Below are 55,195 nucleotides of genomic sequence, written 5' to 3'. Positions count from 1 at the left end.
GGCTGCACACCACGGTATTCCATACGAAACAGAAGAAGCCATCGGGCGTCAGGGGCCGGCTCGCGGATCACGCGAGCCGGTCCTTGCTGTTGACAACCCGCGGACCGAACTGCCATCCTCGCCGTAGGTCATGAGTGCCAGCAGATAGCCCCGGCTTGCTGGCCGGCAACCCTCCACCGCGGTGGGGTGCCCCGGGTGACGACCTGGCTGTGGTCCAACACCGGACCCGGCAAGCGCGGGCTCGTTGTCTTCCACAAGCACACGGGTCCCTGAAACCGAGGGATGTCTGATGACTGCTGTTCTCACCGCCACCGCCACCGCCGTTCGCTCCGACGAGCGTTGCACCGACCGGCCGTTCGCCGAGGTCTCCGGGGCCGACCTGACCGTCCCGCTTTCCGGCGGCGGGACCTGCACCTACGCGAACTTCGACTACGCGGCCAGCGCGCCGGCGTTGGCTCAGGTCACCGCGCGGGTGCAGGAGTTGCTGCCGTACTACGCCAGCGTGCACCGGGGTGCCGGCTATGCCTCGCAGGTGTCCACCGCCAGCTACGAGGGAGCCCGCGACGTGGTCGCCGGGTTCGTCGGGGCCCGGTCCGACGACGTGGTGGTGTTCACCAGGAACACCACCGACTCGCTGAACCTGCTCGCCGGCTGTGTGCCCGGTGAGACCGTCGTCCTCGACATCGAGCACCACGCAAATCTGTTGCCCTGGAAGAAGAACGGGGCGCGGGTCGTCCGGTCCGCGGACACCGTAGCCGAGACGGTGGAGCGGATCGTCGCCGAACTGTGCAGCAAGCCTGCCGCGCTGCTCGCCGTCACCGGCGCCTCCAACGTGACCGGCGAGGTACTGCCGATCGCCCGGCTCGCCGAGGTCGCGCACGCCTGCGGGGCGCGGATCCTCGTCGACGGCGCCCAGTTGCTGCCGCACCGGCGGGTGGACATCGCCGCGCTCGGCGTCGACTACCTGGCCTTCTCGGGTCACAAGCTGTACGCGCCGTTCGGGGCGGGCGCGCTCATCGGCAGGCGGGACTGGCTGGATGCCGCCGAGCCGTACCTGGTCGGCGGCGGCGCCACCCGCGACGTCTCGGCGGAGGGCGTCGACTGGGCGCAGGCCCCGCAGCGGCACGAGGCAGGCACCCCCAACGTGCTCGGCGTCGCGGCGCTGGCCGCGGCCTGCACGGCATTGGCAGGCCTCGACGAGGAGGCGTCCGAGCTGCACGAGCGTGCCCTGTGCGCTCGGCTCGTCGACGGGCTGCGCGGCATCGACGGCGTCGAGCTGCTCCGGATCTGGTCCGACTCGCCGGATTCGGTCGGCATAGTCACCTTTGCCGTCGACGGATTCGCGCCCCGCGAGGTGGCGAGCTACCTCTCGGACCGGCACGGCATCGGGGTCCGCGACGGCCGGTTCTGCGCGCACCCGCTGCTGGCCCGGCTCGGCAGGCCGGACGGCGCGGTCCGGGCGAGCCTCGGCCTTGGCAGCCACGCCACCGATGTGGACCGGCTGGTCGCGGCGCTGCGGGAACTGGTGGACGGCCGCCGCCCCGCCATCGGCCTCGCCGGGTAAACTCGCGCCATGGCACCCGTGACGACTGTGGCGACTGACGCCCGGTGGTGCCGTCGGCATGTGGATCTCTGCCGTACCGCGTCGGGCATGTGTCTGGGCTGAGCTCGCCCCCAGCTCATCAGCTCGCACGCATCTCTCGAGGAGACCCATGTCCATCGATTCGTCTTTCCGTACCCGGCCGCTGCACGTCGCGGTCGAATTGTCCGGCGCCGGTCACCACCCCGCGTCCGCGGCGCACACCGACTTCCGGATCCCGCTCGGGCTCACCGACTACTGGGTAGACCTGACCGCACCCGCGGACCCCGACGCGCAGCTCGATCTCGCCGCGATTCCCGGCACCGTCGTCCGCATCCGAGCGCACGACCTCCGCGGGGCGCAGCAACAGCGTGACCGGATCCGGGCGGACGCCGCGGCCGATGGCCGGGACCCGGACTCGGTCACCGTGCTGCTCGACGTCGAGGTGCTCCTCGGCGATGATTCACGTTCCGCGCGAAGGGAACTGGCGCTGCTCGACGGTGGGCTCCGGGGTGTCCGGGTGCCCGATTCGATCTCCTATGTCGGGACGGCATCGGGCCTGGCCGGGCTCATCGCCGACATCCGCGCGGCGGGGGTCGCCGACGGGGTGACCCTGCTGCCGCTGGTCCTGCCCCGAGTGCTCGACCGCGTGGTGGACGACGTGCTGCCACTGCTGCACGAGCGCGGCGTCACCCGCCCGTCGGCGGCGCTCGGCGAGGTGCTCGGGCAGTTCGGGTTGACCTCTGGCAGAAGCATTCTCGCGTCATAGCGGGTATCCGACGGCGGGAGCCATCGTCCGGTCGCACCGGTCGATGGCTCCCGCCGTTCGTCGGTCAGGCCGCCGCGGTTTCGGTGATGATGCGGACCCGGGGGTCGGGATCGAAGCGGTAGCCGGTGCCGCGGACGGTGGACACCAGCCAGCCGTAGCGCCCGAGCTTCATCCGGACCCGGGAGACGTGGACGTCCACGCTGCGCCCCGCCCGTTCCCGCTCGCCGAGGGTGCCGCTCAGCTCGAGCAGCCGACGCCTGGAGACCACCACCCGCGGCCGCCGGGCCAGGTGGGACAAGATCTCGAATTCGGTGTGGCTCAACGAGACCGGCTCGCCGCGGGTGAACACCTGCCGGGCCGGGAGGTCGATGACCAGCGGAGCGTCGATGGCCGTCGGCTTCGGGAGAGCGGCGGCAGGCGCAGGCGCGGTGTCCATCCGGGCCCGGGTGCTGACGCCGGGGAGGAGCTCCTGCGCGGTCGCCCGGAGTGCGTTGGCGAGGGCGACCAGCTGCTGCCGGTCGGTGGATCCGGTATTGCTGAACTGCAGGGTGAGGATCAGGTCGGGATTCGAATCCCGCTGTCCCAGTGCGGAATCAACCATGGGTAACTCCCAATTTCGAGTGTGTTGGTGTGCGCCGGTCGTGGTCAACGACAGCTGCGACACTCACTCCGAACGGGGGAGAGGACGGTGGAGGTGGGCATGGTGGTGTTCGCCGCCGGGATCATTCGCCGAGCGGGGTCGGACGGAAGTACCGGCCGTCGTGGTACAGCAGGGGAGCCGCTGCCGCCTCCGCGTCGTCCTCGTCGTGCACGCGCGTGACCAGCCCGATCACCAGCGTGTGGTCGCCGATCGGGATGAGCTGGTGGACGGTGGTGCGCAACCAGATCGGTGTGCCGTGCAGCACCGGCTCGCCGGTTTCGAGGCGCTTCCACAGCGATTCGTCGGCGAAGCGCTGGTCGGCGCTGCGCGAGAAGCGCTGGGCGAGGTGCTGCTGGTGTTCGCCGAGCAGGTGGATCACCAGCGAGTCCGCTGCGTGCAGCGCCTTGATGCTCGAGGAGTTGTGCGCGATGTTGAACGAGACCAGCGGCGGGTCCAGCGAGATCGATGCGAAGGAGGTGGCGGTGAAGCCGACCGGGCCCGCCCCGGCGTCGAGCGTGACGATGGTGACGCCCGCCGGGTAACGGCGCATCGCCGCCCGATACTGGTCGGCGGTGATGCCGATCGGGTCCTCGGGGGTGGCCGCGTTGGGCAGGTTCTCGAGTGGCTGTGACAACGGATTCTCCGGATCTTCGGCTGCGTGAGAAGCACGCACTAGGGGTGCGTGCCGACGAGTCGGATCAGCGCGGACACCGGCTCGCGGAGGTGCGGCACAGGTCGACGTGTCGGCGGCTCCACACTCCGTCAGTCACTTCGCCTCCAGGGATCTGTTTCGCCCACTATAAGACCCGGGTCAGTCGACGTCGATGGCCAGCCCGGCCGTGATGCGGAGCAACTCGGAGAAGGTGGTGCGGAACACGGTCGCGGGATGGCCGGCCGCCGCCCACAGCTCGGGGTACTGCGCGAGCGCCGCGTCCACGTAGGTGGGCAGGTTCGTCGGGTGCCCCACCGGGGCGACGCCGCCGATCGGCTGGCCCGTCACCTCCCGGACCGTGTCGGCGGGTGCCCGGGTCAGGGTGCCCTCGAGTCGCTTGCCGGTGTGCTCGATGTCGACCCTGTGCGCGCCGGAGACCAGCAGCAGGATGGGGTCGTCGTCGAGCAGGAACACCAGCGACTTCGTGATCGCGCCGACGTCGACCCCCAGCGCGGCGGCGGCCGCCTCCGCGGTGTGGGTCGACTCGTCCTGGGTGACCACCACGCCGTGATGGCCACGGGAGATCAGGACGCGCGCGACGTGGGCGGCGTTCGGGTGCAGGAGCCTGGCCATGCCCCACAGTAGGACCGGCGCGGCGGCCGCGCACGGCATCCGGGCCGACGTGTCGCGGCACTCACGCCGTTGCGGGTGCGCGCCTGCTGGTTCTGGCGGCGAAGCCGAGCATCAGTGCGACCCCCACCACGGTGTAGATGGCGAGCGTGACGATCGGCTGGCCGACTCCGGTGCCCTGGAAGTAGACGATCGACCGCACCCCCTCGGTGCCTGCCCCCGGGGTGATCCAGCGCCCGATGGCGGCGTAGAAGCCCGGCAGCACATTGGAACCGAAAGCGCCTCCTGCGCTCGGGTTCCCGAGCACGACGAAGATCAGGATCGCCAGCGGCACTGCCAGGATCCCGACGGCCGCCCGTAGCCCCATGGTGAAGATGCCCGTCGCGAAGACCACCCCCGCGCCCAGGAGTGAGAGCGGCAGCAGGTGGCCGGTGAAGGTGCCGAGCAGGTGCGTGGTGATGAGCGCGCCGAGGAATCCCGAGACCGCGGCGTATCCGGCCATGATCGCGATGTGCTTGCCCGCCTCGCGCAGGGTGCTCGGTGCACCGATGAGCAGTCCGATGGCGGCGGCGAGCAGGTAGCCGCCCACCACCCAGCCGAGCGAGAGGTAGAAGCCGGACAGGCCGCGGTTGTCGTGCACCGCGACCGGCACCTCGTCGCGGACGACGAACGTGCGGTGCTTGACGGTGTCGACCTCGGTGAAGATGCCCTCGAGCGCGGTCGCGGCCGAGCTGCCCGCGGCGTTGGCGGTGATGAGGGTGTCGGTGCCGGCGGGGCTGATGACGTAGGCGCCCATGATCTCGCGGTCCCGGATCAGCGAGCGCGCCTCGTAGGTGTTCGCCGCCGTGCGCGCCTCGACCGGGTGGCCGTCGATGCCGTTGAGCTCGTCGGTGACCTGCTGGCCGATGCCGTCGGGCAGTCCGGACTCGGTGACCACCGCGATCGGGATGTCGCGCGGGGTCGGCTGGTGGAACGCGGCCACGTAGCTGGTGATGAAGCCGAGCTGCAGCAGCAGCACGCCAAGGACCACCGCGACCATGATCTGCCGCGGGCTGTAACGGTCGGTCGGGCTGGTGGACCGGTGCGGTTCGGTGGTGGTGGTGGTCGTCATGGCTTCCTTGCTCTCGCGGCGCGTCCTTGCCGATACTCTCGGTATTGAATACCGTAGGTATCGTGAACGAGGTAGGTCAAGGGAGAGCTGCGTCACCGCCGGGCCCGCTCGCCCGGCCGGGACGCGACGTGGTGCGCCAACGGCTGATCGACGCGGCCGCCGAGGAGTTCGTCGAGAACGGCTTCGCCGCGGCCACGCTGGCGGACATCGCCCGCAGGGCGGGGTTCACCAAGGGCGCGGTGTACTCGAACTTCGAGTCCAAGCAGGACCTGTTCGCGGAGCTGTTCGCGCAACGGTCCCTCGAGCTGGCCGGGCGGGTGCTCGCCGAGATCGCGGGGCTCAGTCCGACCGCCGCCGCGGGGCGGGGCGGCGAGACGATCAGCTCCTGGCTGGTCTCCGACCCCGGCTGGGCGTTGCTCGTGCTCGAGTTCGGCCTGCAGGCCGCAAGGGACCCGAAGATCGCGCAGGCCTACCTGCGCGAGCGGCGGCACCTGCGCGGCCAGCTCGAGGAACTCATCGCCGAGCGGGCATCGGATTGGGGCGTCGGGCGGCGCCTCGACGCCCGCAACACCGCGATCACGCTGATGGCGCTGATCTCCGGGCTGATGCTCGAGCACGCGGTCGACCCCGAGCAGGTCGACCGGCGCGCTGTTCAGACGGCCGTGTCCGAGCTGTTCGCCGGGGCGATCGCGAGCGCCACCCGCGGTTGAGCGGGCTCCTCACGGGGTCACTCAACCGCGGTGGGGCGGTCAGTACACCGATACCGGCGGGCGCCGGCCGGCCCAGGGCATCGCCCGCTCGAGGTCGCCCGCCAGCGCCAGCAGCGTCCCCTCGTCGCCGTACCGGCCGACGAACTGCATGCCGATCGGCCAGCCCTGCGTCGACTGGGCGAGCGGGAGCGAGATGGCGGGGTGCCCGGTCGCGTTGAACAGCGCCGTGAACGAGGCGTACTCGAAGATCCGGTCGTACCAGCCGCGTGCGTCCAGCGCGGGGTCGTCGGCGTCGAGGCGGCCGAGCGGGATGGTCGGTCGGCTCGTCGTGGGCGTCAGCAGAACATCGAACCCGGTGAGGAACCGTGCGACCTCTCGCGTCACGGTGTTGAACACCCGCTCGGCGGCGTAGATGTCGAAGGCGGACAGCGTCTTTCCATGCTCCACGCACGCGAGGGTGGTCGCCTCGAGGTGTTCCCGTCCGGGGGTCAGGCCCAGCTGAGCCGCGGCACCCGTCACGGCATCGCCGAGGAAGCTGCACCAGGCGTCGAGGTTTGCGCGGTCGAACGCCACGGAGTCGATCGACGGCGCGGCCTCGTGCACCTCGTGGCCCAGCTCCGACAACTGCTGCGCGACCATCTGGACCGCGGCCACACTCTCCGGGTCCACCGCGCGGTCCGGGTCGGCGGGGCTCGTGGTGAAGGCGATCCGGAGCCGCCGAGATCCGGTCCGCGCCAGCTCGGCGAAGGGCCGTTCCGGTGCGGGGAAGAGGTAGCGGTCGCCCGGCTCGGAGCCGTGCACGGCGTCGAACAGCGCTGCGCAGTCGCGCACGCTCCTGGTGATCGCGAACTCGACGCCGAGACCCATGAGTGGATCGGCGAAGTCCGGCCCCGCGGTGATCCGACCCCGGCTCGGTTTGAGGCCGACGGCCCCGCAGGCCGCTGCCGGGATCCGGATCGACCCGCCGCCGTCGTTGGCGTGCGCCATCGGCAGTGCGCCCGCGGCGACCAGCGCGGCCGAACCTCCGCTGGAGCCGCCCGCGCTACGGGTGAGATCCCACGGATTGCGGGTCGGCCCGCCGTAGGCCAGCGCCTCCGTGGTGGCGTTGAAGCCGAACTCGGGCGAGGTGGTCGTCGCCATCGTGGCCAGGCCGGCCCGGCGGAAGCGGGCCATCAAGTGGGTGTCGTACGGATAGACGACACCCGGGCCGAACAACCTGCTGCCGCTGCGGGCCGGGACGCCCGCCGCATGCACGATGAGGTCCTTGATCGCGAACGGAACTCCCGCGAAGACCCCCGTCTCGTCGAAGCCGAGCGGGGCCTCGTACCGCTCGCCGGCGATCGCGGACAACTGCGGATCGATCTTGTCGAGCGCCTGTCCTGCGGCCGCCGCGACCTCTGCCGCGCTGACCTGCCGGTCGCGGATCAGGGCCGCAAGGCCCGTCGCGTCCTGTGCCGCGTATTCACCGATGTCCATACGGTCCTCCTCGTGGTGGTGTGGGTTCCGCGGACGGTATGGCGGGCCGGCGTTCTCGGCCTCCGTCGTTTTGCGGAGGCGTGAATCGCGGTGGGCGCGGCCGGGGGCGGGGCATACTCCTGCCATGAGTGCGTCGTCCGCGCGTGAGCGTCTGGGAGCCGCCGTGCGTCTGCGCGCGGAGGTCGGCGCGGGCGCGCGGGCTCCGGAGGCGGGCCGGTTGCTGTTCGCATTGCGCGCCGCGGTCCCGCACGATCACGCGGCGCTCTCCCGTTGGGACCCGATGCGGCGGCAGCACCTGACGTCGGCCAGCTTCGGCTATTCGCCGGAGGCGGCCAGGACACTGAACCAGCGGATGCAGGATCTGCCCCTGTTCGCCGATCTGCAGCAGCACCGGATCCCGCTGCGGCTGCACGACATCGAGCCCGGCCGCAGGCATGGGGCGATCTTCGACGATGTCATCGGGGTGCACGGATACCGGGACGGGCTCAGCCATTGCCTGTTCTCCCCGGACGGGCGGTACGTGGGGATGCTGAACCTGAGCACCTACGCGGAGGACGGCGTGGACGACCAGTCGCTCGCGCTGGTCTCCCTGCTGGCGGAGACGCTGGCGGAGTCGATCGATCCGCTGGCAAGCGCAGAGGGCGGCCGGGTTCGCGTCGAGCCCGGCGAGGAGGCCTTCGTGGTGGACGCCGCGGGTCGGCCGTGGCCGGTCACCGCGGGCGCCTCGCCGCGTCTGCTCGGCGCGGGGGAGCCGTGGCGGGATCAGTGCGCGGCCGGCGCGGAGTTCCGGATCCTGATCGTCGACGGGGAGGTGTTCCGGGTGCGCCTGGAGTCGGTCCGGGCGGGCACCCTGGTCCGGTACCGCGGCGTCGAGGCCCCCGCCGAGTTGACCCTTCGCGAGCTGGAGGTGCTGGTACTCGTCTCGGGCGGGCGATCGAATGCCCAGATCGCCGCCGCCCTCGGCGTCGGCGCCGCCACCGTGGCGACCCACGTCGAGAACATCCTGCGAAAGACCGGCTCGCCGAATCGGACGGCGGCGGCCGTGTTCGCGACGAGGGTCGGGCTGAGCGCGGTGCCCGCGCGTCAGTAGTCGAGGTAGCCGCCCTCCGGACCGAGCATCCGCTCGATCCGGCTCCGGTTGATCTTCGCGAGCTCACCGAGCATGGTCTTCTGCTCGGCGTCGGGGGAGTTGCCCAGCCGGTGGGCCAGGTCGTCGAGCAGGTCCGTCGCCTCGCGACCGGCGGCACACCACAGGTAGACGTGGCCGAATTTCTCCTCGTAGCGCGCCGTCGCCTCCAGTACCGCGGACATGGTGGCCTCGTCGGGCGCCCAGACCGCGCACTGCTCCTGGCTCGAGGCCGTGGTCTGGGCCCGGCGGCCGATGCCGGGGTGACACTCCAGCGCCCGGTCGATGTCCGCCTCGGACAGCTCGAACAGCTCGGAGTCCGCCGCGGTGAGCAGCTCGCGGTGCGATCCGTACGGCCTGCCCGCCGCGACATGCCTGGCCCAGGTCGCCGAGCAGCAGCACTCGAACAGCGCGTGCACCGCGCCCCGCTCGGACAGCGCGTTGAACCTGTCGAGTCCGATCCCCTGATGCATCAACATGGCATCTCCGATCTCGCCCGGCTCCTGAAAGCCGATTCTGCGCTTCAGTCTGACCCCGGAAAAGACCCCGCGGGTGGAGTTTGCGCAGCCTTAACGTGCGCCGCCGGGGATTGTTACTCTTGAGTAATGACCGAGCAGACCTGGAATGCCTTCACCGTCGAGCGCAAGGGCCGCGTCGCGCAGGTGACCCTCATCGGGCCCGGCAAGGGCAACGCGCAGGGTCCCGATTTCTGGCGCGAGCTGCCGCTGATCTTCGCCGAGCTGGACGCCGACCCCGAGGTGCGGGCCGTGGTCCTCGCCGGAGCCGGCAAGCACTTCTCCTTCGGCCTCGACCTCGCGGCGATGGCCCCGATGATGGCGCCGGTCCTCGGCGACAAGGCACAGGCCGCACCGCGGACCGCCTTCCACGAGGACATCAAGCAGATGCAGCGCTCGATCAACGCCGTGGCCGACTGCCGCAAGCCGGTCGTCGCGGCCATCCAGGGCTGGTGCATCGGTGGCGCCGTCGACCTCGTCACCGCGGCCGACATCCGTTACGCGAGCGCGGACGCGAAGTTCAGCATCCGCGAGGTGAAGGTCGCGATCGTCGCGGACATGGGCACCCTCGCCCGGCTGCCCGCGATCATCGGCGACGGCCACCTGCGTGAGCTCGCGCTCACCGGCAAGGACATCGACGCGGCGCGGGCCGAGAAGATCGGCCTGGTCAACGACGTGTTCGCCGATGCCGACGCTGTCCTGGCGGCCGCACACGCCACCGCAGCCGAGATCGCCGCGAACCCGCCGCTGGTGGTGCACGGCATCAAGGACGTGCTCGATCACCGCCGTTCGGCGGGCGTGGACGACAGCCTGCGGTACGTGGCGGCCTGGAATGCGGCATTCCTCGCCTCCGAGGACATCGGCGAGGCCATGGCCGCGGTGTTCCAGAAACGCACCCCGGACTTCCAGGGTCGCTGACCTCCCTCCCCTCCGTTTGTGGGAACCCTCGTCCGGCCGAACCGGACGGGGGTTCTCGTCATTTGTCGCTTGCCCAACGGCGTGGCCCCGTCACATACTTGCGGCCAGAAACTAGTTGAGTGACGCAAGCATTGGGGCGCGGGATGCGAGACGAGATCGAGCCATACGCCGACGAGATCGGCAATTTCCTGGTTCGGCTGCAGCGGGTGCGGGAGCGGACCATCGCCCACGCGAAGTCCACCGACGGGATCGACCCGGCGGCCTATGGCTGCCTGTTCCGCCTGCTCAAGGACGGCCCGATGCGGTCGGGCGCGCTCGCGGAATCGATGTACACCGACCCGTCGACCGTCAGTCGCCAGGTGGCGCAGCTCGTCGAACGCGGGCACGTGCAGCGCCAGGCCGACCCCACAGACGGCAGGGCCAGCGTGCTCGCCGTCACCGAGTCAGGACGGGCCGCCGCGGGCCGGATCCGCGCCCTGCGCAACGAGCGGCTCGGGATGATGCTCGACGAATGGTCCATCGAGGACCTGCAGGACTTCGCGCGCCTGATGGACCGGTTCGTGACGGACTACGAGCGGATGCGTCCACTGTTCACACCCGAGCGGAGCCTGCCGAGCGAGAGTGTCGCCGAGCGGAGCCTGCGGAGCGACTCTGATGCGGAGCGGGGTGTCCGATGACCAAATCGCCCGAACACACCGCCCCCGCCCCCGCACCTGCCGCCGGGGAGTTCAGCCATCGCGAGATCCTGGTCATCCTGAGCGGACTGATGCTTGGCATGTTCCTGGCCTCGCTCGACCAGACCATCGTCTCGACGGCGATCCGGACGATCGCCGACGACCTGCAGGGTTACGCGCTGCAGGCCTGGGTGACCACCGCATACCTGATCACCGCCACGCTCTCCACCCCGCTGTACGGCAAGTTGTCCGACATGTACGGCCGAAAGCCGTTCTTCATGGCCGCGATCGTCATCTTCGTGCTCGGCTCGCTGCTGTGCACCCTCGCCCAGTCGATGTACGCGCTGGCCGCGTTCCGCGCCTTCCAGGGCCTCGGCGCGGGCGGGTTGATGTCGTTGGCGCTCGCCATCCTCGGCGACATCGTCGGTCCGCGCGAACGCGCCAAGTATCAGGGTTACTTCCTCGCGGTCTTCGGCACGTCCAGCGTGCTGGGGCCGGTGCTCGGCGGCCTGCTGGCCGGCCAGGAGACCATCCTCGGAATCGACGGCTGGCGTTGGGTTTTCCTGGTCAACGTCCCGATCGGCGTGTTCGCGCTGGCGGTCGTCTCGAAGGTGCTGCACCTGCCGAAGGTCCGCAGTCCCGGGGTGCGGATCGACTGGTGGGGCGCGCTCGTCCTCGCGATCGGCATCGTCCCGCTGCTGGTGGTCGCCGAGCAGGGACGCGAATGGGGCTGGGGCAGTAACCTTTCGATCGCCTGCTACGTCATCGGCGTGCTCGGCGTGCTCGGGTTCATCTTGGTGGAACGCGGGATGCGCGACGCCGCACTGATCCCGCTGCGGATGTTCCGCAACTCCACCTTCGCGATGGGCGTGGTCATCTCGATCGTCGTCGGGGCCGCGATGTTCGGTGGCATCACGTTGCTGCCGCAGTACCTGCAGGTGGTCCGCGGGTCGAGCCCCACGTTGGCGGGCATGCAGATGCTGCCGATGGTGCTCGGACTCATGGCGGGCTCGATCATCTCGGGTCAGCGGATCTCCAAGACGGGGCACTACCGGGCCTACCCGCTGATCGGCGCCTCGCTGCTCACCCTCGGTATGTTCCTGCTGCACTTCGTGCACGCGGATTCGCCGCTGCCGCTGGTCATGGTCTTCATGGCGATCACCGGCTTCGGTCTGGGCAACCTGATGCAGCCGTTGACGTTGGCGATCCAGAACGCGCTGCCCCCGCAGGACATGGGGGTGTCGACGGCGGCCGCGACCTTCTTCCGCCAGATCGGCGGCACCCTCGGCGTCGCGGTGTTCCTGTCGATCCTGTTCACGCAGCTGACCCCGAACATCAGCGACGAGCTGCGTTCGGCCGCCAAGGATCCGGCCTTCCAGCAGGCGGTCGTGGACGGGCTGCACAGCGCCAACCCTGCCGATGTCGCGCTGTCGACCGGGTTGGCGAGCCAGGACGTCACCTCGGCCGGTCGGGTCCTCGAGGACAGCTCGATCATCCAGCAGCTCAGCCCGGTGCTGGCCCAGCCGTTCAAGGTCGGGTTCTCCGAGTCGATGTCGACGGTGTTCCTGTCCGTGACCGGCGTGGCGTTGGTCGGACTGGTGCTGGTCTTCTTCTGGAAGGAGGTCCCGCTGCGCACGGCAGGGGGACTGGCGGCCTCGGCGGCCGCCCGCAAGGAGAACGGCGACGGCGAGGAATAGGCCGAAACGTGCATGAGTGGTCTCGCCCGGCTGCCGGGCGAGACCACTCAAGTGCGTCGTTCAGACTCGGCGCATCACCGAGACGACCTTGCCCAGCACCACGGCTTCGTCGCCGTCGAGGACCTGGTAGGCAGGGTTACGCGGTTCGAGATAGGTGTGCCCGTTCCGGCGCCGGTACACCTTGACGGTGGCCTCGCCGTCGATCATCGCGGCGACGATCTGGCCCGAATGTGCCTCGTGCTGTTGCCGAACCATCACGATGTCGCCGTCGAGGATCGCGGCGTCGACCATCGAATCGCCGCGCACGCGCAGGCCGAACACCGTGCCGGATCCGACCAGTTCGCGCGGCACGGTAAGCATGTCGTCGGCGTGCTGCTCGGCGAGGATCGGGGTGCCTGCCGCGATGTCACCGACCACGGGCACCTGCACCGAGTCCTTCGCCGATTCCCGCGTCGTCGATCCCCGGAGGAACAGGCGCACGTCGATCGGCCGCGACACCGAGTCGCCGCGCCGCAGAAAGCCGTTCTCCTCCAGGCTCTTCAGGTGCTTCGACACCGTCGACGGGGACCGCAGGCCCACCGCGTCCCCGATCTGCCGGGTGCTGGGCGAATACCCCTTCTCGACCACGAAGTCCCGGATGACGGCCAGAATCCGCTGCTGGCGGGGCGGCAGCGCCGAGGTGTCGAGGTGGTCGAGATCGTCGTATCCGTTCACCTCGGGAATCCTAGTGAAGGCCTACGACGAGAAAAGTGTGGGATCCCGCCCGGAAACCGGGTGGGATCCCACACTTTCGGTGATTCAGTGGTCCAGAGGACCCTCAGCTCAGTGGCCGCCGTTGGCCTTCAGCCGCTCGACGGCCTCGGTGATGACCTTTTCGGCCTCCGCGCGGCCGACCCAGTCGGCGCCGGTGACGTGCTTGTTCGGCTCGAGGTCCTTGTAGTGCACGAAGAAGTGCTTGATCGCGTCCAGCTCGAACTGCGAGACGTCGGCGAGGTCCTGGATGTGATCCCAGCGCGGGTCGCCGGCGGGCACGCACAGCACCTTGTCGTCGCCGCCGGCCTCGTCGACCATCTTGAACATGCCGACGGGGCGGGCCTCGACGATCACGCCGGGGAAGACCGACTCGGGCAGCAGCACCATCGCGTCGAGCGGGTCGCCGTCCTCGCCGAGGGTGTTCTCGATGTAGCCGTAGTCGGCGGGGTAGCCGAAGGAGGTGTAGAGGTAGCGGTCCAGCTTGACGCGGCCGGTCTCGTGATCGACCTCGTACTTGTTGCGCTGACCCTTGGGGATCTCGATGGTGACGTCGAACTCCACGCCTCTTCCTCGCTTTGTCTCGGTGGATGGTGCGGGGTCAGGGTAGCCCGTCCGGGATAATGTGGAGGCAATAGACGGACCTGCGGCGCAGCGGCGGGCCGGAAAACAAACGGAGGGGTGTTGGCAAAGCTCGGATCCAAGGACCGGAAGCTGGGGTCCTTGGCGGCGCGACGGCGCAAGCGGGTCCGGCTCCTCCTGTCCGCGGGGCTGGTCCTCGTCGTTGGCGCGGGCGCGGCGGTGTTCGCCGGCCAGCGATTCGACGGCGACTCCTCCGCCGACGCGGCGACCACCACCATGCCGGAGCCGCCGCCGATCCTGCCCGACCCCAAGGTCGCGCCGGTGCCGACGGATGCCCCGGTCCCCGATCCCGCCGCCCTCGCCGCCGTTCTCGGTGCCGCGTTGGCCGACCCAGGTCTCGGCAACTTCACCGGCGCCGTGTCCGACGCGGCGACCGGCACCGTGCTCTGGAGCCAGCGTCCCGAGGTTCCGATGACCCCGGCGTCGACGACCAAGATCGCCACCGCGACGGCGGCGTTGCTCGCGTTGCCCCCGGAGCACCGGGTGGCCACCAGGGTGGTGCAGGGCGCCGTGCCCGGCCAGATCGTGTTGATCGGTGGCGGTGATCCCACCCTCACCGCGCAGCCGGCGGGCCAGCCCGGCTTCTACCCGGGCGCGCCGCGCGTGGAGGATCTGGCCGCCCAGATCCGGGGCGCCGGGGCCCCGGTGGACAGCATCGTGGTGGACACGAGCGCCTACGCCGGGCCGACCATGGCGCAGGGCTGGTTCCCCGCGGACATCGGAGCCGGCTACATCGCGCCCATCGAGTCGCTGATGCTCGACGGAGGGCGACTCAACCCGCTCGAGGACGAGTCGCCCCGCACCGCGACCGCGTCCCTGGACACGGGCCGCGCGCTGGCCGCCGCGCTCGGCGTCGACCCCGCCAAGGTCACCCCCGGGATCGCGCCGCCGGGCGCGGCGCCGCTGGCCTCCGTCGAATCCGCCGCCCTGCGTGACCGACTCGCCCAGATGATGGGCCACTCGGACAACGTGCTCGCCGAGGCCATCGGACGGGAGATCGCCATCGCGGTCGGGACCGAACCCTCGTTCGCGGGCGCGGTCACCGCGATCGGCCAGACCCTCGACTCCGCGGGCATCGACACCAACGGGATGACGCTGCACGACGCCAGCGGGCTGTCCGTGGACAACCGCATCCCGGCGCGGCTGCTGGACCAGGCGCTCACCGACGCCGCGGGCGACGCCGACCAGCGGCTGCGGCCGATGCTGGACTACCTGCCGGTGGCCGGGGCCACCGGGACACTGTCCGACCGCTACGCCTCGGGCGATCGACGCGGCGCCGGATGGGTCAGGGCCAAGACCGGGACGCTGTCCAACGCGAGCGCGCTCGTCGGCTACGTCACCGACGTCGACAACCGGGTACTGACCTTCGCGCTGATGTCCAATGACCGACCGCCGGAGGTCAGTCGCCCCGCTCTCGACGCCATCGCGTCTGCCTTGCGATCCTGCGGGTGCCTGTGAGCCGCGAGGCGGCGAACTCTCCACGATCCGGCGGATTCGCCGGCGTCGTCGACTGGGACCTGGCTTCCCGAACCGGGGTGCGGCTGACCAAGCCCGGCCCGAGTACCACCAGATACTCCGCGGAAGCGGCGGTCGCGGAGCTGTCCGCGGCCTCGATCCGTGCGGAGGGACCGGTCAGGGACGTCACCGGGCTGGCCGACGGGCTGCCCGTCCCGGAGGCGCAGGTCGTGGACCGGGCCGGCTGGGTCCGCGCCGCGGCCCGATCGATGGCCAACCTCACCGGGGACGACGCGGTCACCGACCGCGGCCTGCTCGGCGGTGTGCCAGCCGGGTTGCAGGCGGGTGCGATGCTCGCGTTCCTGTCCTCGGCGATCCTCGGCCAGTACGACCCCTTCACCGGCGAGCACGGCACGCTGCTGCTGGTGGCGCCCAACGTGGTCAGCGTCGAGCGGGCGTTGAAGGTGGTGCCGAGCGACTTCCGGATGTGGGTGTGCCTGCACGAGGTCACCCATCGGGTCCAGTTCTCCTCCTCGCCCTGGCTGGCCGGATACATGCGGGACAACGTCGGTGCGATCGGCGAGGGCGGCGACGAGTCCGTCGCCGAGTTGCTCGGCAGGCTCACCACGGTGCTCCGCCAGCGCAGGGGCGACGATGCCGCGCCCGAGGACCGCGGGGTGCTCGGGCTGCTGCGCGCCACCCAGACGGAGTCGCAGCGGGCCGCCCTCGACCGGTTGCTGATGCTCGGCACGCTGCTGGAGGGGCACGCAGACCACGTGATGGATGCGGTCGGGCCCGCAGTCGTCCCGTCGGTGGTGGCGATCCGGCGGGCGTTCGACCGCCGCCGCGCCCGGCAGGTGAACCCGCTGCAACGACTGGTCCGCGCGCTGCTCGGGATGGACGCCAAGATGGCCCAGTACGTGCGGGGCAAGGCCTTCGTCGACGCCGTCGTCGGCCGGGTCGGGATGGCCGAGTTCAATGCGATCTGGACCGGACCCGACACCCTGCCGCTGCTCGCCGAGATCGACGACCCCGAGAGCTGGATCGCCCGGGTCCTGGCATGAGCCGGCCGCCGTTGCCCGAGGGACCGGCGTTGCTGGAGGTGCGGCACGCCGTCCGGCGCTGGGTCGCCGCGCACGGTGCCGGCACGGGTGTCGCGGTGGCCCTGTCCGGTGGGGCCGACTCGCTGGCGCTGACCGCTGCCGCGGTCGCCGAGGCCGGGCCGGTGCATGCCCTCGTGGTCGACCACCGGCTGCAGGAGGGCTCGGCGGCGGTGGCCGAGCAGGCCGCCGCCCGCGCCCTGGCACTCGGCTGTGCATCGGCGCGGGTGCTGACGGTGAGCGTCGACCGCGACGGCGGGCTGGAGGCCGCCGCCCGCCGCGCCAGGTACGAGGCGCTCGGCGCCGCACGGGCAGACCGGCCGGTCCTGCTCGGGCACACCCTCGACGATCAGGCGGAGACGGTCCTGCTCGGGCTGGCCCGAGGCTCGGGACCGCGCTCGCTCGCCGGCATGCGCGACTTCGACGCGCCATGGGGTCGGCCGCTGCTCATGGTGCGCCGCGGCGTCACGGCCAAGGCCTGCGAGGAGCTCGAGCTCGACCCGTACCGGGATCCGCACAACCGCAGTCCCGAGTTCACCCGGGTGCGGTTGCGCTCGGAGGCGCTGCCGCTGCTCGAACAGATCCTCGGCGGCGGTGTGGCGCAGGCGCTGGCCCGCACCGCCGACCAGCTGCGCGAGGACGGCGAGGTGCTCGATGCGATCGCGGTCCGGGTGCTCGCCGACGCCGGGTCGGGCGGGGTCGACACCGCCGATGCGGTGGGCGGGCTCGACGTGGCCGAGCTGGTCGACATCCACCCGGCGGTGCGGCGCAGGGTGCTGCGTCTGTGGCTGCTCGGGAACGGCGCCAGGGACCTGACCGACCGGCAGCTGCGGGCCGCGGACGACCTGATCGGGCGGTGGCGCGGGCAGGGCGGCGTCGCGATCGGCGGGGGTCGCCCGGGAGCCAGGTTGGTGCTGTCGCGGCGGCATGGCAGGCTAACGCTCGGGCTGACAGCGATCGGCCCGGACCGGTGAATGAACAGTTCCGTCCATGACCAGGTCAGTCGAAATGAAGGGATTCGCGCCGTGTACGAAGGCGACATCGCATCGGTGTTGATTTCCGAGGAACAGATCCAGGACAAGATCGCCGAATTGGCCGGGATCATCGCCGAGCGCTATCCGGTCGGCGCACCCGAGGGCGACCTGCTGCTGGTCGGCGTCCTCAAGGGCGCGGTCTTCTTCATGACCGACCTGGCGCGGGCCCTGCCGATCCCGACCCAGATGGAGTTCATGGCGGTGAGCTCCTACGGCTCGTCGACCTCCTCCTCCGGTGTCGTCCGGATCCTCAAGGACCTGGACAAGGACATCGCGGGACGGCACGTGCTGATCGTCGAGGACATCATCGACTCCGGTCTCACGCTTTCCTGGCTGATGCGCAACCTGCGCACCCGCAACCCCGCCTCGCTCGAGGTGGTCACCCTGCTCCGCAAGCCGGACGCCATCAAGGTGGACGTGGAGGTCGCGAACGTCGGCTTCGACATCCCCGACGAGTTCGTCGTCGGCTACGGCCTCGACTACGCCGAGCGGTACCGCGACCTGCCGTACATCGGAACGCTCGAACCCACGGTCTACGGCGGCTGACAGGCCATACTCGTGGCATGTCCACGGATCTGACCGCTGCTGCCATTGCCGCGCAGGTGCGCTCCGGCGCGCTGACCCCCCGCGACGCCGTTCATGCGGCCCTGGCCCGGATCGCCGAGCGGGATCCGGGGCTGGGCGCGTTCGTCACGGTCCGCGCCGAGCAGGCCCTGGCCGAGGCCGACGCGGTCGGAGAGCGCTCCGACCTCGCCGCGCTGCCGCTGGCGGGTGTCCCGATCGCGGTCAAGGACAACGTCCCGGTGGCGGGGCATCCCCTGGGCAACGGCTCGAGGGCGAGTTCCCGCGAGCCCTCGCCCGCGGATCATCCGGTGGTCGCGCGCCTACGTGCGGCCGGCGCGGTCGTTGTCGGTCTCACATCGGTGCCGGAGCTGTGCCTGTGGGGGAGCACCGACACCCCGGACACCGTCACCAGGAACCCGTGGAACCCCGGCCGGACGACCGGCGGTTCCTCCGGTGGTTCGGCGGCCGCGGTCGCGGCCGGGATGGTGCCTGCGGCGCACGGGGCGGACGGGATGGGCTCGATCCGGATCCCCGCCGCCTGCTGCGGGCTGGTCGGCATCAAGCCCGGCCTCGGCGTGGTGCCAGCCGAACTGGGTGTCGACTCCTGGTTCGGGATGGCCGAGAACGGCCCGCTGGCCACGACGGTCGGGGACGCGGCGCTGATGCTGTCGGTGATGGCGGACCGCCCTGAGTTGGCGACCGTCGCCGAGCCCGGTCCGCTGCGGATCGCGGTGGCAACCGGTTCGCCGCTGCCGCTGGTGCGGGTCGATCCGTACTGGCGGGCGGGCGCGGAGAGCGCGGCCGCGGTGCTGGGCGGGGCAGGCCACCACCTCGCGACGGCCCGGCTGCCCTATCCGGCGAACCCGCTGGTGATCTTGGCGCGCTGGATGGGGGGTGCCGCGACCGACGCGACCGGACTCGATCCGGCGTTGCTGCAGCCGCGGACCCGCAGGCACGTCGCCGTCGGACGCGTGCTGACCCGATTCGTCGACCCCGCGCAGGTGCGGAAGGTGGACGCCGCGTTGCGCCGGGTCTTCGCCGACTCCGACGTGGTGATCACCCCGACGCTTGCCCGGTTCCCGATCGAGGCGCTGCGCTGGAGCGAGAAGTCCTGGCTGTCCAACCTCGCGGCCAACATCCGCTATGCCCCGTTCCCGTCGCTGTGGAACCTGGTCGGCTGGCCCGCGGCGAGCGTGCCGGTGGGGATCCATCCGGAGTCGGGCACCCCGCTTGGCGTGCAGATCGCGGCCCCGCCCGGCGGGGAGGCGCTGATCCTGTCGGTGGCGGCGCAGCTGGAGCGCCTGCGGCCGTGGGAGCGTACGGCGCCGAGCTGACGGCGCGGCGTCAGCCCACGCCGAGGGCCGTCAGCAGCACCAGGACGACGGTGACGACAGCGAAGGTCCCGTGGCCGGCGACGGCGGCCACCGGGAAGTGTTTCTCCGGCGCGCCGTTCGGGGCCGAGCCCGGCGCCGAAGCCCCGCCGTTCCCCGCGCTCACCCCGGCCGCGCGGTAGACGGGGATCCAGCGGATCAGCATCGTGAAACCGAGGAGCGCAACCGGGAGCAGCAGCACGAAGGCTGTCCACGCGAGGGCGTCCTCGTCGACGACGAGATACACGATCCAGACGACCAACCCGATCACGGCAAGAAGGAAATGCCCGAAGATCACGGCGGGCGGGAAATGGCTCGTCCGTGGTTGCCGCACACCGCCTTTGGCGATCCAGGTCGCGAGTAGGTAGAAGCCTCCTGCGGCCGTCAGTAGCCAGGTCACGAGAGCTGCGATACCCATGTCATCTCCTATGCGGGGGTGGACGGATCGGGTCTATGGGTGCCGGTCGAGTCGGGAACGGTGCTCGAATGCGTCGGCCTGGGTCGCTTCGTCCGCGACCCGCACCCCGTCGCGGAAGACGAGCCGGCCGCCGAGATAGCCCGCGGCGGCCAACCCGGCCAGCGACACCGCGGAAAGCGCGAGCTGGCCGATGTCCACCGCGTCCGGGGTTCCGTGGTCGGCGTGGCGCCACACGAAGTTCACCGCATACGAGGCGGTGACCGCGAGGTTCAGCGACATGTGCGTCACACCGGTTCGGAATGCCGGGGTCCCCGTGGGGATGGCCATCAGGTCGAGGAATCCGATCGTCGCCGCGGCCAGCGCGCCGAGCACGCCGATCGCGATGAGCCACAGCGACCCCTTGGTCAGGAAGCCCGGATCCCCGACGATTCGGGAAGAGACGTCGAACACCAGGCTGCTGACCCACGCACCGATCGGCACCGTCACCAGGATCGGGTGGAAAGGATGCCCGTACGGCCCCGCGAGTACCGCGCTCACCGGGCGCTTTCCGTGATCTGCTTGCTCAGACATGCATTCACCGACCCACTGGTCTGCAGGTTCACCTATCAGCCTGTTCCTCGCTCACCCGTCGGTCAAGACGCGAGGCCGAGGGAATCTCGGCTACGACCTCACGGCTGCGCCGGTCATGTGGACCGGGTCGCCGGCTCGTGCGAGACGACCCGCTCCAGCGCGCGCAGGTCCTTCTCCAACTGCCGGAACAGCCAGTACACGACGATGAAGGCGGCGATGGCCCCGACACACAGCACCCGGACGGCCACGATCACGGACGTGATCTCGTCGGAGGACAGGAAGGTCACCCCGGCCACCCCGACCAGCGGCACCGAGGCGGCCAGCGCCAGGTAACGGACGCTGCGCCTGCTGAGCCCGCGCAGTTTGCGGGCGTCGTCGCTGCTGGTGATCCCCTGCGGCAGCATCATCGGATAGATGCACCGCATCAGGTAGAAGGTCACCAGGAAGAACGGGTACGCGACCGCGATCGCCCCGCACACGATCAGCGAGCCGATGAAATGTATGTAGGCGTCCCGCGGTATCTCACCCGCGACGGCCTGCAGGGAGATCGGATACGCGATTCCGGCCACCGACCACATCCCGAAGACGACGAGCACGGTCCGGTCGGCCAGCAGCAGGGTGTCGCTTCGAGCCTTCGCCAGCGTCTGTTTGTCATACGTCCGGCCTTTGCGCAGCCCACGCGGCATCCGCATCGGATAGCGGCTCAGGTACAGCACCACCACGATGCCGATCGGGAACGCGATGCTGTTGATCACGGTCTGGACCTGCTCGAACTTCTGCTGGGCCTCCAGTGACAGGTTGCTGACGATCAGCGATTTGTTGTGGTGGTAGTTGTAGACGCTCGCCAGCACGTTCGGGACCAGCACCGCCAGCACGGTGATCGGGACCACCAGGCGTCGCAGCCGCATCCGCCAGCTCCGCGGATCGGGGTCGACGAGGTCCCGGGCCCGCGGGTCCAGACACAGTTCGAACTGCTGGGCCAGCTCCGCACCCGTCGACCACCGGCGGCTCGGGTCCGGTGCGAGGCAGGTCAGCAGCACCCGCTTCATGGCGGCGGGGCAGTCGGAGGGCAGCTGGGCCTGCGCCTCCGCGTCGACGCCGCGCTCGCGGACCGCCAGCATCCGTTCCAGCGACTTCTCCGACTGGCCGCCCGCCTCGGAGTCGTCGAAGGGGCGCGTGCCCGTGAGCAACTCCCACAGCATCACCCCGAGCCCGAAGATGTCGCTGCGGGTGTCGAGGTCGCTCGCCGTGCCCGGCAGGCCCGGATGGCAGGCCTCGAGTTGTTCGGGCGACATGTAGGCCAGGGACCCGCCGAAATACGCGACGGGGCTCGTGCCGGCCACGGTGTCGCTGAAGCTGATGTTGAAGTCGGCGAGCTTCGGCACCCCGTCGGCGGTGAGCAGCACGTTCGCCGGTTTGATGTCGCGGTGCAGCACGCCGTGTTTGCCCGCGTAGTCCAGTGCCTCCGCCAGTCGGCGGCCCAGCCACGCGACGGTCTCCGGCCAGCTCAGGGATGCGATCTCGGGCCGGACGCTGGAATCGGCAGGCCGGATCTCGCCCTTGGCCTCGAGCGCATCGTCGATCACGTCCAACAGGAGCTCTCCGCTGCGGTCCTCGGGCGGTATCGCCTGGACCCGCCGCAGCACCCCGAGCAGGGTGCCCCCGGGCACGTACTGCATGTAGAGCAGTTTCAGCTTGTGTTCGTCGAGGACCCGCTGGTCGAAGACCCGGACGATGTAGTCGTGGTCCAGCTGGGCCAGGGTCTGCGGTTCGGTGCCGTGGTCGTGGGACATCTTCACCGCGACCAGGCGTTGCATCGAGAGTTGGCGGGCGAGGAAGACCCGGGCGAACGCGCCCCGTCCCAGACCCATCAACAGGTCGAAGTCGTCCACCCGCTGGCCGACGTCGATGTCGTCGAGCGCCGTCTCCGCGGCGGGCTTCGCGATCAGCGTGGACTTCTCGTCGCCGGGAATCGGCGATTGCTCGATCACGTGGGACTCCTCCGGAAAGTCCCGCGAGTAGTCGCTGGCCTCCACGGTGAGCCCGCTCTGGCGCCGCAGGCGGAACTCCTCATCGATCAGCTCGGGCGGCAGCGGCTCGGACTTCAGCTCGGGGAACTCCTCGCGATAGGCGGCGAGTCTCTTGGGCTTGTCGTAATCGAGCCATCGGTATCGCAGGTCGACCCTGATCAGTTCGATCAACGAGCCGCGCCGCTGGTCCGCCCGCTCGTCGGGGAGGTAGTCCGCGAGATTCGGGGGAGTGCCGGTCGTCTCCCACTGGGCCGTGAAACGGGCGACCGGGGACTGCGCCGCGACCGTCGAGTCCAGCGATGACTGCGCCGCGACCGTCGAGTCCGGCGAGGATTGCGCCGCGACCGTAGGGTCCGGTGCTGGTCGAATGGTCCGTTTCGTCACGAAAACCTCGGACTGTCTCGTGCGCCTGCGGCGCTCGATGTCGTGAGGGAAGCCCCTCGTCAGGATAGCGCCGCTGGGGTGTGAGCGCGGAGGCTCAATGCGGGACCGGGTTCGCCCGACACCACTCGTTCGAGTGCGTGCAGGTCCTGCTCGAGCTGCCGGAACATCCAGTAGGCCCCGACGAACGCGACGATCGCTCCCAGGCAGAGCACCCGGATCGGCACGACGACCGCCCCCAGCTCGTCGACGGGCAGGAACGTCGCCCCGGCGATCCCCACCAACGGGATGGAGGCGGCGACGGCCAGGTAGCGGGTACTGCGCCGCTCCAGCCCCCGCAGCAGCCCGGCGTCGATGCCGCTGATGATGCCCGGCGGCAGCAGCACCGGGTACACGCAGCGCACGACGTAGAAGGTCACCAGGAAGAACGGGTAAGCCACCGCGATGGCGCCGCACACCACGGTAGAGGCGAGGAAGTGCAGGTACGCCCCCGGCTGGATCGATCCGCCGGCGACGTGCAGCAGGATCAGGTTGACGGCGGTCGCGACCCACCAGGCCGCGAAGAAGAGGACCACCACCCGGTCGCCGAGCAGCAGGGCGTCGGTCCGTGCCCGGCCGAGGGTCGTGGCGTCGAAGACACGGCCGCGCGCCAACGCCCGCGACACCCGGATGGGGCGCCTGCACAGGGAGGCCAGCAGCACCGCCATCAGCGGGAAGGTGATCACGGTGATGACCAGCTGGATCTGCCCGAAATGGTCCTGCGCCGCCAGGGACAGCTTGCTGACGATCAGCGTGCGGTTGTGCGTGTAGTTGTAGAGGCCGGCCAAAGCGTTGGGCACAAGGATCCCGGCCACGATGATCGGTACCGCCCACGGGCGCAGCCGCAGCCGCCAGCTGCCGGGCGGCGGATCGACCAGGTCGCGGGCTTGCGGATCCAGGCACAGCTCGAATTGCTGGGCCAGATCCGCGCCCGTCGGCCAGCGGTCCCGCGGGTCGGGTTCGAGGCAGGTCAGCAGTACGCGGCGCAGGGTGGCCGGGCAGTCGGGCGGCAGCTCGGCCTGGATCTGCGGGTCGATCCGATGTCTGCGCAGATCCAGCATGGTGCCGAGCGAGGCGTCCGACTCGTCGGCGTCGATCGCGTCGCGGAAGGGCCGTTTGCCGGTCAGCAGCTCCCACAGCATGACGCCGAGCGCGAAGATGTCGCTGCGGGTGTCGAGGTCGGCGGCGGTCCCGGGCTTGTTCGGGTGCCGCGCAGCCAGTTGCTCCGGCGACATGTAGGCCAGCGAGCCGCCGAAGTACGCGACCGGACTCATGCCGTCGAGGCGGTTGCTGAAGCTGATGTTGAAATCCGTGAGTTTGGGGACACCCTCCGCGGTGAGCAGCACGTTCGCCGGCTTGATGTCGCGGTGGATCACGCCGTGCCTGCTCGCGTGGTCGAGCGCCTCGGCGAGGCGCCTGCCCAGCCAGGCGATCGTCTCCGGCCAGGACAGGGCGGCGATCTCGGCCCGCACGCTGGAGTCGGTCGGCCTGATCTCGCCCTTGGCCTCGAGCTCGCTGTCGATCGCGTCGAGCAGCACCTGGCCACCTCGTGGCTCCTGCGGGGCCTTCCGGATCCGGCGCAACACGGCGAGCAGGGTGCCGCCGGGGACGTACTGCATGTAGAGCAGCTTCACCCCGAGGCCCTCGAGTTGGCGTTGGTCGAAGACCCGGACGATGTAGTCGTGGTCGAGCTGGGCCATCGTCTGCGGTTCGGTGCCGTGGTCTCGCGAGATCTTCACCGCGACCAGCCGGTGCATCGAGCGTTGCCGGGCGAGGAAGACCCGGGCGAACGCGCCGCGACCGAGCCTCATGAGCAGGTCGAAGTCGTCGATGCGTTGTCCGACGTCGACATCGATGTCGCCGACCGCCTCGCTCGGACCGAGCGACGATGAGCGTTCGTCGTCGATCCGTTCGGGGGACAGGATGCGCGGGTAGGAATCACCCGTCGAGTCCGCCGCGACCGTCGCCTCGGGCGTCGACCGAACGGTCGGGTCCATCAGCGACTGACCGCCTTCTTGTAGCGATGGATCGCGAACGGCACGAACACCACGAGAATCCCGACGATCCAGGCGAGGGAGGCCACCACCGGGTTCTGCAGGGGCCACACGTCCGGTACCACGAGCGCGGGGTTGGTGTTGCCGAACAGTTCGCGGACCGCCTGCGTCACCGCCGAGACGGGGTTCCACTCGGCGATGACCTTGAGCACCGGGGGCAGATTCGTGGTGGGGACGAAGGTGTTCGCTATGAACGAGAGCGGGAAGATCACCATGAAGCTGGCGTTGCTGTACACCTCCGGCGTGCGGATCCACAGCCCCACCACGGCCATCACCCAGGACAGGGCGTAGGCGAACAGCAGCAGCAGCACGTAGGCGGCCGCGGCCTCGAGCACGGAGGTGTGGATCCGCCAGCCCACCGCCAGTCCGGCCAGCGACATCACGACCAGGCTCACGACGTTGATCAACACGTCGCTGGTGGTGCGCCCGACGAGCACCGCGGACTGGGCCATCGGCAGCGACCGGAACCGGTCGATGAACCCCTTCTGGATGTCCTCGGCGAGCCCGAGCCCGGTCCAGGTGGCGCCGAAGATGACCGACTGGGTGAAGATGCCCGCGATCAGGAACTCCTTGTACGACATCCCCGGCACCTCGATGGAGCTGCCGAAGACGTACGCGAACAGCAACACGAACATGATCGGCGACAGCGTCGTGAAGATCAGCAGGTCCGGCACCCGCCTGATCTTGATGACGTTGCGCTTGGCGATCGTCGCCCCGTCGCGGACCGCCATCTCCAGCCCGTTCACGACGCACGCTCCCGATGCCGACCTTCGCTGCTCTGGTTGCCGACATCGGCCTTGTCGGCTCCGTTCCCGGCCTGCTCGGCCTGGTGGCCGGTCAGCGCGAGGAACACGTCGTCGAGGGTGGGTCTGCGCAGGGCGACGTCGGTGACCGTCACGTTCCGTCCCGCCAGGCTCCCAAGGGCGGCGACGAGGGCGCTGGACCCGTCGGCCACCGGAACGGTGATCCGGCGCGCGTGCTGATCCACCTGGATCTCACCGTCGGCCAGCGCGGTCAGTGCCGCCCGCGCGTCATCGAGGCTGGCGCCCGGGTCGAGGGCGAGCTCGATCCGCTCCCCGCCGACCTGGTCCTTGAGCTCGTCCGAGGTGCCTCTCGCGATCACCCTGCCGTGGTCGACCACGGCGATGGAGTCGGCAAGCCGGTCCGCCTCGTCCATGTACTGGCTGGTGAGCAGCAGCGTGGTGCCGCCAGAGACGAGTTCGTCGATGACGTCCCATAGGCCGAGTCGCGCCCTGGGATCGAGCCCGGTCGTCGGCTCGTCGAGGAACAGCACCGGCGGGTTCGCGACCAGCGCCCCGGCCAGGTCGAGGCGGCGGCGCATACCGCCGGAATACCCCTTGACCGGGCGGTCGGCGGCGTCAACGAGGTCGAACTGATCGAGCAGCTCGCGCGCCCGGTCCCTGCTGAACTTGGTGCCGAGGTGGTACAGGCGCCCGACCATCTCCAGGTTCTCGAAGCCGGTCAGGTACTCGTCCACCGCCGCGTACTGGCCGGATGCACCGATCCGGGAGCGAAGGTCCTTGGCGTCGGCGACCACGTCCAGTCCGTCGACGGTCGCGTGCCCCTCGTCGGGTTCGAGCAGTGTCGTGAACACGCGCACCGCCGTCGTCTTCCCGGCACCGTTCGGTCCGAGTAGCGCGAGGACGGTGGCCTCGGGTACCGCGAGGTCGAGCCCGTCGAGGGCGACCACCTTGCCGTACCGCTTGACCAGTCCCTCGGCCACGATTGCATCAGCCATGCCTACCTCCGCGTGACGTGGATGGTTGGGGCTTGCCCTGCAACGATCGCACTCCGGTCCGGTGGCAGCAACCGTTTTCGCTCCATACGCGGGTCTTGGGAACCTGCCATGGGGTGGTCGATCCCAACCCCTGGGTCCCTGGCGACGCGTGCCGTGAGGCCGGAGGATCGAGTGAACCAACCAGGTGAGGCGGTTATCGCGTATGTCCAACCCTTCGGTGGAGACCCTGTCCACCGGCGCCCGACTCGAATTCACCGCTGCCGCGATCGCGGCCGGGGTGCGCTCGGGTGCGCTGTCGCCGATCGACGCGGTCGAGGACGCGTTGAGGCGGATCTCAGAACGTGATCCCGAGCTGGACTCGTTCGTGATCGTGCGTGGCGAGCAGGCGCGTGCGGAGGCCGCGGCCCTCGCCGGGCGGCCGGACCTGTCGGCGTTGCCCTTGGCGGGCGTGCCCATCGCGATCAAGGACAACATCCCGATCCTGGGGCATCCGCTGGGGAACGGATCCGCGACCACCGTTGCGGAGGCCTCGACCGAGAACCATCCCGTGCTCGATCGGTTGCGCCGGGCGGGTGCGGTTCCGGTGGCCATGACCAGGCTGTCCGAACTGTGTGTGTGGCCGTCGACCGATTCGCACGATTCGATCGTCAAGAACCCGTGGAACCACGAGCTGACGGCGGGTGGGTCATCCGGCGGCGCGGGCGCCTCGGTGGCCGCGGGGATGGTGCCGGTGGCACACGGATCGGATTGTCTCGGCTCGATCCGGATCCCGGCCGCCGCCTGCGGGTTGGTGGGCATCAAACCCGGCAGCGGCCTTGTGCCTCGCGAGCTGGGTGAGAACTGGTTCGGGATGGCGGAGAACGGTCCGCTGACGACGACCGTCGAGGACTCCGCGTTGCTGTTGTCGGTGATGGCGGACCGCCCGGAGTTGGCGGAGCTCGCCGATCCGGGGCGGCTGCGCGTCGCGGTGGCAGCAGGCTCGCCGAGCCCGCTGACGCCGGTGGACCGGCACTGGCGGGCCGGGGCAGAGCGCACCGCACAGGTGCTCGGCGAGACCGGGCACACGGTCATGCCCGCGAAGCTGCCTTACCCGAGGAGCCCGATTCCGTTGGTGTCGCGCTGGACTGCGGGCACGGCCGCCTACGCCGAGGGGCTCGACCACACGTTGCTGCAAGCGCGAACCCGGACGCACATCGCGGTCGGGCACGCCATGCGCAGGCTCGTCCGGGCTCGGCAGGTGGACAAGATGGAGGCCGCGATGTGGGCGTTCTTCGCGGATTTCGACGTGGTGCTGACCCCGACGCTGGCCAGGCCGCCGATGGCGGCGCACGGCTGGAGCGATCGGTCCTGGCCGTCGAACGTCATGGCGGCCGTGCGTTTCGCGCCTTTCACCCCGGTCTGGAACCTGATCGGCTGGCCGGCCGTGACCGTGCCGGTGGGAATGCACCCCGAGTCCGGCACCCCGCTGGGTGTGCAGATCGCGGCGCCGCCGGGCGGGGAGGCGCGGATCCTCGCGCTGGCCGCGCAGCTGCAGGCGCTGCAGCCCTGGCCGCAGGTCGCGGCCGTGTGAGAGCGGCGGGTCAGAACGGCCAGGCCGGCAGCTCGGGGAGCCCTGCGCGCGTCGGCCTGCCGACCAGCCAGGCCAGCAGCTCGGCCCGGGGCAGCTCCGGCGGCACGACCTCGGGCGCCGCCTCGGCGAGTTCGGGCAGATCCCGCGTCAGGATCTCCTCGACGAACGCGTCGGGCCAATCCGGGGCGGTGTATCCGGTGCCGAGGTCGACGTGATGGATCTCGAGCTCGCACCAGCGGAGCGCGGGGATGCCGCGTGCTGCGGTCGGCTTGCGCCACGACACCGGGGTGTCGAGCTGGTCGGCCCCGATTTTCCGCAGTGATTCGATCACCCGTCGCCCGGCGAATCGCAGGTCGGCGTCCAGCAGCTCGACGGGGCGGTCCGCACCCTCCTCGATGGCGGCGCCCCGTGCCTCCCGCCCGCCCGGGTACATCTCGGGCCGGGTCCCGGACAACACACCGGCGGCCAGCCGGTTCAGCGCGTCGGCGTTGCGAGCGAGGTGCGTGACGACGTGACCTCGGCTCCAGCCCGGCAGCAGGGAGTCGCCCCTGGCCTGCTCGTCCGACAGTTCGGCGACCGCGGCCTCCAGCCGCGCCTGCGAGCGCTCGATCTCCGCAAGGACCTCGGGGTACGGCAGCGTCATGGCCGCAGCCTATCGACATCCGGATCCGGCCGCCCGCGGTGGCGGGGCTCACGGAACCATCCGCTGTGCCCGCGCGTTCTACTTGGCAGAAGCCGCTGCGACAGCTGCTCCGCGCCGATGCCCGCGCTAACGGACACTGCCCGCGGCGGTCGCGGTAACCTTGAACCTCCGGTGAGCAGCCGGAACCCGGCGCACTGTGCTCGACCGGAACTGGAAAGGACTGGCCTGCAGAGGCTGAACCTGTATGAATCGCAAGACTGTGTTTCGCAACCTGGCGATTGTCGCCGGCATCCTGCTGATCATTTACGCGTTCAGCTATTTCGGTAACGACACCCGCGGGTACAAGAACGTCGACACCTCGGTGGCCATCGCCCAACTCGACGCGAAGAACGTCACCGATGCGCAGATCGACGACCGCGAGCAACAGCTCCGCCTGACGCTGAAGCAGGGCAACGACGCGACCGACAACTCGAACCAGATCCTCGCGAAGTACCCGAGCGCGGCCTCCGAGCAGATCTTCACCGCCGTCCAGAACGCGGGCGTGGAGAAGTACAACACCAAGGTGAGCCAGGAGAGCTGGCTGACCTCGATCCTGCTGTTCGTGCTGCCGATGGTGATCCTGCTCGGCCTGTTCGTCTTCGTGATGGGTCGGATGCAGGGCGGTGGCCGCGGCGGCGTGATGGGCTTCGGGAAGTCGAAGGCCAAGCAGCTCACCAAGGACATGCCCAAGACCACGTTCGCGGATGTGGCAGGCGCCGACGAGGCCGTCGAAGAGCTGTACGAGATCAAGGACTTCCTGCAGAACCCGGCCCGCTACCAGGCGCTCGGCGCGAAGATCCCGAAGGGCGTCCTGCTCTACGGCCCGCCAGGAACCGGTAAGACGCTGCTCGCGAGGGCCGTCGCGGGCGAGGCCGGGGTGCCGTTCTTCACCATCTCGGGCTCGGACTTCGTCGAGATGTTCGTCGGTGTCGGTGCCTCCCGGGTGCGCGACCTGTTCGAGCAGGCCAAGCAGAACAGCCCATGCATCATCTTCGTCGACGAGATCGACGCGGTCGGCCGTCAGCGTGGCGCAGGCCTCGGCGGCGGACACGACGAGCGCGAGCAGACCCTCAACCAGCTGCTGGTCGAGATGGACGGCTTCGGCGACCGCACCGGCATCATCCTGATCGCCGCGACCAACCGTCCCGACATCCTCGACCCGGCGCTGCTGCGTCCTGGCCGGTTCGACCGGCAGATCCCGGTGAGCAACCCGGACCTGGCGGGCCGCCGGGCGATCCTCAAGGTGCATTCGCAGGGGAAGCCGCTCGATCAGCACGCGGACCTCGAGGGCCTGGCCAAGCGGACCGTCGGTATGTCGGGCGCTGACCTGGCGAATGTCATCAACGAGGCCGCGCTCCTGACCGCACGCGAGAACGGCGCCCTGATCACGGAGGCGGCGCTCGAGGAGTCGGTCGACCGCGTCATCGGCGGCCCGCGCCGCAAGAGCCGGATCATCAGCGAGCACGAGAAGAAGATCACCGCGTACCACGAGGGCGGGCACACCCTTGCCGCCTGGGCGATGCCGGACATCGAGCCGATCTACAAGGTCACCATCCTGGCCCGCGGTCGCACCGGCGGACACGCCATGACGGTGCCCGAGGACGACAAGGGCCTGATGACCCGCTCGGAGATGATCGCCCGGCTGGTGATGGCGATGGGCGGCCGTGCCGCCGAGGAGCTCGTCTTCCACGAGCCGACCACCGGTGCATCGTCCGATATCGACCAGGCCACCAAGATCGCCCGCGCGATGGTCACCGAGTACGGCATGAGCGCCAAGCTGGGTGCGGTCCGCTACGGGCAGGAGCAGGGCGATCCGTTCCTCGGCCGGTCGATGGGGGTGAGCTCCGAGTACTCACACGAGGTCGCAAGGGAGATCGACGAGGAGGTGCGCAACCTCATCGAGGCCGCGCACACCGAGGCGTGGGCGATCCTCAACGAGCACCGCGACCTGCTGGACGTGGTGGCCACCGAGCTGCTCGAGCGCGAGACCCTCACCCGCAAGGATCTGGAGCAGATCTTCTCGAGTGTGGAGAAGCGACCCCGGATCACCGCGTTCAACGACTTCGGTGGTCGGACGCCGTCCGACAAGCCGCCGGTGAAGACGCCGCGTGAGCTGGCGATCGAGCGCGGTGAGCCGTTGCCCGACGACTCGGTGCGGCAGCCGACCTTCAGCAAGCCCCGCGAGACGGTTCCGCCCACGGCTCCGGTCCCGGGTCCGCAGAACGGCTACCCGATGCCGGCTCCGAACGGCGGCGGTTACCAGCCGTACCCGGACCCGCGACAGCAGCAGCCCCAGCACGGCACCATGCCGGACTACGGCGCGCCTGCCGGTTGGTCGGCGCCCGGTTGGCCGCCGCGGGATGCGGGCGAGCACCAGCAGCACCAGCAGCCGCAGCAGCACGCCCAGAACCCGCAGAACCCGTACGGCGGGTATCCGCAGTGGAGTCCGCCGCAGAAGCCCGAGGACGAGGGCGGGCCGGCAACCGAGCGCTGGGAAGGGCCGAACGGCCAGCAGTAGTCCGGCGGTAACTAGGCTTACCCACTGATCGCGTCGCACGGCGTGGTCGGTGGGTAACGGTCGGCGAGAGTGGAGGTTCGGTCGCGTGTCGGTCAATCAACTCGGTGGTGCGAATTCCCGTGACGCATCGACGTCACAGGAACGCGACGCAGCGGAGGCCCCGGAGCGTGTCGCCGCGGCGCCGCTCGAGTGCGTCGAGACCGGGCGGGTCTTCGACCAGCCGCGCGCCGAGGCCGCGATTCGTGAACTGCTGATCGCGGTCGGCGAGAACCCGGATCGGCCGGGTCTGCTCGACACCCCGGCCCGGGTGGCCCGGGCATACCGGGAGGTCTTCGCGGGCCTCTACACGGATCCGGATTCGGTGCTCAACACCACCTTCGACGAGGGACACCAGGAACTGGTGCTGGTCCGCGACATCCCGATGTACTCGACCTGCGAGCATCACCTGGTGTCGTTCCACGGCGTCGCACACGTCGGCTACATCCCGGGCTCCACCGGGCGGGTCACCGGGCTCTCGAAGCTCGCGCGACTGGTCGACCTGTACGCGAAGCGTCCGCAGGTGCAGGAGCGGTTGACCAGTCAGATCGCCGACGCGATGGTGCGCAAGCTCGATCCCCGCGGGGTCATCGTCGTGGTGGAGGCCGAGCACCTGTGCATGGCCATGCGCGGCATCAGGAAGCCGGGCGCCAGCACCACCACCTCCGCCGTGCGCGGTCTGCTGCAGTCGAGTGCCGCCTCGCGTTCCGAGGCTCTGGACCTGATCCTGCGCAAGTGACGGTGCCGATGCCGGGCCGCTGCGTGGTGATGGGAGTCCTCAACGTCACCAGCGACTCGTTCTCGGACGGCGGCCGCTACCTGGACCAGGACGCCGCGATCGAGCACGGCCTCGAGCTGAGCCGGCTGGGCGTGGACATCGTGGACGTTGGCGGCGAATCGACCCGGCCCGGTGCGGCGCGGGTGGATCCGGTGGTCGAGGCCGAGCGCATCCGCCCGGTGATCGCGGCCCTGGCGGCCGAGAAGATCACGGTCAGCGTCGACACCATGCGCGCGTCGGTGGCCGCGGCCGCGATCGAGGCGGGGGCCACGATCGTCAACGACGTCTCCGGTGGCCGCGCCGATCCGGCGATGGCCGCGGTGATGGCGGACGCGGGCCTGCCCTGGATCCTGATGCACTGGCGCTCCGCGGGCGAATACGTGCACGCAGGCGGGGTGGAACACTACGACGACGTGGTGGCGGAGGTCGGCGAGGAACTGCTGACCCAGGTCGACCTCGCGGTTCGGGCAGGCGTCGATCCGAGCCGGCTGATCCTCGATCCCGGGCTGGGATTCGCGAAGACCGCCGAACACAACTGGGCGCTGCTCGGCGCGCTGCCACGGCTCAACGCGCTGGGTTTCCCGGTGCTCATCGGGGCCTCCCGCAAGCGCTTCCTCGGCAGCCTGCTCGCGGATGAACACGGCGACCGCGCACCCGACGGACGCGAGGTCGCAACGGCCGTCGTCTCGGCCCTCGCCGCGCGCGGCGGCGCCTGGGGCGTGCGGGTGCACGACGCACGGGGATCCCTCGACGCGATCGCGGTCGTGAACGCGTGGAGCGCGGCTGAGGAGAAGCACGATGGCTGATCGAATCGAGTTGCGCGGGTTGCGGGTCCGCGGCAATCACGGCGTCTTCGAGCACGAGAAGCGGGACGGCCAGGACTTCGTCGTCGACGTCACGGTGTGGATGGACCTGGCGCCCGCCGCGGCCTCGGACGATCTCGCCGACACCATGCACTACGGCGAGCTCGCCGAGACCGCGGCCGCGATCGTGGCAGGCCCCTCGCGCGACCTCATCGAGACGGTGGCGGGGGAAATCGCCGACGCGGTGCTGACCGACGATCGGGTGAACGCGGTGGAGGTGACGGTCCACAAGCCGTCGGCGCCGATCCCGCTGACCTTCGTCGACGTCGCCGTCGTGGCGCGCCGTTCCCGCAAGGGCCTGCGCGGATGAGTCGCGCGGTGCTCTCCATCGGGTCGAATCTCGGCGACCCGTTCGAGAACCTGCGATCCGTCGTCGACGCGCTCGGCGATCGCCTGGTCGCGGTGTCCGGGGTGTACGCGACGGCGCCGTGGGGCGGCGTCGAGCAGCAGGATTTCCTCAACGCGACGCTGATCGCCGACGATCCCGAGCTGGACTGCCGCGGCTGGCTGCGGTTCGGGCAAGAGCTGGAGGCTGCCGCGGACCGGGTGCGCGAACAGCGCTGGGGTCCGCGCAGCCTGGACGTGGACGTGGTCGACTGCGACGGCCTCGTCAGTGCCGACCCGGAATTGACGTTGCCGCATCCGCGGGCCCACGAGCGGGCGTTCGTGCTCGTCCCGTGGCTGGAGATCGACCCCGATGCCACGCTGACCGTGCGGGGAGCCAGGGTGCCCGCCCGAGAGCTGCTCGGCGACCTCGACGCCACCGAGCGCGACGGGGTGCGGCGGACCGAGCTCCGGTTGGTGCGGCCGTGACGGTGGTGCGCCGGTGATGTCGACCACCCGGATCCGGGACCTGCTCGGGCTGGCGGCCTTCGCGGCCATCGCGACCTGGCTGCTGGTTCGCGCCTTCTATGGGTCGCTCCCGCCGATCCCGCTGTTCGCCGGCGCCTCGCTCTATCCCGTCGCCGCCATCGAGATGGGCGTCGCCTTCATGATCCGTTCGCGGGTCAGGGGGCATCAGCTCGGGCAGGGCCCGCGCCAGCTCCACCCCATCACCGCGGCGCGGGCGGTGGCGCTGGCCAAGGCTTCGGCGCTGGTGGGGGCCGCCACTTCAGGTGTCTGGCTCGGATTGCTCCTGTATCTGCTGCCGCAGCGCTCGACGGTTCAGGCGGCGTCCGATGACACCGCTGGCACCGTCGTCGGTCTTGTCGCGGGCGTGGCGCTGGTCGCCGCGGCGCTCTGGCTCGAGCACTGCTGCAAGGCCCCGGACGAACCGCCGGACGAGCCTGCAGTCTAGCGGCGGCTCAGCCGGATTGACGCTCGACCACCCATGCGGCGATCTGCGTGCGGGAGTTGAATCCCAGCTTCGCCAGCACGTGCTCGACGTGTCCCTGCGCGGTCCGCTGCGCGATCACCAGCTTGGCGGCGATGGCCTTGTTGGTCAGGCCCTGCGCGACCAGTTCGGCGACCTGGAGTTCGCGCGGCGTCAGGGCCGTCGCAGCACCCGCCGGCTGCGGATTCTCCTCGCCGAGGTCCTCCCCGAGCGCGAACGCGATCGTCTCCTGCGCCGTCCAGCGCTCGCCGCTGCGAAAGGCCGACTCGAACGCCTGCTCGCCCAGCGCCCTTCGGGTCCGTCGCTCGCACTCCTCGTGGTACGACTCCAGCTTCGGGACCACCGCTCCCGGGCTACCCACCCGCTGCCACATGGTCCGCGCCGCGCCGAACAGCAGCGCGGCACGGCGGGCCCGGTCCGTGACGATGGCCGTCCATGCCTTGGCCTCCACGCACATCGCGGTCGCGAGCATGTCGTCGGCCTCACGGGAGAGCCGCAGGCCCTTCTCGAGCAGCCCGTCCGCCCGCTGCGGATCGGTCTTCCACAGCGCCAGCCCGAGGGCGCAGACCGCGTAGGCGCGGTAGACGAACTCGCCGGTGGCCTCGCTGATCGCGAGGGCCTGTTCCTGGTACTCGATGGCACGAGCGGCATCGTCGAGCAACCCGTACGCCACGGCGAGTCCGAGCAGGGTCGAGATCTGTCGGATGGGATTCCCCTGCGTGCGGAAGACCTCGAGGGCCTCCTCCAGACAGGCCACCGCGCGGGGGAGATCACCGCTGAAGGCGGCCAGGTACCCGGCAGCGTGCATCACGAGCGCGCGGGTGCCCGGATCGCCGAGTTCGTCGGCGAGCTGGAGCGCCTCCTCCGCCTGTGCCGTCCCTGCGGCGATGTCGCCCTGGTTGCTGGTGAGCAGGCAGTCGGCACACAGCGCCTTGATCCGATGGGCGGTCGGGACCTCTCCGGGCAGGCCGAGTGCGCGGTCGAGCCAGTATCGCCCCTCGCTGAGCAGGCCACGGGAGAGCCAGAACGGGAACAGGGCGATGGCGATCCGCAGGGCGTGGTCCGCCCCGCCGGGCTCGGTCGCACTGAACTGCATGGCCTCGCGCAGATTCGGTTGCTCCCTGGCGATACGGACCATCAGATCCGGCTGTCGGGGGCCGATCCACTCGGAGCGTGCTCCCAGCACCAGCCCCTCGTACCAGTCCCTGTTCCGCCGGAGCAGGTCATCGAACTCGTCCGCTTCGTGCAGTTTCTCGCGCCCGTACTCGCGGAGGGTTTCGAGCATCCGGTACCGCACCGCGGCGCCTGCCTCCTCGCGGATCAGGATCGACTTGTCCACCAGCGAGGCCAGCACGTCGAGCAGGTCGCGCGGATCGACCATCCCGCCCGCACAGACTCCTTCGGCGGCATCCAGCCCGAAGCTGCCCGCGAACACCGAGAGCCGGCGCCACAGCACCTGCTCGGTCTCCGTGCACAGCTCGTGGCTCCAGTCGATGCTCATCTGCAGCGACTGCAGTCGTGTCGGCGCGCCGCGATTGCCGGTGGTCAGCAGCCGGTACCGGTCGGTCAGCCGGTCCAGGATCTGCTCCGCGGTCATCGCCCGCAGTCGCACCGCGGCCAACTCGATCGGTAGCGGCAACCCGTCCAACTGACGACAGATCTGTGCGACGGCCTCCAGGTTCTCCTCGGTGAGAGCGAAGCCGGGCAGCGCCGCGGCGGCGCGCTCGACGAACAGTGTCACCGCCTCGGAGCCCGCCAGGGCCTGCGGCGTCGGGGTGGCATCGGGGACCGTCAGCGCGGGCACCCGCAGCACCGCCTCGCCGCCGATGACGAGCGGTTCCCGGCTCGTCGCGAGGATCCGCAGGTCCGGGCAGGACCGGAGTAGGGAATCCGTGAGCTTCGCGACCGCGTCGATCAGGTGCTCGCAGTTGTCCAGCACCAACAACAGGGTGCGGGTGGCCAGGTACTCGGTCAGCAGGACCAGCGGCGGGTGCGCCGGATGTTCCCGGAGGCCCAACGCGGTGGCGACGGTGTCGGGTACCAGCGCCTCGTCCTGGAGCTCCCCGAACTCGACGAGCCACACCCCGTCCTCGAACGCGCGACGCGAGTCCTCCGCCACCCGTAGTGCGAGACGGGTCTTCCCGACGCCGCCGATCCCGGTCAGTGTCACCAATCGGGCAACAGAGAGCAGCCGTTTGGCCTCGGCGAGTTCGGGCCGACGCCCGACGAAGCTCGTCGGTTCGATGGGTAGGTTCCCGATGACCTTGGCCCGGGTGGCGGGCGGCATCGCACCGTCCCTCTCGTCTCGTGGTCCCCTCTGGCTACGGTACCGTTCGGCCGCACATCCCCGGGTCGTCTCAGCTCAGGACATCCCTCCCGAATTCCACCGAGTCCGCTCCGGCCGGACACGGGCTCGGCCCGTTGCGACGGCGGGTGGTCGGTCCGGACGGCTATCCTCGGCTGCATGACGGTTTCTGGTCGCGCGGGCTCGCTTCGGCGGTACAAGCGCAGCACGAGCCAGATGTTCGTCGCCGCGCTGGTGGCGTTGGCGGTGATCGCGAGCCTGTTCATGATCTTCAGCAACAGCGTCCAATTGCTGCGTGTCGGCCTGGTCGTCGCACTCTGGGCGGCGGTCATCGCGGCCATCGCGATGACCAAGTACCGCCGCGAGTCGGCCGCCGACAAGGCGAAGGTGCGCGATCTGCAGACTGTGTACGAGTTGCAGCTCGAGCGTGAGATCACCGCCAGGCGCGAGTACGAGATGGGCGTCGAGGCCAAGGTCCGCGATGAGGCGAATCTCGATGTCTCCGAGATCGCGGCCCTGCGGGCGGAGTTGGCGGCGCTGCGCGGCAGCCTCGAGGTGTTGTTCGAGGGCAGGCTGCCGGTCGACCGGGTCGCGCTGCAGGCCGATGCCAGCCGGATCCCGGAGCTGGCGAGCCCGGCGCGGCCGAAGACGTTCACCCCCGACCCCGCGTACGCGGCCACCCCAGGCGCGAGGCCGACGTTCGCCACACCGGACGACGATCCGGTCACCGCCGAGGTCATGGTCGTCGGCGAGTCCGAGCCGGAGCCCGCCGCTTCGGCAGAGGCGTTCCCGATCCCGAGGCAGGTGCCCCCACCGCGCCAGGCCCCTCAGCCCGCCGCGACGCAGCCGCCGCCCGAGCCGGTGCCTCCGATCCCGGTTCCCGAGCCGGTGCCGCCCGCTCCGGAACCTGCGCCGCTTCCCGAACCGGAGCCGGTCCCGGTGCCCGAGCCTGGGCCGACGCCCGAGCCCACGCCTACGCCCACGCCCACGGACGAGGTCTCGTCCCGTAGGGCGCGGCGGCGCGCAGCGGAGTCGGAGCCCGCGGCCGAGGCCGAGGGTGAGCAGGCCGTTCCTGCAGGCGCGCACTCGACGGGGCTCTCGGTCGCCGAGATCATGGCGAACATGAAGACCCCGGAGCCCGAGACGGACGGGCCGAGGTCCGGTCGTCGTCGTCGCGACTGAGCCGATCCCCTCAGGGGGCGTGCCCTAGATCACTCTGTTCCGCCATGGCGGCCGTCCCGGCGCGGCGGCTATCCTCGCTGTGAACGTCTGGTACCCGCCCTGCGGGACTGGAACGAACGAGAGGACAACGGTGACCTCCTCCGAGATCACTCAAGACCCCGCGCCCGCACGATTGACCATCGGAATCGTCTCGGCGGGACGCGTGGGAACGGCGATCGGTGCCGCGCTCGAGCGCGTCGGCCACATCGTCGTCGCCTGTTCCGCGGTGTCCGACGCGTCGATTCGCCGGGCCGAGACCAGGCTTCCCGAGACCGAGATCCTGCCCGCCGCCGAGGTGGCGTCGCGCTGCGAGCTGTTGCTGCTTGCCGTCCCGGACGCAGAGCTCGCTGGGCTGGTCAGCGGCCTGGCCGCCACCCGCTCCGTCAAGCCAGGCACCCTCGTCGCACACACCTCGGGCGCCAACGGCGTCGGTGTGCTCGAGCCGCTGACCGCCCTCGGCGCGCTGCCGATGGCGATCCATCCCGCCATGACCTTCACCGGGCACGACGAGGACACCGCGCGGCTGTCCTCCGCGTGTTTCGGTATCACCGCGGCGGATGAGATCGGCTACGCGATCGCGCAGTCCCTGGTCCTCGAGATCGGTGGGGAGCCCGTCCGGGTCCGCGAGGAGGCCCGTGCGCTGTACCACGCGGCTCTCGCCCACGGCAGCAATCACCTGGTCACCCTGGTCGTGGACGCCGTCGCCGCGCTCCGCGTCGCCCTGGCGGGGGACGAACTCCTCGGCCAGCAGCTCGTCGACGACCAGCCCAACGGGGTGGCCGAGCGGGTGCTGGGCCCACTGCTGTCGGCCGCCCTTGACAACGCGCTGCGGCGCGGTCCGGCGGCGCTGACCGGGCCGGTGGCCCGCGGCGACGCCGCGGCCGTCGCGACCCACCTCCGGGTCCTCGAGGACGTCGACCCCCGGATCGCGGCCGGCTACCGCGCCCTCTCGCTCCGGTCCGCTCAGCGGACCGGGTCCAAGCCCGAACTGATCGAGATCCTGGAGGGCCGCTCGTGAACGGCTACACACGCGGTGAACTGACCGTGCACCACGAACCCGCCGAGCTGACCAAGGTCACCAAGGCGCTGCGCGGCGTCGGGCGCCAGGTGGCGTTGGTGCCGACCATGGGCGCGCTGCACGCGGGTCACCTGGAGATCGTCCGCCAGGCCAAGCTGCGCGGCAGCGTGGTGGTGGTGTCCATCTTCGTCAACCCGTTGCAGTTCGGTGCGGGCGAGGATCTCGACGCGTACCCGCGCACCCTGGATCGGGACCTCGAACTGCTGCGCGAGGCCGGGGTGGAGCTGGTGTTCGCACCGTCGGCGGCCGCGATGTACCCGGCGGGCAGGCGCACCATGATCCACCCGGGTCCTCTGGGCAGTGAGCTCGAAGGCGCCAGCCGCCCGACGCACTTCGCCGGGATGCTGACCGTCGTGAACAAGCTGTTCCAGATCGTCGGACCCAACCTCGCGTACTTCGGTGAGAAGGACTACCAGCAGCTCGCGCTGATCCGACAGATGGTCCGCGATCTGAACCTGGACGTCGAGGTCTACGGCGTCCCGACGGTGCGCGAGCAGGACGGCCTCGCGCTGTCCTCGCGGAACCGGTACCTCGACGAGGCCCAGCGCACCGCGGCCGCGACCATCTCCGCCGCGCTGGTGGCGGGCGCGCACGCGGCGGCCGGTGGAGCCGAGGCGATCCTCACCACCGCCCGCGAGGTGCTGGCGACGACCCCGGAGGTGGAGGTCGACTACCTCGAGGTCCGTGGCGTCGACCTGGGACCCGCGCCCGAGCGCGGGGACGGGCGGCTGCTCGTCGCGGCCAAGGTCGGTAACACCCGATTGATCGACAACGTCGGCGTCGCCGTCGGCACCGGATTCCTCGAACGGGAAGAGGATTCCCGCACCACGCAGACGACAGCGGCGGGGTAAGAGCGCCCCCTCTTCCGACCCTGATTTCCAGCCAGACCCGAAGGACACAACATGTTTCGCACCATGATGAAGTCGAAGATCCACCGCGCCACCGTGACCCACGCCGACCTGCATTACGTCGGTTCGGTCACCGTGGACCAGGACCTGATGGACGCCGCCGACCTGCTCGAGGGCGAGCAGGTGTGCATCGTGGACATCAACAACGGCGCCCGCCTCGAGACCTACGTGATCGCGGGTGAGCGTGGCTCCGGGGTGATCGGGATCAATGGTGCGGCAGCGCATCTGGTTCATCCCGGCGACCTGGTCATCCTCATCGCCTACGGCGTGATGAACGAGCAGGAGGTCCGCGACTACCAGCCGCGTGTGGTCTTCGTCGACGCAGACAACAAGGCCATCGAGCTCGGTGCCGACCCGGCGCACGCCCCCGAGGGGTCGGGCCTGATCACGCCGCGGATGCTCTCCACCCTCGAAGACGCCTCGGCGCTGGTGTAGCCGTGCTGCTCACCGTCGACGTCCGCAACACCAACATCTCACTCGGGTTGTTCGCCGGCGCGGGTGACCACTCGAAGTTGGTGCGGGACTGGCGGATGCGCACGGATCCGCGGATGACGGCGGACGAGTTGGCCTGGATGCTGCGGGGCCTGCTCGGCGAGAGCGTGGACCAGATCGTGGGTGTGTCGGCGCTGTCGACCGTTCCGTCGGTGCTGCGGGAACTGCGGGTGATGCTGTCCCGCTACTGGGAGCACGTCCCGCACGTGGTGGTCGAACCCGGTGTGCGAACCGGGGTGCCGCTGCTGGTCGACAACCCGAAGGAGGTCGGGGCCGACCGGATCGTCAACAGTCTTGCCGCGCACCACCTTTACGGGGGACCGTGCATCGTCGTGGACTTCGGGGTCGCGACCTGTGTCGATGTGGTCTCGGCGAAGGGCGAGTTCCTGGGTGGCGCGATCGCGCCCGGTCTGGAGACCTCGACGGACGCACTCGCCTCGCACTCGGCGGCGCTGCGGAAGTTCGAGTTGGTGCGTCCGCGGGCGGTGGTCGGCAAGAACAGCGTCGAGTGCATGCAGGCCGGGGCGATCTTCGGGTTCGCCGGGTTGGTGGACGGTCTGGTGCGACGGGTGCGCGCCGAGGTGCCTGCGTTCGCGGGCAACGACGTGAACGTGATCGCCACGGGGGAGAGCGCCCCCCTGGTGATGCCGGAGTCGGAGACCATCGCGCACATCGAACGGGACCTCGCGCTCGAGGGGCTGCGGATCGTCTACGAGCGCAACCAGGCCCGACGGGCCGCGAAGCACCCGCCGGTCGGCTGACAGCCAGCCGATGGCCGGAGGGTTTGCCAATCCGGAGTTCTGTGCCACACTGGTTGCCGTGAATCGCCGCATGGTTGCTCAGGAGTGTTGTCGAGGCTGAACGCCGCCTCGATTCGTTGAGGCACGTCACAACGGCCTTGACCAATTCACCCTCCTGGAGTCTCTCCCATGCTTTCCACATCTGTGGTCTCTTCTTTGGTGCCATCACCAGTCAACGCGCTGTCCTCGCCGAGCCGTTTGCGGCCGGCCGACCTGCTGCGCATCACCGACCAGGGCGCGCAGGACGTGCTCGACGGCCGCTTCGCCGATCTGCTGCCCGGTACCGGGTCGTGGCCGACGGACGAGCGCTGGTCCACCCGCCTGCACGCCGACGATGACGTCGACGTCTGGCTGATCAGCTGGGCTCCCGGCCTCGCGACCGAACTGCACGACCATGCCGGATCGCTCGGCGCGCTCACCGTGCTGAGCGGTGTGCTGGCCGAATATCGTTGGAGCGGCGGTGAACTGAAGTACCGCACGCTCGACGCAGGCGATCAGGCCTCGTTCCCGCTCGGCTGGGTGCACGACGTCATGCAGGCCCCCGGCGACGCTGTTGGTCCGACCGCTCCGACGCTGAGCGTGCACGCCTACTCGCCGCCGCTTTCGGCGATGTCCTACTACGAGGTGACCGATCAGGGCACCCTGCGGCGTACCCGCACCGAGCTGACCGATCTCCCGGAAGGACAGTCGGCATGACCATCGACGAGATGCTCGAGAAGGCCCGCGGCAGCTACCGCCGCATGTATGTGTTCGAGGTCGCCGAGGCCGTCGCCCGCGGCGCGATCATCGTCGACATCCGGCCGCAGGCCCAGCGTGCCGCCGAGGGCGCGCTGCCGGGCGCGCTGGCGATCGAACGGAACGTGCTCGAGTGGCGCCTCGACCCGGCGAGCAGCGCGCGCATCGCGCTGGCCGCCGACCACGACGTCGAGTGGATCGTGGTCTGCTCGGAGGGCTACACGTCCAGCCTGGCGGCCGCGGCGCTGCAGGAACTGGGTCTGCACCGGGCCACCGACCTCGTCGGCGGGTACCAGGCGCTCCGTTCCGCGGGCCTGCTCGGCGTCGCAACCAGGGCCCGGCACTACGTTCGGGAGGCCGCGGCCGTCGCCGCTCACTGAGGGCGCATTATGCTGGTCACCCGTGAGTGATGCAGCAATCCAGCCGGCCGATGACACCCCCGAGCAGCTCCGGATCCGCCGAGAGAAGCGGGACCGGATCCTGGCGCAGGGGCAGGAGGCCTATCCGGTCTCGGTGCCGCGCACCCACTCGCTCGCACAGGTGCGCGCGCAGCATCCTGACCTGGAGCCGGACACGGCCACGGGCACCGAGGTCGGCGTCGTCGGCCGGGTGATCTTCGTCCGCAACACCGGCAAGCTCTGCTTCGCGACGTTGCAGGAGGGCGACGGCACCCAGCTGCAGGCCATGATCAGCCTGGCCTCCGTCGGCGAGGACGCGCTGGCCGCGTGGAAGTCGGACGTCGACCTGGGCGACTTCGTCTTCGTGCACGGCGAGGTGATCAGCTCTCGCCGCGGTGAGCTCTCGGTGATGGCCGACGCCTGGCAGATCGCCTCGAAGTCGCTGCGTCCGCTGCCGGTCGCGCACAAGGAGATGAACGAGGAGTCGCGGGTCCGTCAGCGCTACGCCGACCTGATCGTGCGGCCCGAGGCGCGGGAGATGGCCCGCAAGCGCGTCGCGGTGGTCCGTGAGCTGCGCAACGCGCTCGAGCGGCGTGGGTTCCTCGAGGTGGAGACCCCGATGCTGCAGACGCTGGCGGGCGGCGCCGCGGCGCGCCCGTTCATCACCCATTCGAATGCGCTCGACATCGATCTGTATCTGCGTATCGCCCCGGAACTGTTCCTGAAGCGATGCGTCGTCGGCGGTATCGAGAAGGTTTTCGAGATCAACAGGAACTTCCGCAACGAGGGCATCGATTCGACGCACTCGCCGGAGTTCGCGATGCTCGAGACCTACGAGGCGTACGGCACCTACGACGATTCCGCGACGATGACCCGCGAATTGATCCAGGAGGTGGCGCAGGCCGCGTTCGGTACCCAGCTGGTGACGCTCGCGGACGGCACCGAGTACGACCTCGGCGGCGAGTGGAAGACGCTCGAGATGTACCCGTCGTTGTCCGAGGCGATCGGGGTGTCCGTCACCCCCGAGACGACCGTCGACGAACTGCTGGCCCTCGCGGAGAAGGTCGGACTCGAGGTGCCCAAGGACAAGGGCTACGGCCACGGCAAGCTCGTCGAGGAGCTGTGGGAGCACCAGTGCGGCGACCAGCTCTTCGCGCCCACCTTCGTCCGGAACTTCCCGGTGGAGACCTCGCCGCTGACCCGTCAGCATCGCAGTGAGCCGGGGGTGACGGAGAAGTGGGACCTCTACGTGCGCGGGTTCGAGCTGGCCACCGGCTACTCGGAACTCGTCGACCCGGTGATCCAGCGCGAGCGGTTCGTCGACCAGGCGCGGCTGGCATCGGCCGGCGACGACGAGGCGATGGCCCTGGACGAGGAGTTCCTCGCCGCGATGGAGCAGGGAATGCCGCCCACGACGGGCACCGGGATGGGGATCGACCGCCTGTTGATGGCGTTGACGGGATTGGGTATCCGCGAAACTATCCTCTTCCCAATTGTGCGACCCTCGGCTCGCTGACCTCTTTCAATTGCTAATTTGCTTTTCTCCGGTATTGCGTCCGTCGGAATGGGCGTAGACTCGTCGCAGCCGGCGCGGGGAAGCGCAAAATTGCAGTTCATTGAAAGGAAACTCGATCCATGGCGAAAAAGGTCACCGTCACCCTGATCGATGATGTGGACCAGGAAGCGGCCGCCGACGAAACGGTCGAGTTCGGTCTCGACGGCGTCACCTACGAGATCGACCTGTCGTCAGCGAATGCCGCAAAACTGCGCGAGCAGCTTGAGGTTTGGGTTTCCCACGCACGACGGTCCACCGGGCGTCGGCGGGCCAAGACCGCGGTAGCAGGCGGCAAGAGTCGGGTGGCGATCGACCGCGAACAGAGTGCGGCGATTCGCGAGTGGGCGCGGCGCAATGGCCACAAGGTTTCGGCCCGCGGTCGTATCTCGGCGGAAATCACCGAGGCGTACAACAAAGCCAACTGATCTTCCCGAAGTTTTGTGCTCTCGTTTCGCCCGCCCCATCGCATGCAGGCTGTTAGCCTCGCGATCGGGCGGGCGGACGAGGGAGCAACTCGAGGGGGAGTGTCATGCGCTGGCGAATTGTGATCGGTTCATTGATTTCGGCGGCCGCGTTGTTCTGGAGCACAGGCGCCGCGGGCGCAGCGCCCCTCCCCGAGCCCGATACCTTTCTTTCCGGCGTCATGCCGGAATTGACCAATCCGGGCGGATCGGCGCCCGGCAGCAATGACTGGTCGTGCCGGCCGACCGCGGAACATCCCACACCCGTCGTCCTGGTGCACGGCACCGCGGGCAATCGGCAGACCAACTGGGCCGCGTACGCGCCGATGCTGGCGAACGAGGGTTTCTGCGTCTTCGCCATCACCTATGGCAACTTCGCCGACCTCCCGGCGCCGCTGAGCGGGATCGGCGGCATGCTCCCCATCGACGAGAGCACCGAGCAGCTCGCGGCGTTCGTGGACCTGGTGCTCGCCGCGACCGGCGCCGACAAGGTGGACCTGGTCGGCCACTCCCAGGGCACCGTGGTGGCCAACAACTATGTGAAGTTCGGTGGCGGGGCGACCAAGGTCGGCCGGATCGTCTCGTTGGCGCCGCCGTGGGACGGCACCTACGGGGTCGACGGGTTCAGCCTCGGCGCCGCGCTGCGCGGGTTGGGCGTCGACGACGAATTCCAGCTCGGGTTCCCTGCGTGCAAGGCATGTCCCGAGATGATGCACGGCTCGGCGTTCGTTGACCGCATGCGGTCCGGCGGCCTGTACGTGCCGGGTATCGAGTACACCAACATCGTCACCCGCTACGACGAGATCGTGGTTCCGTACACCTCCGGCATCGAGCCGGGGCCGCAGGCGACCAATATCGTCGTGCAGGACGGCTGCGAACAGGACTACTCGGACCACCTCTCGATCGCGGGCGAGCGGCGCGCGCGGACGATGGTGCTCAACGCCCTCGATCCCGCGCATCAGCGCGAGGTGCCCTGCGTCTTCGTGCCGCCTATCGCCGGCTGAGTCCTTCTCCCGATCCACTGCGCACACCTTTTGACAAGGTCGCACACGCGTTGGGTGTGCAATCGCTGTGCGATCTTGGGAAAAGGTGTGCGGCCGATGCCGCATCTGCCCCTGTTCGCTGCTGGCGTAGAGCTGACGGGAAACGAAACCCCTGGCTGCTGCGTTAGGACCAGTAAGCAGGCACACTGTCCCGCAGTGAATGGGATGGAGGCGGCGCAGGTCGTACCACTGGCCACTAGAGTAGAGGTGCGGCTCGTGGATTCCGTGTAGGGATCTACCCCAAGAAGAACGTGAGGGAGAGCGATGTTCGAGAGGTTCACCGACCGCGCGCGGCGCGTTGTTGTCCTGGCCCAAGAAGAGGCCCGGATGCTCAACCACAACTACATCGGCACAGAGCACATCCTGCTCGGCCTCATCCACGAGGGTGAGGGCGTGGCGGCGAAGTCGCTGGAGTCGTTGGGTATCTCCCTTGAAGGCGTGCGCAGCCAGGTGGAAGAGATCATCGGCCAGGGTCAGCAGGCCCCGTCCGGTCACATCCCCTTCACCCCGCGCGCCAAGAAGGTGCTGGAGCTGAGCCTGCGCGAGGCGCTGCAGCTCGGCCACAACTACATCGGCACCGAGCACATCCTGCTCGGCCTCATCCGTGAGGGCGAGGGCGTGGCAGCCCAGGTGCTGGTCAAGCTGGGCGCCGACCTGAACAGGGTCCGTCAGCAGGTCATCCAGCTGCTGTCCGGCTACCAGGGCAAGGAACCCTCCGAGGCGGGCGGCACCCGCGGCGAGGCGGGCACCCCGTCGACGTCGCTGGTCCTCGACCAGTTCGGCCGGAACCTGACCCAGGCCGCCCTCGAGGGCAAACTCGACCCGGTCATCGGCCGCTCGAAGGAAATCGAGCGGGTCATGCAGGTGCTCAGCCGCCGGACCAAGAACAACCCGGTCCTCATCGGCGAGCCGGGCGTCGGCAAGACCGCGGTCGTCGAGGGCCTGGCACAGGCAATCGTCAACGGCGAGGTCCCCGAGACGCTCAAGGACAAGCAGCTGTACACCCTCGACCTGGGTTCCCTTGTCGCGGGCAGCCGCTACCGCGGTGACTTCGAGGAGCGCCTGAAGAAGGTGCTCAAGGAGATCAACACCCGCGGCGACATCATCCTGTTCATCGACGAGCTGCACACGCTGGTCGGTGCGGGTGCGGCCGAGGGCGCCATCGACGCGGCCTCGATCCTCAAGCCCAAGCTGGCCCGCGGCGAGCTGCAGACCATCGGTGCGACCACCCTCGACGAGTACCGCAAGTACATCGAGAAGGACGCCGCCCTCGAGCGCCGGTTCCAGCCGGTCCAGGTCGGCGAGCCGACGGTCGAGCACACCATCGAGATCCTCAAGGGTCTGCGGGACCGCTACGAGGCGCATCACCGCGTCTCGATCACCGACGGCGCGCTGGTGGCCGCGGCCACCCTGGCCGACCGGTACATCAACGACCGCTTCCTGCCGGACAAGGCGATCGACCTCATCGACGAGGCGGGCGCCCGAATGCGCATCCGCCGGATGACCGCGCCGCCGGACCTGCGCGAGTTCGACGACAAGATCGCCGACGCGCGCCGGGAGAAGGAGTCCGCGATCGACGCGCAGGACTTCGAGAAGGCCGCGAACCTCCGCGACAAGGAGAAGCAGCTGGTCGCCCAGCGCTCCGAGCGGGAAAAGCAGTGGCGCTCCGGTGACCTGGATGTCATCGCCGAGGTCGACGACGAGCAGATCGCCGAGGTCCTGGGCAACTGGACAGGCATCCCGGTGTTCAAGCTCACCGAGGAGGAGACCACCCGTCTGCTCCGCATGGAGGACGAGCTGCACAAGCGGATCATCGGCCAGGAGGACGCCGTCAAGGCGGTCTCCAAGGCGATCCGCCGCACCCGTGCCGGCCTGAAGGACCCGAAGCGTCCGTCCGGTTCGTTCATCTTCGCCGGCCCGTCCGGTGTCGGTAAGACCGAGCTGTCCAAGGCGCTGGCGAACTTCCTGTTCGGCGACGACGACGCGCTCATCCAGATCGACATGGGCGAGTTCCACGACCGCTTCACCGCCTCGCGGCTGTTCGGTGCCCCTCCCGGGTACGTCGGCTACGAGGAGGGCGGCCAGCTCACGGAGAAGGTCCGGCGCAAGCCGTTCTCGGTGGTGCTGTTCGACGAGATCGAGAAGGCGCACCAGGAGATCTACAACACCCTCCTGCAGGTGCTCGAGGACGGCCGTCTCACCGACGGTCAGGGCCGCACGGTCGACTTCAAGAACACCGTGCTGATCTTCACCTCGAACCTGGGCACCGCGGACATCTCCAAGGCCGTCGGGCTGGGCTTCACCTCCGGCACGGGCAACGAGTCGAACTACGAGCGGATGAAGCTCAAGGTCAACGATGAGCTCAAGAAGCACTTCCGGCCCGAGTTCCTCAACCGCATCGACGACATCATCGTCTTCCACCAGCTGACCAAGGATCAGATCATCCAGATGGTGGACCTGATGATCGGCCGCGTCGAGAAGCAGTTGAAGAACAAGGACATGGACATCGAGCTGACCGAGCAGGCGAAGTCGCTGCTCGCCAAGCGCGGGTTCGATCCCGTCCTGGGTGCGCGGCCGCTGCGTCGCACCATCCAGCGCGAGATCGAGGACCAGCTCTCCGAGAAGATCCTCTTCAACGAGCTCGGTGCCGGCCAGATCGTGCTGGTCGACGTCGAGGGCTGGGACGGCGAGAGCGCCGGCGAGGACGCGAAGTTCACGTTCACCGGTAGTCCGAAGCCGGTCAAGGTGCCCGATTCGCCCGCGGAGGCGCTGGCGGGTGCCGGTGAGGCCCCCGTCGAGGGCGGTTCCGCAGACTAGGTTTCACGTACGACAAACGCCCCGCGAGCGAGAGCTCGCGGGGCGTTGTCGTGTCTCAGGCGGAATTCGCGGTTCAGGAGAGCGGCGTCACCGGGAAAGGGAGATCCGAGGATCCGCCGCCGTCGTCGATCTTCACCTCGACCAGTACCGTCTCGATGCCGCTGTCCGCGACCTTCTCGCCTGCCGCATAGGCGCGGGTGCCGTCGAAGCCGAAGTCGTTGTCGGAGATCAGGATCAGCCGGTTGCCGTGCATCGCGGCGCCCTCGATCTTGCCGGGCACGCCCGCGACGCCCGCGAGGTTCGCGAACAGCGTCTTGTCGGCGCTGGTGATCAGCGCGCGGCCGGGGTCCAGGTCCACGGCGTGGAACCGGGCCTCGGTGTCGGTGCGCTCCTCGACCAGGACCCGGGTCTGCGACAGCGGGATCAGCGCGGAGATCTTCAGGTCGCGGCCCCTGGTGCCCGCGGCGAAGGTGGACGGGTCGTCGAACTGGTAGCCGAACTCGTGCACCGTGGCACGGGTCGCGGTGTCGAAGGTGAGCAGCTCGGTGACGGTGCGGTCCTTGTCGCCGCTGACCACGAGCGAACTCTGCAGCGCGACGGCGACGGTGTGGCCGTCGGGCAGCAGGGCGATGTCCTCGAAGCCGCGGTTGGCCTTCCGGTCGGCCAGGCCCGCGGGGAGGCTGCCGGTCACCGGGTACGCGACCCCGGCCGCGACGTAGTCGTCCTCGAGACCGGCGGGTACGTGCCGGGCGACGACGCGGCCCTTGGCGTCGGCCTCGACGATGGAGGGACCGTACTCGTCGACCAGCCAGAAATGGCCGTCCGGGGTCCGGACCACGCCCTCGGTGTCGAGTCCGTTGGGGTTCAGCGGGAGCGGTGTGGCGGCATCGGCGGCGTACGGCTTCTCGTCGCGCGGGAGATTCGACAGGCCGGTGACGGGCGCGCCTGCGGGGGTGGTCAACGGCAGGGTCTCGAGGACGGAGATGCGGTCGCCCACGACCCGGATCCGGACCAGTGCGGGGGTGAACTCCGGGACGACGAAGGTGCGGCGGTCCGAGCCGTCCACCTTCACCTCGCCGTTGGGCCCGCGATCGGTGACGGTCCAGTACTCGTTTCCGCCCATGGGGAAGATGCCGCTGCCGATGCCGCCGAGATTGACGCCCCGGTCGTCGGCGATCTGCTTCTGGACGTCGGAGAGTGGGGTGGCGGGCAGCGTCGCGGACGACTTCACGATCGGCGCCGCGGGCGGCGCGGCGGAGGCGGGAGCCGCCGCGACGGCGGCGAGCACCGCGGCGGCGGCCGCGGTCAACATGGTTGTGTGAGTGCGCATGAGGGCTGAACCTAGGGCGGCCGGGTGACCACCAGCCGTCGGCCGGGCGAACATCGGGGTGTGGCGGGTCATCTCGGTCGGGTCGTGATCTCGTCCGTCCGTTCGTCCGGTGCCGGACCGGTCAGGAGATGTTCGATGACGGGACCCGCCCACCGCGTGATCTCGGCGTGGCCGGCCTCGGCTATCCCGGGGGTGGCGAGCACGTAGCGGGCGGTGGCCAGACCGATGATGAACGAGCCGACCATGCCGATCCGCCGGGCGGGTTCGTCGGGTGTGACCACCGACAGTGCGGGCGTCACCTGGGTGACGAAGACCGCTCTCATGGTGGCCGCGGCGCTGTCGCTGGTCATCGCCGAGCGGAGCAGGGCGAGGAATGTGCTCTGGCCCTCCCATACGGCGAAGAAGCGGGGGAGCAGGACCTCGGCCAGCCTGTCGGGTCGCACGCCGCGCAGGTCCGGGAAGTCGAGCGTGACGTGGGCGGCGGCCGCGAAAAGGTCCTTCTTGCTGCCGAAGTAGCGAATCACCAGCGCGGGATCGATTCCCACGTCTGCCGCGACGGCCCGCAGGGTGGTGCGGTCGAATCCGTCCGCGGCGAAGCGGGCTCGGGCCGCGGCGAGGATGTCCGCGCGGGTCTGTTCGGCGTTCCTGGCGCGGGTGGGTCCGGTGTTGCCGACGCTCGTGCTGCTCATTCCCCGAACCTATCCCGCACGATCGGATAAGTCACCGAGCGTGGACTTGAAGGATGGAGCGGCGTACCGTTTATGTCAACAGTCGGTGACATAGCGGGGAGCGCGAGTCATGGAACAGGTCGATGTGGTCGTGGTGGGCGGTGGCCCGACGGGCCTGACGATCGCCGGTGATCTGGCCCGCGCCGGACGCGAGGTCGCCGTCCTGGAACGCTGGCCGCAGATCAATCCGTCCAGCCGGGCATTCGCGACGATGGCCCGCACGCTGGAGGTGCTCGACAGCCGCAACCTGGCGGACGGTCTGCTCGAACTGGGCACCACTATTTCCGTGGTACACCTGTTCGCAGACGCGACACTCGACCTGGCACGGCTGCCGTCGCGATACCGGTATGCCCTGATCACCCCGCAGACCAATATGGATCAGACCCTCCTGCGGTACGCCTGCGAGCAGGGCGCCGTCATTCACCGGGGTACCGAAGTCGTTGGCCTGGAACAGGACGCCGACGGTGTCACCGTCACCGCTCGGCCCAAGGGCGGCGGCACCACCCGAGCCTGGCGGGCCCGTTACGTCGTCGGTGCCGACGGCGCCCACAGCACCGTTCGCGAGTTGCTGGGCGCACCGTTCCCCGGCAAGACCGTCCTCGAGTCCGTCGTCCTCGCGGACGTCCGTCTCGAGAACGGCCCAGGGGGGGGCGGGCCCGTACTCGGCAGCACCGCGAACGAGTTCGCGTTCCTCGTGCCGTACGGCGACGACGGCTGGTATCGGTCCGTGACGTGGGACCGCAACCACCAGCTCCCGGACAGCGCCGGGGTGGAGTCAGGGGAGGTCGAGGAGGTGCTCGGCCGGACCCTTGGCCATACGGTCGGCGTCGCCGAGATCAGCTGGCGGTCGCGGTTCCACTGCGACGAGCGGCAGGTCGAGAACTATCGACACGGACGCGTGTTCCTGGCGGGCGACGCTGCCCACGTGCATTCCCCGATGGGCGGCCAGGGCATGAACACCGGCATCCAGGACGGCGCCAACCTGGCCTGGAAACTCGACCTGGCTCTCGGCGGCGCCGATGACGCGATCCTCGACACCTACCAGTCCGAGCGACACCCGATCGGCCGCCGCGTGCTGTTCCAGAGCGGCGCGATGATGCGGGCCGTGACGCTGAGGCCGGCCCTGGCGCGGTGGGCCCGCGACCTCCTCGCGCCGAGGGTCCTCGAGTTCCTGCCGATCTCGAACCTGATCGCCGGCGCTTTCTCCGGCGTCACCCTGCGCTATCAGCACGGTCGCGGGCAGCACTCGCTCGTCGGCACCCGCGCCACCGAGGTCCCGTTGCGGCGGGGTCGGCTGGCCGAAATGCAACGCACCCCTGGGTTCGTGCTCGTCCGTCGTCGCGGTGCGACCCGCTGCGACACCGACGTCCTCCAAGCCGAACGAACCGACGCCGGGCCCGATCTGCTGGTGCGCCCCGACGGATACATCGCGTGGGTCGGGACCACGGCAGGCGACGGTGGCTGGCGCACGGCGCTGCGTGCGTGGACGGGGTCACCCTCGCCCGGACGTCAGTGTTGAGCGCTCCGCGGGATCCCCGTTGACGGTCGCCCCGCGTCGCGCGAGCGCGATCGCGCAGGCGGCGGTGCCGACCAGCACGAACAGGCCGGTGTCCCCGGCCAGGTATTCGTTGACGACTACGGGGTGGTCGGTGGTGATCACGTAGGTGGCGAGAACCGCGAACGAGGCGTTGTGCGCGAAGTGCGCGAGGACGGCCGGCCACACGCTGCCGGAGCGAATGCGCAGGTAGCCGAACAGGAACGAGAACGCGACCACCGCGGCGCCGAACAGGATGAGCACGAGGGCGCGCTGCCCCTCGGCGTGGTAGTACGGCGTCAGCAGGATGTAGGGGAGGTGCCAGCAGATCCACACCACGGCCACCACGAGCATCGCCCGCCGCTCGCCGAGGAACTCAAGGCGCGGCTGCAGGTATCCCCGCCAGCCGATCTCCTCGGCGAACGCGAGGATCGGCCCCGTGATGCAGAGGATGAGCGAGGACTGCAGCCAGTCGCCCGAAGGGGCGGTGAGGCTCCCCGCGCCTGCCAGCGCGACGCCGACGATCGCGAGTGCCGATACGCCCGCGGTGGCCAGCAGCGCGAAGGGCCAGTACCGCAGGCCGAGGCGGGTCATGCCGAGCGGGCGCCACCCGTCGCGCCGGTAGCCCTCCCGCGTGACGACCAGCATCATGACCAGAACCACCAGCAGTGGCGAGAAGGCGAGCAGCAGTCCCTCGGCGATGTTCGCGGTGCCGAGCGCGATCACCAGAACCAGGACGATGTAGACGATCGACGCGGTGCGATCGGGCAGGCGTGGGAACACGCGGGGACCTTCTTTCGGGAGACCGACCGGCTCAGCCTCGCGCGGGCACCCCTCCGGGGGCATCCACCCCGGAACTGATCTTGGTCCCGCCGGTCTCCTACCGTGGGCCCAGTGACGGGGACTTCAGGCCCGGCGCCGCACCGGTACTCGTGATGACGACGACGTGGGCGGCCCGCCGCGTCCGGTCCCGCCCGAACAGCGCCGCCTCCTGCCGGGCCCAGCGGTCCCAGTGCGGCCGGAACATGTCGCCGTCGCGCCGCAGGGCGCGCCGCATCCGCTCGTCCGGGTCGGCGTCGACCCACACCCGCACCGCGTAGTACCCCCGCGCCCGTCCGGTCGTCGCGCCGGCGCCCTCGACGATCAGGTATCGATGGCGGTGGACCGCGCGCCACTCCGCGTATCCGCCGCGATGCCAGTCGTAGCGCCGATAGCGCGGGACCAGGCCGCGCCCGGCGGGGGAGAGTACCCACCGCACCAGCCGGGGAACGGCCGCGGCAAGGCCGTCCCAGCCGGGGTACAGGTCGTCCATCCGGACGACCGGCGCATCGCCGAGTGCCGCGGAGACGTGCTCGGCGAGGGCGGATTTCCCTCCGCCTGAAGGGCCGTCGATGCCGACCAGGACCGGCCCCCGCCTCCGCGGCCTCCTCCTGTGGGCCGCGCGCGCCAGCACCACGATCCGGATGGCACCGCCGGCAGGCGCCGGGGTTGTCGGATCGTCATCGGGGATCATGAACAGCACGCTATGCCGTCGTCGCGGTCAGTCGACTCCGAGCCGGTCGAGGGGGTTGAGGCGGAGGGGGATCCGCATCCCGCTGCGCCACAGCACGGCGACCGTCGATCGGGGCCTGACCCGGCTCTCGTGCCTGGCCAGCTCGCCGAACTCCGCGCCCAGCCCGTCGCGGGGGAGTGCCGCGATGACGGAGCGCAGCACGTCCGGAGGCAGGTCCCGGACCCGATACCCGGCGACGTCGAGGTGGGCGGCGTCGTGCAGCAGGGCGGCCTCGGGGCCGTGCCCGGTGGGCGTGCGCGGGTCCATGTGACGCGCGATCGCGGTGGCCACCGTCTCCGACGTGACGGAGGGGGCGCCGCGGGCGACCACGAACCGCCTGGCCTCGTCGGCCCCCAGCAGCGCGAAGCAGCCGGCGTGCGCGTCGGCGGGCGCACCCAGTGCCGTGTCGTGCAGGACGCACGCGACGAACAGTGCCTCGGGGTCGGGTTCGAGGCCGTCCACCGCGCGAAATCGCATGGCCCACTGCCAGCATCGCAGGCTGTGCGCGAGGACGCCGGGGCTGAGCACCTCGCGGGCGTGTTCGAGGGCCTCCCCTGTCAGGGTGGAATCGGGCGGGTCGATCAGCGCCGGGGTCGCCGGGCCGGACTTCGGCACTCTCGCCAATTGGCTTGGCAGCGCGCGGGTCTGGATGGTGGCCGCCTGCAGCATGATCCGGAGCCGGTCGGCCCGGCCCAGTTCACCTCTGAGCATGTGCCGACTCCTTCAATCTGCGGGCGCCGTCCGACCGGGCCATCTCGATGAGCGAATCCGCGCTGGCGCGGGAGATCGTGTGGCGAAGCTCGAGGCTGAGCACGCCGTTGACGGTCGCCCACGCCAGCAGCACGATCTCCTCGGTGCCGGGGAGGGTCGAACCGATCGCCGCCACCAGGTCGCGGGTGATCCCGATCAGCGTCGCGTCGATGCGCATTCGGGCCTGCGTCACGATCTCGGAATCCCGGTCGTCGACGTCCGTCAGGCCGAGGATCCGGAAGGCCAGCGGTCGGGCGCGATGGAACGCGACGTACGCGTCGAAGGTCGCCAGGAGTCGGTCCTCGGCGGTGTCGCCGGTCATCGCCTCGCGCATGCCCTCCGCATGCTCGCTCGCCGTGCGGCAGGCGAGGGCGGCGTACACGTCGGACTTGCCGCCGGGGAAGTTCGCGTAGATGGAGCTGAGCGCGACGTCCGCCTGGTTCGCCAGGGCGTCGACGCTCGTCGCGCGGTATCCGTCACGGGTGAACAGCAGATCCGCGGCATCGAGGACGGCCGTGTGTGTACGGCGGCGCCTGCGGTCGGCCGGCGGGTCTAGGCTCATGCCAGAAACCGTAGTACAGTTCCGAAAACGTAGTCAAACTCTGATTGAGGGGTGAGGTCATGTCCGAGGCAACAATCCAGGCACCCACCACGGGCTCCGAGGCGATGCGGCTGTTCCTGCCGCATTCGCCCTTCGTGCAGCACCTCGGTATCGTGCTCGTCGACATCGGCGACGAGCACGCACGCCTGCGCATGCCGTTCCGCGAAAACCTGGTCACCGTCGGCGAGATGGTCCACGGCGGCGCGCTCGCGGGGTGCATCGACATCGGGATCATGGCCGCGGCGTGGGCCGGGCCGAGGGTCCCCGAGAAGCTGCGGGGCGTCACCGTCGCCATGTCGATCCAGTTCCTGGAGCCGGCGTTCGCCGAGGACGTCGACATCATCGGAACGCGAGTGCGGCAGGGCCGTCGACTGAGTAGTTGCTCCGTCGACATCGTGACCACGGCCGGGGGCACGCTGGTGGCCAGGGGCATGGGGACGTATC

Annotated in this window: 56 protein-coding genes and 1 riboswitch (1 of these 57 running past the window's edge); of the genes, 33 read left to right on the top strand and 23 right to left on the bottom strand. The window is 69.9% G+C overall.

Annotation, left to right across the window (positions count from 1 at the left end):
- Window positions 1–126 precede the first annotated feature (126 nt).
- Window positions 127–242, top strand: a riboswitch (SAM riboswitch).
- A 47-nt stretch (window positions 243–289) separates the two neighbouring features.
- Genes JOE46_RS15260 through JOE46_RS15255 form a run of 3 tightly spaced genes read left to right on the top strand, consistent with a single transcriptional unit; the run spans window position 290 to window position 2,348 of the window.
- Window positions 290–1,564, top strand: coding sequence for an aminotransferase class V-fold PLP-dependent enzyme (locus tag JOE46_RS15260; protein ID WP_209927749.1), 1,275 nt, complete (start codon window positions 290–292; stop codon window positions 1,562–1,564).
- Between the two features lie 9 nt (window positions 1,565–1,573).
- Window positions 1,574–1,666, top strand: coding sequence for a putative leader peptide (locus JOE46_RS27140; RefSeq protein ID WP_354578721.1), 93 nt, complete (start codon window positions 1,574–1,576; stop codon window positions 1,664–1,666).
- Between the two features lie 46 nt (window positions 1,667–1,712).
- A complete protein-coding gene (locus JOE46_RS15255; protein ID WP_097212891.1) occupies window positions 1,713–2,348 on the top strand; it encodes an LLM class flavin-dependent oxidoreductase in 636 nt (211 codons plus the stop codon).
- A 64-nt stretch (window positions 2,349–2,412) separates the two neighbouring features.
- Here JOE46_RS15255 and JOE46_RS15250 read toward each other — a convergent pair whose 3' ends face one another.
- The 5 genes from JOE46_RS15250 to JOE46_RS15235 form a co-directional block, all read right to left on the bottom strand.
- Window positions 2,413–2,949: a winged helix-turn-helix domain-containing protein gene (locus tag JOE46_RS15250; protein ID WP_077043011.1), complete on the bottom strand. Its 537-nt coding sequence runs from the start codon at window positions 2,947–2,949 to the stop codon at window positions 2,413–2,415.
- A gap of 121 nt (window positions 2,950–3,070) precedes the next feature.
- Window positions 3,071–3,622 carry an NADH:FMN oxidoreductase DszD gene (gene dszD, locus JOE46_RS15245; protein ID WP_077043010.1) on the bottom strand — a complete coding sequence of 184 codons (552 nt, stop codon included), beginning with the start codon at window positions 3,620–3,622 and terminating at the stop codon, window positions 3,071–3,073.
- Between the two features lie 64 nt (window positions 3,623–3,686).
- A complete protein-coding gene (locus JOE46_RS27135) occupies window positions 3,687–3,746 on the bottom strand; it encodes a putative leader peptide (protein ID WP_374102921.1) in 60 nt (19 codons plus the stop codon).
- Between the two features lie 53 nt (window positions 3,747–3,799).
- Window positions 3,800–4,273: a YbaK/EbsC family protein gene (locus JOE46_RS15240; protein WP_077043934.1), complete on the bottom strand. Its 474-nt coding sequence runs from the start codon at window positions 4,271–4,273 to the stop codon at window positions 3,800–3,802.
- A gap of 61 nt (window positions 4,274–4,334) precedes the next feature.
- A complete protein-coding gene (locus JOE46_RS15235; RefSeq protein WP_373560272.1) occupies window positions 4,335–5,381 on the bottom strand; it encodes a hypothetical protein in 1,047 nt (348 codons plus the stop codon).
- Window positions 5,382–5,512: 131 nt separating this feature from the next.
- Between JOE46_RS15235 and JOE46_RS15230 the strand changes: the two genes are divergently transcribed.
- Entirely contained in the window at window positions 5,513–6,091 is a 579-nt protein-coding gene (locus tag JOE46_RS15230) for a TetR/AcrR family transcriptional regulator (RefSeq protein WP_097212982.1), read from the top strand.
- Between the two features lie 39 nt (window positions 6,092–6,130).
- Here JOE46_RS15230 and JOE46_RS15225 read toward each other — a convergent pair whose 3' ends face one another.
- Complete coding sequence (locus tag JOE46_RS15225; protein ID WP_097212892.1) at window positions 6,131–7,567, bottom strand: amidase; 1,437 nt, start codon at window positions 7,565–7,567, stop codon at window positions 6,131–6,133.
- A 124-nt stretch (window positions 7,568–7,691) separates the two neighbouring features.
- On the opposite strand from JOE46_RS15225, the gene JOE46_RS15220 reads away from it, so the two are divergent.
- Window positions 7,692–8,657: a helix-turn-helix transcriptional regulator gene (locus JOE46_RS15220; RefSeq protein ID WP_179800625.1), complete on the top strand. Its 966-nt coding sequence runs from the start codon at window positions 7,692–7,694 to the stop codon at window positions 8,655–8,657.
- Here JOE46_RS15220 and uraD read toward each other — a convergent pair.
- Entirely contained in the window at window positions 8,651–9,172 is a 522-nt protein-coding gene (uraD, locus tag JOE46_RS15215; RefSeq protein WP_209927747.1) for a 2-oxo-4-hydroxy-4-carboxy-5-ureidoimidazoline decarboxylase, read from the bottom strand. The two genes, JOE46_RS15220 and uraD, sit on opposite strands and share 7 nt — an antisense overlap.
- A gap of 126 nt (window positions 9,173–9,298) precedes the next feature.
- Between uraD and JOE46_RS15210 the strand changes: the two genes are divergently transcribed.
- The 3 genes from JOE46_RS15210 (at window position 9,299) to JOE46_RS15200 (ending at window position 12,497) form a co-directional block, all read left to right on the top strand.
- Window positions 9,299–10,126 (top strand): crotonase/enoyl-CoA hydratase family protein, encoded by an 828-nt coding sequence (locus JOE46_RS15210; protein WP_209927745.1) that lies wholly within the window; start codon window positions 9,299–9,301, stop codon window positions 10,124–10,126.
- Between the two features lie 119 nt (window positions 10,127–10,245).
- Window positions 10,246–10,803 (top strand): MarR family winged helix-turn-helix transcriptional regulator, encoded by a 558-nt coding sequence (locus JOE46_RS15205; RefSeq protein WP_257017583.1) that lies wholly within the window; start codon window positions 10,246–10,248, stop codon window positions 10,801–10,803.
- Window positions 10,800–12,497 (top strand): MDR family MFS transporter, encoded by a 1,698-nt coding sequence (locus tag JOE46_RS15200; RefSeq protein WP_209927743.1) that lies wholly within the window; start codon window positions 10,800–10,802, stop codon window positions 12,495–12,497. Before JOE46_RS15205 ends, JOE46_RS15200 begins: the two co-directional genes overlap by 4 nt.
- Before the next feature lie 60 nt (window positions 12,498–12,557).
- Here the strand turns inward: JOE46_RS15200 and lexA are convergent, their stop codons facing one another.
- Both lexA and JOE46_RS15190 read right to left on the bottom strand, forming a co-directional pair.
- The gene (gene lexA / locus JOE46_RS15195; RefSeq protein WP_097212899.1) at window positions 12,558–13,211 is read right to left on the bottom strand and encodes a transcriptional repressor LexA; all 654 of its coding nucleotides are present in this window, start codon (window positions 13,209–13,211) and stop codon (window positions 12,558–12,560) included.
- 108 nt (window positions 13,212–13,319) lie between these two features.
- Window positions 13,320–13,811, bottom strand: a complete 492-nt coding sequence (locus JOE46_RS15190; protein WP_031939457.1) for an inorganic diphosphatase — start codon at window positions 13,809–13,811, stop codon at window positions 13,320–13,322.
- A gap of 117 nt (window positions 13,812–13,928) precedes the next feature.
- Here JOE46_RS15190 and dacB point away from each other — a divergent pair, with 117 nt between their 5' ends.
- Genes dacB through JOE46_RS15165 form a run of 5 tightly spaced genes read left to right on the top strand, consistent with a single transcriptional unit; the run spans window position 13,929 to window position 19,376 of the window.
- Entirely contained in the window at window positions 13,929–15,347 is a 1,419-nt protein-coding gene (gene dacB, locus JOE46_RS15185) for a D-alanyl-D-alanine carboxypeptidase/D-alanyl-D-alanine-endopeptidase (RefSeq protein WP_269589503.1), read from the top strand.
- Window positions 15,332–16,408: a zinc-dependent metalloprotease gene (locus tag JOE46_RS15180; protein WP_373560275.1), complete on the top strand. Its 1,077-nt coding sequence runs from the start codon at window positions 15,332–15,334 to the stop codon at window positions 16,406–16,408. The genes dacB and JOE46_RS15180 overlap by 16 nt, the downstream gene beginning before the upstream one ends.
- The gene (tilS, locus tag JOE46_RS15175) at window positions 16,405–17,418 is read left to right on the top strand and encodes a tRNA lysidine(34) synthetase TilS (protein ID WP_097212902.1); all 1,014 of its coding nucleotides are present in this window, start codon (window positions 16,405–16,407) and stop codon (window positions 17,416–17,418) included. Before JOE46_RS15180 ends, tilS begins: the two co-directional genes overlap by 4 nt.
- Before the next feature lie 51 nt (window positions 17,419–17,469).
- Window positions 17,470–18,024, top strand: coding sequence for a hypoxanthine phosphoribosyltransferase (gene hpt, locus JOE46_RS15170; RefSeq protein ID WP_097212903.1), 555 nt, complete (start codon window positions 17,470–17,472; stop codon window positions 18,022–18,024).
- A gap of 17 nt (window positions 18,025–18,041) precedes the next feature.
- Entirely contained in the window at window positions 18,042–19,376 is a 1,335-nt protein-coding gene (locus JOE46_RS15165; RefSeq protein WP_097212904.1) for an amidase, read from the top strand.
- 10 nt (window positions 19,377–19,386) lie between these two features.
- Here the strand turns inward: JOE46_RS15165 and JOE46_RS15160 are convergent, their stop codons facing one another.
- The 6 genes from JOE46_RS15160 to JOE46_RS15135 all read right to left on the bottom strand — a co-directional run bounded on the left by JOE46_RS15160 (window position 19,387) and on the right by JOE46_RS15135 (window position 26,663).
- Complete coding sequence (locus JOE46_RS15160; RefSeq protein WP_097212905.1) at window positions 19,387–19,830, bottom strand: hypothetical protein; 444 nt, start codon at window positions 19,828–19,830, stop codon at window positions 19,387–19,389.
- Between the two features lie 33 nt (window positions 19,831–19,863).
- Window positions 19,864–20,400 (bottom strand): DUF2231 domain-containing protein, encoded by a 537-nt coding sequence (locus JOE46_RS15155; RefSeq protein WP_097212906.1) that lies wholly within the window; start codon window positions 20,398–20,400, stop codon window positions 19,864–19,866.
- A 113-nt stretch (window positions 20,401–20,513) separates the two neighbouring features.
- The gene (locus JOE46_RS15150) at window positions 20,514–22,814 is read right to left on the bottom strand and encodes a serine/threonine-protein kinase (RefSeq protein WP_374102896.1); all 2,301 of its coding nucleotides are present in this window, start codon (window positions 22,812–22,814) and stop codon (window positions 20,514–20,516) included.
- Window positions 22,815–22,873: 59 nt separating this feature from the next.
- Entirely contained in the window at window positions 22,874–24,847 is a 1,974-nt protein-coding gene (locus tag JOE46_RS15145; protein WP_209927741.1) for a serine/threonine-protein kinase, read from the bottom strand.
- On the bottom strand, window positions 24,847–25,635 hold the full coding sequence (locus tag JOE46_RS15140; RefSeq protein WP_097212985.1) for an ABC transporter permease: 789 nt from the start codon (window positions 25,633–25,635) through the stop codon (window positions 24,847–24,849). The genes JOE46_RS15145 and JOE46_RS15140 overlap by 1 nt, the downstream gene beginning before the upstream one ends.
- Before the next feature lie 11 nt (window positions 25,636–25,646).
- Complete coding sequence (locus tag JOE46_RS15135; RefSeq protein WP_097212908.1) at window positions 25,647–26,663, bottom strand: ATP-binding cassette domain-containing protein; 1,017 nt, start codon at window positions 26,661–26,663, stop codon at window positions 25,647–25,649.
- A gap of 202 nt (window positions 26,664–26,865) precedes the next feature.
- Here JOE46_RS15135 and JOE46_RS15130 point away from each other — a divergent pair, with 202 nt between their 5' ends.
- Window positions 26,866–28,233 (top strand): amidase, encoded by a 1,368-nt coding sequence (locus tag JOE46_RS15130; protein WP_097212909.1) that lies wholly within the window; start codon window positions 26,866–26,868, stop codon window positions 28,231–28,233.
- A gap of 10 nt (window positions 28,234–28,243) precedes the next feature.
- Here the strand turns inward: JOE46_RS15130 and JOE46_RS15125 are convergent, their stop codons facing one another.
- Complete coding sequence (locus JOE46_RS15125) at window positions 28,244–28,876, bottom strand: maleylpyruvate isomerase family mycothiol-dependent enzyme (RefSeq protein ID WP_097212910.1); 633 nt, start codon at window positions 28,874–28,876, stop codon at window positions 28,244–28,246.
- A gap of 244 nt (window positions 28,877–29,120) precedes the next feature.
- Between JOE46_RS15125 and ftsH the strand changes: the two genes are divergently transcribed.
- From ftsH to JOE46_RS15095, 6 genes are all read left to right on the top strand, one after another.
- Window positions 29,121–31,433, top strand: coding sequence for an ATP-dependent zinc metalloprotease FtsH (gene ftsH, locus JOE46_RS15120; protein ID WP_097212911.1), 2,313 nt, complete (start codon window positions 29,121–29,123; stop codon window positions 31,431–31,433).
- Window positions 31,434–31,518: 85 nt separating this feature from the next.
- Complete coding sequence (folE, locus tag JOE46_RS15115) at window positions 31,519–32,208, top strand: GTP cyclohydrolase I FolE (protein WP_257017584.1); 690 nt, start codon at window positions 31,519–31,521, stop codon at window positions 32,206–32,208.
- An 8-nt stretch (window positions 32,209–32,216) separates the two neighbouring features.
- Complete coding sequence (gene folP, locus JOE46_RS15110) at window positions 32,217–33,053, top strand: dihydropteroate synthase (RefSeq protein ID WP_077043927.1); 837 nt, start codon at window positions 32,217–32,219, stop codon at window positions 33,051–33,053.
- A complete protein-coding gene (gene folB / locus JOE46_RS15105; RefSeq protein ID WP_077042992.1) occupies window positions 33,046–33,420 on the top strand; it encodes a dihydroneopterin aldolase in 375 nt (124 codons plus the stop codon). The genes folP and folB overlap by 8 nt, the downstream gene beginning before the upstream one ends.
- Window positions 33,417–33,923 (top strand): 2-amino-4-hydroxy-6-hydroxymethyldihydropteridine diphosphokinase, encoded by a 507-nt coding sequence (gene folK, locus JOE46_RS15100; RefSeq protein ID WP_097212913.1) that lies wholly within the window; start codon window positions 33,417–33,419, stop codon window positions 33,921–33,923. Before folB ends, folK begins: the two co-directional genes overlap by 4 nt.
- 16 nt (window positions 33,924–33,939) lie before the next feature.
- The gene (locus JOE46_RS15095) at window positions 33,940–34,407 is read left to right on the top strand and encodes a DUF3180 domain-containing protein (protein ID WP_097212986.1); all 468 of its coding nucleotides are present in this window, start codon (window positions 33,940–33,942) and stop codon (window positions 34,405–34,407) included.
- 7 nt (window positions 34,408–34,414) lie between these two features.
- Here JOE46_RS15095 and JOE46_RS15090 read toward each other — a convergent pair whose 3' ends face one another.
- Window positions 34,415–36,730: a LuxR C-terminal-related transcriptional regulator gene (locus JOE46_RS15090; RefSeq protein ID WP_209927739.1), complete on the bottom strand. Its 2,316-nt coding sequence runs from the start codon at window positions 36,728–36,730 to the stop codon at window positions 34,415–34,417.
- Window positions 36,731–36,907: 177 nt separating this feature from the next.
- Here JOE46_RS15090 and JOE46_RS15085 point away from each other — a divergent pair, with 177 nt between their 5' ends.
- The 11 genes from JOE46_RS15085 (at window position 36,908) to JOE46_RS15035 (ending at window position 48,256) form a co-directional block, all read left to right on the top strand.
- Window positions 36,908–37,930 (top strand): DUF6779 domain-containing protein, encoded by a 1,023-nt coding sequence (locus tag JOE46_RS15085; protein ID WP_209927737.1) that lies wholly within the window; start codon window positions 36,908–36,910, stop codon window positions 37,928–37,930.
- A 130-nt stretch (window positions 37,931–38,060) separates the two neighbouring features.
- Entirely contained in the window at window positions 38,061–38,987 is a 927-nt protein-coding gene (locus tag JOE46_RS15080; protein ID WP_077042989.1) for a Rossmann-like and DUF2520 domain-containing protein, read from the top strand.
- Entirely contained in the window at window positions 38,984–39,898 is a 915-nt protein-coding gene (panC, locus tag JOE46_RS15075) for a pantoate--beta-alanine ligase (RefSeq protein ID WP_097212916.1), read from the top strand. The genes JOE46_RS15080 and panC overlap by 4 nt, the downstream gene beginning before the upstream one ends.
- Before the next feature lie 51 nt (window positions 39,899–39,949).
- Window positions 39,950–40,390 (top strand): aspartate 1-decarboxylase, encoded by a 441-nt coding sequence (panD, locus tag JOE46_RS15070; protein ID WP_027500490.1) that lies wholly within the window; start codon window positions 39,950–39,952, stop codon window positions 40,388–40,390.
- A 2-nt stretch (window positions 40,391–40,392) separates the two neighbouring features.
- On the top strand, window positions 40,393–41,208 hold the full coding sequence (locus JOE46_RS15065; RefSeq protein WP_097212917.1) for a type III pantothenate kinase: 816 nt from the start codon (window positions 40,393–40,395) through the stop codon (window positions 41,206–41,208).
- A gap of 168 nt (window positions 41,209–41,376) precedes the next feature.
- On the top strand, window positions 41,377–41,943 hold the full coding sequence (locus JOE46_RS15060; RefSeq protein ID WP_097212918.1) for a cysteine dioxygenase family protein: 567 nt from the start codon (window positions 41,377–41,379) through the stop codon (window positions 41,941–41,943).
- The gene (locus tag JOE46_RS15055; RefSeq protein WP_209927735.1) at window positions 41,940–42,362 is read left to right on the top strand and encodes a rhodanese-like domain-containing protein; all 423 of its coding nucleotides are present in this window, start codon (window positions 41,940–41,942) and stop codon (window positions 42,360–42,362) included. The genes JOE46_RS15060 and JOE46_RS15055 overlap by 4 nt, the downstream gene beginning before the upstream one ends.
- 22 nt (window positions 42,363–42,384) lie before the next feature.
- Window positions 42,385–43,896: a lysine--tRNA ligase gene (gene lysS / locus JOE46_RS15050; protein ID WP_209927733.1), complete on the top strand. Its 1,512-nt coding sequence runs from the start codon at window positions 42,385–42,387 to the stop codon at window positions 43,894–43,896.
- Window positions 43,897–44,015: 119 nt separating this feature from the next.
- Window positions 44,016–44,360 (top strand): Lsr2 family protein, encoded by a 345-nt coding sequence (locus JOE46_RS15045; RefSeq protein ID WP_097212921.1) that lies wholly within the window; start codon window positions 44,016–44,018, stop codon window positions 44,358–44,360.
- A 104-nt stretch (window positions 44,361–44,464) separates the two neighbouring features.
- Window positions 44,465–45,400: a triacylglycerol lipase gene (locus tag JOE46_RS15040; protein WP_097212922.1), complete on the top strand. Its 936-nt coding sequence runs from the start codon at window positions 44,465–44,467 to the stop codon at window positions 45,398–45,400.
- 303 nt (window positions 45,401–45,703) lie between these two features.
- Complete coding sequence (locus JOE46_RS15035; RefSeq protein ID WP_097212923.1) at window positions 45,704–48,256, top strand: ATP-dependent Clp protease ATP-binding subunit; 2,553 nt, start codon at window positions 45,704–45,706, stop codon at window positions 48,254–48,256.
- Window positions 48,257–48,329: 73 nt separating this feature from the next.
- On the opposite strand, the gene JOE46_RS15030 is transcribed toward JOE46_RS15035, so the two are convergent.
- Together JOE46_RS15030 and JOE46_RS15025 are read right to left on the bottom strand one after the other, a co-directional pair.
- Window positions 48,330–49,586, bottom strand: coding sequence for an esterase-like activity of phytase family protein (locus tag JOE46_RS15030; RefSeq protein ID WP_209927731.1), 1,257 nt, complete (start codon window positions 49,584–49,586; stop codon window positions 48,330–48,332).
- A 68-nt stretch (window positions 49,587–49,654) separates the two neighbouring features.
- Complete coding sequence (locus JOE46_RS15025; protein ID WP_209927730.1) at window positions 49,655–50,275, bottom strand: TetR/AcrR family transcriptional regulator; 621 nt, start codon at window positions 50,273–50,275, stop codon at window positions 49,655–49,657.
- Window positions 50,276–50,384: 109 nt separating this feature from the next.
- Here JOE46_RS15025 and JOE46_RS15020 point away from each other — a divergent pair, with 109 nt between their 5' ends.
- Window positions 50,385–51,833 (top strand): FAD-dependent oxidoreductase, encoded by a 1,449-nt coding sequence (locus tag JOE46_RS15020; protein WP_209927729.1) that lies wholly within the window; start codon window positions 50,385–50,387, stop codon window positions 51,831–51,833.
- Here JOE46_RS15020 and JOE46_RS15015 read toward each other — a convergent pair.
- From JOE46_RS15015 to JOE46_RS15000, 4 genes are all read right to left on the bottom strand, one after another.
- Window positions 51,807–52,631 carry a CPBP family intramembrane glutamic endopeptidase gene (locus tag JOE46_RS15015; RefSeq protein ID WP_209927728.1) on the bottom strand — a complete coding sequence of 275 codons (825 nt, stop codon included), beginning with the start codon at window positions 52,629–52,631 and terminating at the stop codon, window positions 51,807–51,809. The two genes, JOE46_RS15020 and JOE46_RS15015, sit on opposite strands and share 27 nt — an antisense overlap.
- A gap of 97 nt (window positions 52,632–52,728) precedes the next feature.
- The gene (locus JOE46_RS15010; protein WP_097212987.1) at window positions 52,729–53,361 is read right to left on the bottom strand and encodes a hypothetical protein; all 633 of its coding nucleotides are present in this window, start codon (window positions 53,359–53,361) and stop codon (window positions 52,729–52,731) included.
- 27 nt (window positions 53,362–53,388) lie between these two features.
- On the bottom strand, window positions 53,389–54,111 hold the full coding sequence (locus JOE46_RS15005; protein WP_209927726.1) for an HD domain-containing protein: 723 nt from the start codon (window positions 54,109–54,111) through the stop codon (window positions 53,389–53,391).
- Window positions 54,098–54,712, bottom strand: a complete 615-nt coding sequence (locus JOE46_RS15000; protein WP_209927723.1) for a TetR/AcrR family transcriptional regulator — start codon at window positions 54,710–54,712, stop codon at window positions 54,098–54,100. The genes JOE46_RS15005 and JOE46_RS15000 overlap by 14 nt, the downstream gene beginning before the upstream one ends.
- 59 nt (window positions 54,713–54,771) lie before the next feature.
- On the opposite strand from JOE46_RS15000, the gene JOE46_RS14995 reads away from it, so the two are divergent.
- Window positions 54,772–55,195: the 5' portion of a PaaI family thioesterase gene (locus JOE46_RS14995; protein ID WP_209927721.1), read on the top strand. Its footprint extends 11 nt past the window's final position; the window shows 424 of its 435 coding nt (coding positions 1–424); the start codon lies at window positions 54,772–54,774; the stop codon falls past the right edge of the window.

It is taken from the genome of Rhodococcus sp. PvR099, assembly GCF_017833315.1.
Classification (GTDB): Bacteria; Actinomycetota; Actinomycetes; order Mycobacteriales; family Mycobacteriaceae; genus Rhodococcus_G; species Rhodococcus_G oryzae.
Note: the sequence above shows the minus strand (reverse complement) of the source record. Positions and strands in the feature narration are given on the sequence as shown.

What these genes read in the sequence shown, in the direction of transcription:
- JOE46_RS15260 (WP_209927749.1), top strand. Translation starts at nt 290, where the DNA reads ATGACTGCTGTTCTCACCGCCACCGCCACCGCCGTTCGCTCCGACGAG.
- JOE46_RS27140 (WP_354578721.1), top strand. Translation starts at nt 1,574, where the DNA reads ATGGCACCCGTGACGACTGTGGCGACTGACGCCCGGTGGTGCCGTCGG.
- JOE46_RS15255 (WP_097212891.1), top strand. Translation starts at nt 1,713, where the DNA reads ATGTCCATCGATTCGTCTTTCCGTACCCGGCCGCTGCACGTCGCGGTC.
- JOE46_RS15250 (WP_077043011.1), bottom strand. Translation starts at nt 2,949, where the DNA reads ATGGTTGATTCCGCACTGGGACAGCGGGATTCGAATCCCGACCTGATC.
- JOE46_RS15240 (WP_077043934.1), bottom strand. Translation starts at nt 4,273, where the DNA reads ATGGCCAGGCTCCTGCACCCGAACGCCGCCCACGTCGCGCGCGTCCTG.
- JOE46_RS15235 (WP_373560272.1), bottom strand. Translation starts at nt 5,381, where the DNA reads ATGACGACCACCACCACCACCGAACCGCACCGGTCCACCAGCCCGACC.
- JOE46_RS15225 (WP_097212892.1), bottom strand. Translation starts at nt 7,567, where the DNA reads ATGGACATCGGTGAATACGCGGCACAGGACGCGACGGGCCTTGCGGCC.
- JOE46_RS15220 (WP_179800625.1), top strand. Translation starts at nt 7,692, where the DNA reads ATGAGTGCGTCGTCCGCGCGTGAGCGTCTGGGAGCCGCCGTGCGTCTG.
- uraD (WP_209927747.1), bottom strand. Translation starts at nt 9,172, where the DNA reads ATGTTGATGCATCAGGGGATCGGACTCGACAGGTTCAACGCGCTGTCC.
- JOE46_RS15210 (WP_209927745.1), top strand. Translation starts at nt 9,299, where the DNA reads ATGACCGAGCAGACCTGGAATGCCTTCACCGTCGAGCGCAAGGGCCGC.
- JOE46_RS15200 (WP_209927743.1), top strand. Translation starts at nt 10,800, where the DNA reads ATGACCAAATCGCCCGAACACACCGCCCCCGCCCCCGCACCTGCCGCC.
- tilS (WP_097212902.1), top strand. Translation starts at nt 16,405, where the DNA reads ATGAGCCGGCCGCCGTTGCCCGAGGGACCGGCGTTGCTGGAGGTGCGG.
- JOE46_RS15165 (WP_097212904.1), top strand. Translation starts at nt 18,042, where the DNA reads ATGTCCACGGATCTGACCGCTGCTGCCATTGCCGCGCAGGTGCGCTCC.
- JOE46_RS15160 (WP_097212905.1), bottom strand. Translation starts at nt 19,830, where the DNA reads ATGGGTATCGCAGCTCTCGTGACCTGGCTACTGACGGCCGCAGGAGGC.
- JOE46_RS15155 (WP_097212906.1), bottom strand. Translation starts at nt 20,400, where the DNA reads ATGTCTGAGCAAGCAGATCACGGAAAGCGCCCGGTGAGCGCGGTACTC.
- JOE46_RS15145 (WP_209927741.1), bottom strand. Translation starts at nt 24,847, where the DNA reads ATGGACCCGACCGTTCGGTCGACGCCCGAGGCGACGGTCGCGGCGGAC.
- JOE46_RS15140 (WP_097212985.1), bottom strand. Translation starts at nt 25,635, where the DNA reads ATGGCGGTCCGCGACGGGGCGACGATCGCCAAGCGCAACGTCATCAAG.
- JOE46_RS15135 (WP_097212908.1), bottom strand. Translation starts at nt 26,663, where the DNA reads ATGGCTGATGCAATCGTGGCCGAGGGACTGGTCAAGCGGTACGGCAAG.
- JOE46_RS15130 (WP_097212909.1), top strand. Translation starts at nt 26,866, where the DNA reads ATGTCCAACCCTTCGGTGGAGACCCTGTCCACCGGCGCCCGACTCGAA.
- JOE46_RS15125 (WP_097212910.1), bottom strand. Translation starts at nt 28,876, where the DNA reads ATGACGCTGCCGTACCCCGAGGTCCTTGCGGAGATCGAGCGCTCGCAG.
- ftsH (WP_097212911.1), top strand. Translation starts at nt 29,121, where the DNA reads ATGAATCGCAAGACTGTGTTTCGCAACCTGGCGATTGTCGCCGGCATC.
- folP (WP_077043927.1), top strand. Translation starts at nt 32,217, where the DNA reads ATGCCGGGCCGCTGCGTGGTGATGGGAGTCCTCAACGTCACCAGCGAC.
- folB (WP_077042992.1), top strand. Translation starts at nt 33,046, where the DNA reads ATGGCTGATCGAATCGAGTTGCGCGGGTTGCGGGTCCGCGGCAATCAC.
- folK (WP_097212913.1), top strand. Translation starts at nt 33,417, where the DNA reads ATGAGTCGCGCGGTGCTCTCCATCGGGTCGAATCTCGGCGACCCGTTC.
- JOE46_RS15095 (WP_097212986.1), top strand. Translation starts at nt 33,940, where the DNA reads ATGTCGACCACCCGGATCCGGGACCTGCTCGGGCTGGCGGCCTTCGCG.
- JOE46_RS15090 (WP_209927739.1), bottom strand. Translation starts at nt 36,730, where the DNA reads ATGCCGCCCGCCACCCGGGCCAAGGTCATCGGGAACCTACCCATCGAA.
- JOE46_RS15085 (WP_209927737.1), top strand. Translation starts at nt 36,908, where the DNA reads ATGACGGTTTCTGGTCGCGCGGGCTCGCTTCGGCGGTACAAGCGCAGC.
- panD (WP_027500490.1), top strand. Translation starts at nt 39,950, where the DNA reads ATGTTTCGCACCATGATGAAGTCGAAGATCCACCGCGCCACCGTGACC.
- JOE46_RS15060 (WP_097212918.1), top strand. Translation starts at nt 41,377, where the DNA reads ATGCTTTCCACATCTGTGGTCTCTTCTTTGGTGCCATCACCAGTCAAC.
- JOE46_RS15055 (WP_209927735.1), top strand. Translation starts at nt 41,940, where the DNA reads ATGACCATCGACGAGATGCTCGAGAAGGCCCGCGGCAGCTACCGCCGC.
- JOE46_RS15045 (WP_097212921.1), top strand. Translation starts at nt 44,016, where the DNA reads ATGGCGAAAAAGGTCACCGTCACCCTGATCGATGATGTGGACCAGGAA.
- JOE46_RS15040 (WP_097212922.1), top strand. Translation starts at nt 44,465, where the DNA reads ATGCGCTGGCGAATTGTGATCGGTTCATTGATTTCGGCGGCCGCGTTG.
- JOE46_RS15035 (WP_097212923.1), top strand. Translation starts at nt 45,704, where the DNA reads ATGTTCGAGAGGTTCACCGACCGCGCGCGGCGCGTTGTTGTCCTGGCC.
- JOE46_RS15030 (WP_209927731.1), bottom strand. Translation starts at nt 49,586, where the DNA reads ATGCGCACTCACACAACCATGTTGACCGCGGCCGCCGCCGCGGTGCTC.
- JOE46_RS15025 (WP_209927730.1), bottom strand. Translation starts at nt 50,275, where the DNA reads ATGAGCAGCACGAGCGTCGGCAACACCGGACCCACCCGCGCCAGGAAC.
- JOE46_RS15020 (WP_209927729.1), top strand. Translation starts at nt 50,385, where the DNA reads ATGGAACAGGTCGATGTGGTCGTGGTGGGCGGTGGCCCGACGGGCCTG.
- JOE46_RS15010 (WP_097212987.1), bottom strand. Translation starts at nt 53,361, where the DNA reads ATGATCCCCGATGACGATCCGACAACCCCGGCGCCTGCCGGCGGTGCC.
- JOE46_RS15005 (WP_209927726.1), bottom strand. Translation starts at nt 54,111, where the DNA reads ATGCTCAGAGGTGAACTGGGCCGGGCCGACCGGCTCCGGATCATGCTG.
- JOE46_RS15000 (WP_209927723.1), bottom strand. Translation starts at nt 54,712, where the DNA reads ATGAGCCTAGACCCGCCGGCCGACCGCAGGCGCCGCCGTACACACACG.